The sequence below is a fragment of the Candidatus Deferrimicrobiaceae bacterium genome (assembly GCA_036504035.1).
In the GTDB taxonomy this organism is placed as follows: Bacteria; Desulfobacterota; Deferrimicrobia; order Deferrimicrobiales; family Deferrimicrobiaceae; genus JANXPS01.
The window spans coordinates 115,344-173,014 of the sequence record DASXVV010000011.1 but is presented as its reverse complement, the minus strand read 5'-3'; the positions used below and the strand labels follow the sequence as shown (position 1 = coordinate 173,014).

The 57,671-nt window shown below is 64.9% G+C and carries 47 protein-coding genes and 3 tRNA genes (2 of these 50 cut by a window edge); 41 read left to right on the top strand and 9 right to left on the bottom strand.

What is annotated here, in order from left to right; genetic code table 11:
• Nucleotides 1-366: the 5' portion of a CoA-binding protein gene (locus VGK27_09850; protein ID HEY3490406.1), read on the bottom strand. It extends 33 nt beyond the left edge of the window; 366 of the gene's 399 nt are visible here — the first part of the coding sequence; the start codon lies at nt 364-366; its stop codon lies beyond the left edge, outside the window.
• Between the two features lie 164 nt (nt 367-530).
• Here VGK27_09850 and VGK27_09845 point away from each other — a divergent pair, with 164 nt between their 5' ends.
• The 3 genes from VGK27_09845 to VGK27_09835 all read left to right on the top strand — a co-directional run bounded on the left by VGK27_09845 (nt 531) and on the right by VGK27_09835 (nt 4,112).
• A complete protein-coding gene (locus VGK27_09845) occupies nt 531-1,112 on the top strand; it encodes a D-sedoheptulose 7-phosphate isomerase (protein ID HEY3490405.1) in 582 nt (193 codons plus the stop codon).
• Nucleotides 1,112-2,044: a hypothetical protein gene (locus VGK27_09840; GenBank protein ID HEY3490404.1), complete on the top strand. Its 933-nt coding sequence runs from the start codon at nt 1,112-1,114 to the stop codon at nt 2,042-2,044. The genes VGK27_09845 and VGK27_09840 overlap by 1 nt, the downstream gene beginning before the upstream one ends.
• Nucleotides 2,045-3,068: 1,024 nt before the next feature.
• A complete protein-coding gene (locus VGK27_09835; GenBank protein ID HEY3490403.1) occupies nt 3,069-4,112 on the top strand; it encodes a hypothetical protein in 1,044 nt (347 codons plus the stop codon).
• On the opposite strand, the gene VGK27_09830 is transcribed toward VGK27_09835, so the two are convergent.
• Nucleotides 4,109-4,558 (bottom strand): hypothetical protein, encoded by a 450-nt coding sequence (locus tag VGK27_09830; protein ID HEY3490402.1) that lies wholly within the window; start codon nt 4,556-4,558, stop codon nt 4,109-4,111. The two genes, VGK27_09835 and VGK27_09830, sit on opposite strands and share 4 nt — an antisense overlap.
• Nucleotides 4,559-4,601: 43 nt before the next feature.
• Here VGK27_09830 and VGK27_09825 point away from each other — a divergent pair, with 43 nt between their 5' ends.
• On the top strand, nt 4,602-5,864 hold the full coding sequence (locus VGK27_09825) for a CBS domain-containing protein (protein HEY3490401.1): 1,263 nt from the start codon (nt 4,602-4,604) through the stop codon (nt 5,862-5,864).
• On the opposite strand, the gene VGK27_09820 is transcribed toward VGK27_09825, so the two are convergent.
• Nucleotides 5,861-6,805 (bottom strand): hypothetical protein, encoded by a 945-nt coding sequence (locus VGK27_09820; protein ID HEY3490400.1) that lies wholly within the window; start codon nt 6,803-6,805, stop codon nt 5,861-5,863. The genes VGK27_09825 and VGK27_09820 overlap by 4 nt on opposite strands.
• A gap of 154 nt (nt 6,806-6,959) precedes the next feature.
• Between VGK27_09820 and VGK27_09815 the strand changes: the two genes are divergently transcribed.
• Genes VGK27_09815 through VGK27_09790 form a run of 6 tightly spaced genes read left to right on the top strand, consistent with a single transcriptional unit; the run spans nt 6,960 to nt 12,670 of the window.
• Nucleotides 6,960-7,745, top strand: a complete 786-nt coding sequence (locus tag VGK27_09815; protein ID HEY3490399.1) for a choice-of-anchor X domain-containing protein — start codon at nt 6,960-6,962, stop codon at nt 7,743-7,745.
• A 34-nt stretch (nt 7,746-7,779) separates the two neighbouring features.
• Nucleotides 7,780-9,579, top strand: coding sequence for a long-chain fatty acid--CoA ligase (locus tag VGK27_09810; protein HEY3490398.1), 1,800 nt, complete (start codon nt 7,780-7,782; stop codon nt 9,577-9,579).
• Between the two features lie 6 nt (nt 9,580-9,585).
• Nucleotides 9,586-11,673, top strand: a complete 2,088-nt coding sequence (locus tag VGK27_09805; protein HEY3490397.1) for a hypothetical protein — start codon at nt 9,586-9,588, stop codon at nt 11,671-11,673.
• A 1-nt stretch (nt 11,674) separates the two neighbouring features.
• Nucleotides 11,675-12,208, top strand: a complete 534-nt coding sequence (locus VGK27_09800) for a hypothetical protein (GenBank protein ID HEY3490396.1) — start codon at nt 11,675-11,677, stop codon at nt 12,206-12,208.
• Nucleotides 12,209-12,251: 43 nt separating this feature from the next.
• Nucleotides 12,252-12,470: a NifU family protein gene (locus tag VGK27_09795; protein HEY3490395.1), complete on the top strand. Its 219-nt coding sequence runs from the start codon at nt 12,252-12,254 to the stop codon at nt 12,468-12,470.
• A gap of 29 nt (nt 12,471-12,499) precedes the next feature.
• The gene (locus VGK27_09790) at nt 12,500-12,670 is read left to right on the top strand and encodes a 4Fe-4S binding protein (protein ID HEY3490394.1); all 171 of its coding nucleotides are present in this window, start codon (nt 12,500-12,502) and stop codon (nt 12,668-12,670) included.
• A 103-nt stretch (nt 12,671-12,773) separates the two neighbouring features.
• Here the strand turns inward: VGK27_09790 and VGK27_09785 are convergent, their stop codons facing one another.
• Nucleotides 12,774-13,325: a TlpA disulfide reductase family protein gene (locus tag VGK27_09785; GenBank protein HEY3490393.1), complete on the bottom strand. Its 552-nt coding sequence runs from the start codon at nt 13,323-13,325 to the stop codon at nt 12,774-12,776.
• A gap of 143 nt (nt 13,326-13,468) precedes the next feature.
• On the opposite strand from VGK27_09785, the gene VGK27_09780 reads away from it, so the two are divergent.
• The 14 genes from VGK27_09780 to mcrC all read left to right on the top strand — a co-directional run bounded on the left by VGK27_09780 (nt 13,469) and on the right by mcrC (nt 30,064).
• A complete protein-coding gene (locus VGK27_09780) occupies nt 13,469-13,666 on the top strand; it encodes a ferritin family protein (protein HEY3490392.1) in 198 nt (65 codons plus the stop codon).
• A gap of 22 nt (nt 13,667-13,688) precedes the next feature.
• Nucleotides 13,689-14,903, top strand: coding sequence for a cysteine desulfurase family protein (locus tag VGK27_09775; GenBank protein HEY3490391.1), 1,215 nt, complete (start codon nt 13,689-13,691; stop codon nt 14,901-14,903).
• Nucleotides 14,904-14,905: 2 nt separating this feature from the next.
• Nucleotides 14,906-15,289, top strand: a complete 384-nt coding sequence (gene nifU / locus VGK27_09770; GenBank protein HEY3490390.1) for a Fe-S cluster assembly scaffold protein NifU — start codon at nt 14,906-14,908, stop codon at nt 15,287-15,289.
• 22 nt (nt 15,290-15,311) lie between these two features.
• Nucleotides 15,312-15,509, top strand: a complete 198-nt coding sequence (locus VGK27_09765) for a ferritin family protein (GenBank protein ID HEY3490389.1) — start codon at nt 15,312-15,314, stop codon at nt 15,507-15,509.
• A gap of 111 nt (nt 15,510-15,620) precedes the next feature.
• Entirely contained in the window at nt 15,621-16,598 is a 978-nt protein-coding gene (locus VGK27_09760) for a methyltransferase (GenBank protein HEY3490388.1), read from the top strand.
• A 150-nt stretch (nt 16,599-16,748) separates the two neighbouring features.
• On the top strand, nt 16,749-17,087 hold the full coding sequence (locus VGK27_09755; protein ID HEY3490387.1) for a helix-turn-helix domain-containing protein: 339 nt from the start codon (nt 16,749-16,751) through the stop codon (nt 17,085-17,087).
• Entirely contained in the window at nt 17,084-18,331 is a 1,248-nt protein-coding gene (locus VGK27_09750) for a HipA domain-containing protein (GenBank protein HEY3490386.1), read from the top strand. The genes VGK27_09755 and VGK27_09750 overlap by 4 nt, the downstream gene beginning before the upstream one ends.
• Nucleotides 18,332-18,674: 343 nt before the next feature.
• Nucleotides 18,675-19,607 carry a nuclease-related domain-containing protein gene (locus tag VGK27_09745; GenBank protein HEY3490385.1) on the top strand — a complete coding sequence of 311 codons (933 nt, stop codon included), beginning with the start codon at nt 18,675-18,677 and terminating at the stop codon, nt 19,605-19,607.
• A gap of 62 nt (nt 19,608-19,669) precedes the next feature.
• Nucleotides 19,670-22,369, top strand: coding sequence for a type I restriction-modification enzyme R subunit C-terminal domain-containing protein (locus VGK27_09740; protein ID HEY3490384.1), 2,700 nt, complete (start codon nt 19,670-19,672; stop codon nt 22,367-22,369).
• 10 nt (nt 22,370-22,379) lie between these two features.
• Nucleotides 22,380-23,837, top strand: a complete 1,458-nt coding sequence (locus VGK27_09735) for an N-6 DNA methylase (GenBank protein ID HEY3490383.1) — start codon at nt 22,380-22,382, stop codon at nt 23,835-23,837.
• Nucleotides 23,830-24,891, top strand: coding sequence for a PDDEXK nuclease domain-containing protein (locus VGK27_09730; GenBank protein ID HEY3490382.1), 1,062 nt, complete (start codon nt 23,830-23,832; stop codon nt 24,889-24,891). Before VGK27_09735 ends, VGK27_09730 begins: the two co-directional genes overlap by 8 nt.
• Nucleotides 24,888-26,579 (top strand): restriction endonuclease subunit S, encoded by a 1,692-nt coding sequence (locus VGK27_09725; protein HEY3490381.1) that lies wholly within the window; start codon nt 24,888-24,890, stop codon nt 26,577-26,579. The genes VGK27_09730 and VGK27_09725 overlap by 4 nt, the downstream gene beginning before the upstream one ends.
• Before the next feature lie 168 nt (nt 26,580-26,747).
• Complete coding sequence (locus tag VGK27_09720) at nt 26,748-28,949, top strand: AAA family ATPase (GenBank protein HEY3490380.1); 2,202 nt, start codon at nt 26,748-26,750, stop codon at nt 28,947-28,949.
• Nucleotides 28,949-30,064 (top strand): 5-methylcytosine-specific restriction endonuclease system specificity protein McrC, encoded by a 1,116-nt coding sequence (mcrC, locus tag VGK27_09715; GenBank protein ID HEY3490379.1) that lies wholly within the window; start codon nt 28,949-28,951, stop codon nt 30,062-30,064. The genes VGK27_09720 and mcrC overlap by 1 nt, the downstream gene beginning before the upstream one ends.
• A 112-nt stretch (nt 30,065-30,176) precedes the next feature.
• On the opposite strand, the gene VGK27_09710 is transcribed toward mcrC, so the two are convergent.
• Nucleotides 30,177-30,251: transfer RNA gene (locus tag VGK27_09710), tRNA-Val, on the bottom strand.
• A 95-nt stretch (nt 30,252-30,346) separates the two neighbouring features.
• Entirely contained in the window at nt 30,347-31,126 is a 780-nt protein-coding gene (locus tag VGK27_09705; protein HEY3490378.1) for a hypothetical protein, read from the bottom strand.
• Between the two features lie 44 nt (nt 31,127-31,170).
• On the opposite strand from VGK27_09705, the gene VGK27_09700 reads away from it, so the two are divergent.
• Nucleotides 31,171-31,266, top strand: a tRNA-Sec gene (locus tag VGK27_09700).
• A 5-nt stretch (nt 31,267-31,271) separates the two neighbouring features.
• Here VGK27_09700 and VGK27_09695 read toward each other — a convergent pair.
• Complete coding sequence (locus VGK27_09695; GenBank protein ID HEY3490377.1) at nt 31,272-31,865, bottom strand: epoxyqueuosine reductase QueH; 594 nt, start codon at nt 31,863-31,865, stop codon at nt 31,272-31,274.
• 65 nt (nt 31,866-31,930) lie between these two features.
• On the opposite strand from VGK27_09695, the gene VGK27_09690 reads away from it, so the two are divergent.
• The 13 genes from VGK27_09690 to VGK27_09630 all read left to right on the top strand — a co-directional run bounded on the left by VGK27_09690 (nt 31,931) and on the right by VGK27_09630 (nt 48,751).
• Complete coding sequence (locus tag VGK27_09690; protein HEY3490376.1) at nt 31,931-32,755, top strand: site-2 protease family protein; 825 nt, start codon at nt 31,931-31,933, stop codon at nt 32,753-32,755.
• Nucleotides 32,752-34,533, top strand: a complete 1,782-nt coding sequence (locus VGK27_09685; GenBank protein ID HEY3490375.1) for an ABC transporter ATP-binding protein — start codon at nt 32,752-32,754, stop codon at nt 34,531-34,533. The genes VGK27_09690 and VGK27_09685 overlap by 4 nt, the downstream gene beginning before the upstream one ends.
• Nucleotides 34,530-36,335, top strand: a complete 1,806-nt coding sequence (locus tag VGK27_09680; protein ID HEY3490374.1) for an ABC transporter ATP-binding protein — start codon at nt 34,530-34,532, stop codon at nt 36,333-36,335. Before VGK27_09685 ends, VGK27_09680 begins: the two co-directional genes overlap by 4 nt.
• A 108-nt stretch (nt 36,336-36,443) precedes the next feature.
• Entirely contained in the window at nt 36,444-37,340 is an 897-nt protein-coding gene (locus VGK27_09675) for a phosphoribosylaminoimidazolesuccinocarboxamide synthase (protein HEY3490373.1), read from the top strand.
• Nucleotides 37,337-38,785: an acetyl-CoA carboxylase biotin carboxylase subunit gene (locus tag VGK27_09670; GenBank protein ID HEY3490372.1), complete on the top strand. Its 1,449-nt coding sequence runs from the start codon at nt 37,337-37,339 to the stop codon at nt 38,783-38,785. Before VGK27_09675 ends, VGK27_09670 begins: the two co-directional genes overlap by 4 nt.
• A 34-nt stretch (nt 38,786-38,819) precedes the next feature.
• Complete coding sequence (locus VGK27_09665; protein ID HEY3490371.1) at nt 38,820-40,835, top strand: biotin/lipoyl-containing protein; 2,016 nt, start codon at nt 38,820-38,822, stop codon at nt 40,833-40,835.
• Nucleotides 40,836-40,867: 32 nt separating this feature from the next.
• A complete protein-coding gene (locus VGK27_09660) occupies nt 40,868-42,109 on the top strand; it encodes a TlpA disulfide reductase family protein (protein HEY3490370.1) in 1,242 nt (413 codons plus the stop codon).
• Nucleotides 42,100-42,687, top strand: a complete 588-nt coding sequence (locus tag VGK27_09655) for a CoA pyrophosphatase (protein HEY3490369.1) — start codon at nt 42,100-42,102, stop codon at nt 42,685-42,687. Before VGK27_09660 ends, VGK27_09655 begins: the two co-directional genes overlap by 10 nt.
• A 92-nt stretch (nt 42,688-42,779) precedes the next feature.
• Nucleotides 42,780-43,949: a homoserine O-acetyltransferase gene (locus VGK27_09650; protein HEY3490368.1), complete on the top strand. Its 1,170-nt coding sequence runs from the start codon at nt 42,780-42,782 to the stop codon at nt 43,947-43,949.
• Nucleotides 43,946-44,578 carry a methionine biosynthesis protein MetW gene (gene metW, locus VGK27_09645; GenBank protein HEY3490367.1) on the top strand — a complete coding sequence of 211 codons (633 nt, stop codon included), beginning with the start codon at nt 43,946-43,948 and terminating at the stop codon, nt 44,576-44,578. The genes VGK27_09650 and metW overlap by 4 nt, the downstream gene beginning before the upstream one ends.
• Nucleotides 44,579-44,622: 44 nt before the next feature.
• Nucleotides 44,623-44,698: transfer RNA gene (locus VGK27_09640), tRNA-Ala, on the top strand.
• Between the two features lie 221 nt (nt 44,699-44,919).
• Nucleotides 44,920-45,885 carry a ribosome small subunit-dependent GTPase A gene (gene rsgA, locus VGK27_09635; protein ID HEY3490366.1) on the top strand — a complete coding sequence of 322 codons (966 nt, stop codon included), beginning with the start codon at nt 44,920-44,922 and terminating at the stop codon, nt 45,883-45,885.
• 205 nt (nt 45,886-46,090) lie between these two features.
• Nucleotides 46,091-48,751, top strand: coding sequence for a pitrilysin family protein (locus tag VGK27_09630; protein HEY3490365.1), 2,661 nt, complete (start codon nt 46,091-46,093; stop codon nt 48,749-48,751).
• A gap of 76 nt (nt 48,752-48,827) precedes the next feature.
• Here the strand turns inward: VGK27_09630 and VGK27_09625 are convergent, their stop codons facing one another.
• Nucleotides 48,828-51,137: a DUF5666 domain-containing protein gene (locus VGK27_09625; GenBank protein HEY3490364.1), complete on the bottom strand. Its 2,310-nt coding sequence runs from the start codon at nt 51,135-51,137 to the stop codon at nt 48,828-48,830.
• 310 nt (nt 51,138-51,447) lie between these two features.
• On the opposite strand from VGK27_09625, the gene VGK27_09620 reads away from it, so the two are divergent.
• From VGK27_09620 to VGK27_09610, 3 genes are all read left to right on the top strand, one after another.
• The gene (locus VGK27_09620) at nt 51,448-52,806 is read left to right on the top strand and encodes a glycosyltransferase (GenBank protein HEY3490363.1); all 1,359 of its coding nucleotides are present in this window, start codon (nt 51,448-51,450) and stop codon (nt 52,804-52,806) included.
• Nucleotides 52,807-52,908: 102 nt separating this feature from the next.
• Entirely contained in the window at nt 52,909-54,528 is a 1,620-nt protein-coding gene (locus tag VGK27_09615) for a hypothetical protein (GenBank protein HEY3490362.1), read from the top strand.
• A gap of 27 nt (nt 54,529-54,555) precedes the next feature.
• Nucleotides 54,556-55,620: a type IV pilus twitching motility protein PilT gene (locus tag VGK27_09610; GenBank protein ID HEY3490361.1), complete on the top strand. Its 1,065-nt coding sequence runs from the start codon at nt 54,556-54,558 to the stop codon at nt 55,618-55,620.
• 9 nt (nt 55,621-55,629) lie between these two features.
• Here VGK27_09610 and VGK27_09605 read toward each other — a convergent pair whose 3' ends face one another.
• Nucleotides 55,630-57,671: the 3' portion of an ATP-binding protein gene (locus tag VGK27_09605; protein HEY3490360.1), read on the bottom strand. Its footprint extends 844 nt past the window's final position; 2,042 of the gene's 2,886 nt are visible here — the last part of the coding sequence; its start codon lies beyond the right edge, outside the window; it ends in the stop codon at nt 55,630-55,632.

Below are 57,671 nucleotides of genomic sequence, written 5' to 3'. Positions count from 1 at the left end.
GCAGCGATCCATCACGACGCCCACGCCGTTCGCTTCGAGCAGCCGTTTCGCCTCTTCGTTGATCACGCCTTCCTGCATCCAGAAAAAGCGCACGCCCTTCCGGATGGCCTCCTCGGCGATCGGAAGGACGTCTTCCGACCGGCGAAAGACGTCGACCAGGTCGACCGGCTCGGGGATCGACTCGAGTGACGGCCGGCATTTCTCGCCGAGCACCTCGGTCAGGGCGGGGTTGACCGGATAGATCCGATAGCCCGCCCGCTGGAGATATTCCGCGACGTGGTTACTCGGGCGTTCGGGACGGCTGGAGATGCCGACGACCGCAATCGTCTTGACCGAGTCGAGGATGGCGTCGATCTGCGCTTTCATGGCTCTCCCTCCCGTTGATATCGATAATAGATGCCGTCCATGCTACATCGGTTCCGAAATCATGGGAAGGCGCGGCCGGAACCGCGCGGACGCCGATTCCCGGCGTCCTTGACACCACGGGGGGACGGGCGATATCGTTTCCCACACGAATCCGGGGGGTACCGATGCGGGAAACGATCGTCAAGGCGCTGCGGGACGGGGCCGATCTCAAACAGCGAATGGCCGATACTATGGCGGCCGAGATCGAGGAGGCGGCGCGCACGATCGCCGATGCGATCCGTGCCGGGAACAAGTTGCTGCTGTTCGGAAACGGCGGCAGCGCGGCAGACGCGCAGCACGTCGCGGCCGAGTTCGTGAACCGCTTCCTCGTCGAGCGGCCGCCGCTGGCGGCGATCGCGCTCACTACCGACAGCTCGGTGGTCACGAGCATCGCGAACGACTACAGCTTCGACGAGCTGTTTTCCAAGCAGGTGCGGGCGCTCGGGAAGCCGGGCGACGTCGCGCTCGGCATCAGCACGAGCGGTTCCTCGCGCAACGTGGTCGCGGCGTTCGCGGCGGCGAAGGCGATCGGGATGAAGACGATCGCGCTGACGCGCGAGGGCGGGGCGATGGCGATCGGCGCCGACGTCGCGCTCGCCGTGCCCTCGTCCTTCACGCCGCGCATCCAGGAGGGGCACATCGCGATCCTGCACATCGTCTGCGAGCTGGTCGACCTCATCCTGTTTCCCGACGCACGGAGGGGATGATGACCCTGGATCTGAACCGCCTTCGCCGCACGTCGCTCGCCGCCCGGAAGAGCAAGGTCTCGTTCAAGGGGTTCGCGGCCCCCGTCCGCAAGGGCGCCACGTTCGCGCAGTTCCTCGATGGCCTGCCCGGCTATCTTGCGGCGAGCGACCTGCGCGCGCTGGTCGACGCGGTCGTCCGGGCGAAGAAGAAAAAGCGGCCGGTGTTGCTGGGGATCGGCGCCCACTTCATCAAGGTGGGGCTGTCTCCGTTGTTGATCCAGGCGCTCGAGCACGGATTGTTCGACTGCATCGCCATGAACGGGGCGGGCGTCATCCACGAGACCGAGCTGGCGCTGGCGGGAAAGACGTCCGAGGACGTCGGCGAGCAATTGCGCGACGGTTCGTTCGGGATGGCGAAGGAGACGGCGCAGTTCGTCCACGCGGCGCTGGCCGAAGGCGTGCGCGACGGCTTGGGCTTCGGCGCCTCGGTCGGCCGGGCCATCGCGGAGTCGAAGGCGCCCCACCGGGGGAAAAGCCTCCTGGCAGCCGCGTGGCGGCTCGGCGTGCCGGTCACCTGCCACGTCTCGATCGGCACGGACATCATCCACATGCATCCCGAAGCCGACGGCGCCGTGATGGGCGAAGCGTCGCTGCGCGACTTCCGCACTTTCTGCGAGCTCGTCTGCGGACTCGACCGCGGCGTCTACCTCAACGTCGGTTCCGCCGTGATCCTGCCCGAGGTGTTCCTCAAGGCGGTCTCGGTTGCGCGCAACCTGGGGCACCCGCTCGAGGGGATGACCACCGCCAACTTCGACTTCATCCGCCAATACCGGCCCGACGTCAACGTGGTCTCCCGCCCCGTGGCGCCCACGGGCAAGGGCTACCACATGGTCGGCCCCCACGAGATTCTCTTCCCGCTGTTCCTCTCCGCGATCGCCGAGCGCCTCTGGTAGTTCCACAGCCAGGCCGACCGCCGGCTCGGCCGGTGGCCCCCCGGCCACCCCCACGCGAGGGCTCCCGGCTTCGCTCGCCCCGCGCGGGTGCTCGGCTCCGCGCGGACCCGGCGACTTGGGGGGAACCGCCGATCCCCGGCTTGACGGCGTACCGGGACATCCCCTACGGGAGGACGGCTTGCCGGAGCATCCATCCTCTGGTTGCGCCTCGGGCCCCCGCTCGCGGCGCCATCCCTGGCGCCTCAAACCGCTCGGGGGGACACGCCTCCCTTCGGGGACGCCCCGTTCCGCCTCACGCCGGGCAGCGTGCTCCGCGCAACACGCCGTCCGGATTTCCGATTCGCAACCTTCGATCGCTTGGCATCCATGTCAAGCGATCTGCCATGTCCCTCGCTCTCGCCGTCCAGGCTTCGCGAGGGCCATATGGCCGCCGGATGAACCGGTAATCCGAACGGCTAAATTCCTGGGCGAAGCACGGCAAACGAGGTTCCCGGACGATATCTTGCGCTTCGTCGTCCTCACGGCATTCCGCACTGAGGTTTGAGTATTCGGGAAGCTTTACCGCTCAGGCGGCCATGTTCCCCTCGCGAAGACACGATGTCGGGAGCGAGGGGTACGGCAAAGAGTCGCCCATGGATGGGCGGCGAAGGAAGGTTGCGGGAAAGATCTCCCGGACATGAGTCGCGCGGAATGCTCACCCCGGCGTAACCGCACCGCGATGGGTGCGTTCCGATGGGGCATGTCAACCTTGCGGTCTTGGCTGCCAGGGATGGCAGCGCAAGGTGGACCCGAGGCACAGGGAGGCCATGGATGGCCGAGCAAGACGTACCCGGAGGAAAGTACCCTCGCGGGGCGCGCGAAGCCGGGAACCCGTCCGATCCTGCCGCCACAGATATCAGGGTTGTCAGAACTCCGCGCATTCCCCCGGCTTCAGGACGATCACCCCCGACGGGAACCCGATGACATAGCCGGCCGGCCGTGTTAAGAAGAACGGATACGATGACCGAAATCCGATGGAGTCCCGATGCCGATCCGCCCTGAAATCCTGTCGCCCGATCTTCCACCGTATTCCGTCGTCGTGCCGAATCGCGTCGATCTGGCCGGCGGAACGCTAGATATCTTTCCGCTCTACCTGCTCGTTCCCGAGGCGCTGACCGTCAATGCCGCGATCGACGTGACCAGCCGCGTGACGATCTCACCCGGAAAGGGGGGAGCGCGTCTCCTTTCCGATAACTACCATTGCGAGGCGTCGGCGCCGGATACGCACGGTTTTGCCATAGACGGGCAGCTCGGGTTGTTCGCCCGCGCGCTCCGCTCCTTCCCCCCGTTCCGAGGCCTCACGATCCGCCTGCGAAACGAAGCGCCGATCGGGTCCGGCCTGGGCGCCTCGTCGGCGCTCCTGGTCGCCGCCATGCTGGCGATGGAGCGGCTCGAGGGGCGCGAGCGTCCATGGGCGGAGCTGTCCCGGATCGCGATGGAGATCGAGGCCGCCCACCTGCGCAACCTCGCGGGAAGGCAGGACCACATCGCAGCGCTGCGGGGCGGCATCCAGGGTATCCGCTTCCTCCCCGGGGTCGTCGAGGCGGACCGGCTTGCGCACGACGGGAAGGCGGGGCGGCTGCTTGCGCGCCACGGCTTTCTGGCGAGCACGGGCAAGGCGCACCATTCGGCGGGCGTCAACTGGCGGATGATCAAGGGAGCGATCGGCGGCGACGCAAAGCTTCTCCGGAAGTTCGAGGCGATTTCCGAGGCGGGGCACGATGCCTGGCACGCGGTCCGGAGCGGCGATGCAACCGCGGCGGGCGAGGCGGTGGCACGGGAGTGGGCCGTGCGGCGGACACTTGCGCGCGGCGTCTCCATCCCGCTGGTCGACCGGCTGTTCGCTTTGCCCGCTTTCGTCGAACGCGTGTCGGGGGCCAAGCTTTGCGGCGCGGGGGGAGGAGGAATGATCTTCGGCCTGCTGCGCGATCCCGGCGAGCGGAAGGCGGTCGAGGCGCTGTTGGAAGGGGCGGGCTGCGAGCTGTATCCGTTCAGGTTGTCGGCCGGTCCCCGGATCGAAGGTCTTTAAGCTTTCCCGATCGTGGGATAGGCCCGCTCGACATCGGCCAGCTGCGCGGCCAGCTTGGAAAGCGTGGCAAAGGGCATCGACATCCGGAAGGTGAGCGCGTTGCCGTCTTCGAGCCGGTCGATCGCCGACCCCGAGATGGAAACCAATCCGCCCCCCTCATCGGCCTGCATCCTGAAGCGCAGGTGCGGTTCCATCGGCGCGAACTCGGCATCGAGCAACTTCCCTTCCGCGATCAGCGCGACCTTGGCCCGAAGGCGCGCAAGTTCCTCGGTGCGGAAATAGGCCTTGTCGTTCTTCCCCTTCCACCCGCCCACGTTGACGGAGACGGCGGTGACCAGCCAGTTCTCGTCCCAGTAGTCACGCATCACCTGCTCGGTCCGGGACAGCACGCGGATCCGGAGGTGGTCTCCACCCCGTTCCCCGATGAACACGTCGACTGGCGGCATCCTCGTACCCCTCCCATCCGGTAATCAGTTATATTTAACATCTATGGGAACGGAATGGATAGCGTTACCGGCGTCGCTGCTGCTCGCGGCGGGCGCGACGGCGCTCACCGCGCTGCGGACGGCGTTGCTGATCCTGGGAGAGGACGGCCTCGAGGAGGCGGGTGCGGACGAGCCGCCGGCGGCGAGGCTGCTCGCTGCGATCCGCGATCCGACGTATCGCCATCCCTTCGGATTGTGGGCGACGGCGACGCTTCTCAAGGCCTGCTCGGCGCTCAGCGCGGGCGCCGCGGCGATTGCCTTCCGGCAATCTCTGCCCGGCTGGCCCGGCTTGGGAGTGGCGCTCGGCTGGGCGCTCGCCTGGCTCCTGCTCCTGTTCCTGCTGGAGCACCTCGCTACGCACGGCGTGATGCGGAACCCGTGGCGGGCCATTCGGCGCGGGGGCGCGGGGGTTCTCCGGGCGATCCGGGTCGCCGGCGCCGTCGGGCGCGCGATCGACCGGCTGGGCCGCTGGCTGTTCGGGGACGAGTATTCCCCCGAGGGACTGATGGACATCCGGTTCGGATCCGAGGAGGGAATCCTCGACGTGATCGAGGAAGGCGCCGAGCACGGGACCATCGACCCGGTCGAGGAGCGGATGATCGAGGGCGTGCTCCGGTTCGGTGAAACCACCGTGGCCGAGCTGATGACGGCGCGATCCGACGCTGCCTTCCTGCGCAGCGGCATGTCGCGCAGCGAGGTCGACGGTGTGATCGGCGCCACCGGGTTCTCGCGCTACCCCGTGCTTTCGGCGGACGGCGAGGCGGTCGTGGGTGTCCTGCAGACGCAGAACCTGTTCCGGAAGGAAGCGGCGGGGGGGTGGGAGCGGCTGGTCGACCGGCCGGTCTACGTGCCCGATTCGATGAAGGTGGCCGACCTGTTCCACCAGTTCCAGCGCAGCCGGTCGCACCTGGCGGTGGTGATCGACGAGCACGGCAAACTTTGCGGCGTCATCACGCTCTACGACGTAATCGAGCAGATCCTGGGACGGCTTTCCGAGGGGGATGCGGCGGACGAGCTGCCGGAGTGGGAAAACGACGGGTCGCTGTCGGTCCCGGCGGCGACGCCGGTTCGGATATTGCGCGAAGAATTCGAGATCGACATTCCGATGAGCGCTGCCTATGAGACGGCCGGCGGGTTCGCCCTCGACTGCCTGCAGGACGTGCCCGAAGGCGCCGTGGCTTTCCGGGCGGGCGATTACCGGGTGACGGTGGTCGAGACCGAGCGATTCCGAATCCGCCGCCTTCGCTTCGAAAAGATCCCCCGCTAGGGGACGATCAGCAGCAGCTCTGCGCCGGAATCCTTGTCGCGCCCGCCGGCCAGGACCCGATCGGCCGTCACCTTCGTGCCGTCGACGATCGCCGCGACCAGCGCCTTCATGGCTTTCCCGTCGGGAACCGCGTTGACGACGAGCCGCGCCCCGGGGAATTCGACCAGCGCGGCGGCCGCGTCCGCGGCGACCGCGGCGGCTGCGTCCGACAACCCCTGGCCGTTTCCCTTGAACATCCCTTTTTCGGGGAGGACGACCCGGAGCAGGGGGCCCGAGGCGCTGCCCGTTGCGGAAGGCGCCGCCTCCTTGATGCGGGCGAGCGACGCCTCGAAGCGGACATCCCGCCTTTTTTCCTCGGCCTTGCGATCCTCGGTCAGCCGCTCGACGCGTCCGAGCAGCGTGTCGCGTTCGCGCCTCAGCCCTTCGTCGCCCATGGATTTCTCGAGCTTTGCCTTCAGGTCGCCGATCTCCGTGTCGCGGGCGGCGATGTCGCGTGTGATGCGCTCGATCTCCTTGCGCAGGCGGTCGCCCTCGGCTTCGCAGGATTGCGCCCGGGCCGACAGATCCTGGATCCGCTTCCCGGTGGCCTTTTCCTTTTCCATCAGTTCGGTGATCAGCTCTTCGCGGGTGATGCGCGTTCCTTCGTAGCTTTTCTTGGCGACGGACAACTCGCCCGTGAGGCGGGCGAGTTCGGCTTCCTGCCCCTTGGATTTTACGGCACAGCTGTCGGCCGTCTCCTTCGTGTCGCCCAACTGTTTCTGGAGCGCCTCGTTCTGGCTCGAAAGCGCATTCTTGTCCTTGTTGGCGGAGGCAAGCGCATCGCGGAGCGTATCGGACTCGGCGACCTTCTCCTCGAACCGGGAGGTGGCGACGAAGCAGCCGGATGCGGCGAGCGACAGCGCGATCGGTACGAAGAGTGTCCTGACATGTTTGCGAATCATTACGGCGGTATCCTCCAGGGGGTTGGCGGCGGACCAAAGATAACCATTTTACTTTCGACCGGCTTTTTTATAAAGTTGAAAATAAACAGGAAAAAGGGCGGCACTTACCCCCGTTCGATGGGAGGGGCGTGGCGCATTCACAGGAGGAAGTCCGATGCACGTCATGAAATGCCTGAAGCGGGGGGGGATTCTGCTCATGGGAGGAGCTCTCCTGCTGGCCGCCGCTCCCGGAGCGATGGCAAAGAGCAAGGTCGAGAACCCCCACAACAAGAAAAACGATCCGAAAGCGTGCCTCGTCTGCCATACGACCGCGCCCGGGCAGGTGAGGGCGGGAGTCCGTCGCGACGCCAAGTTGAAGTTCGGCGGCGACATCGTGGCGATGTGCAGCTCCTGCCACGAGGCCTACAGCCATATGCACCCGGTCAAGATCGCCGTCGCCCCCGACATGAAATCGCCCGAGGAGCTCCCGCTCGACAAGGACGGCAAGATCACCTGCATCACCTGCCACGACGTGATGGAAGGGCACGGCATCAACCGCAAGAAGCGCTTCATCGGCAAGGCGCTCTGCCTCAACTGCCACTTCGACTCCGACATCCTGGCCCAGATCGTCTGGTACCCGACTCACCTCAAGAGGGGCGAGCAGGGGCGCCTCGAGATCAAGGCCGCCGAGTTCCGGATCAAGGGCCGGAAGAGCACGCTGGGCGATTCGGTCCTGCTCTACTACACCTTCCGCAACGTCGACACCAAGGCGATCACGTTCGGGACCAACATCCTCTACGACGACGGCAGCCACGGCGACCGCACGGCGCATGACGGCACCTACACGCTGATGGAAGAGGCCACGAACGACAAGAAGGAGCGCCGGGTCTACACGGGCTGGCTCGTCGACGGGACCGGGCGGCGCAGCAATACCGTCACCCTGGCCGTGGAGTACGAATAGACTGCGCCCGTCCGCCACGGATCGGTCGCCGGGCATGAAGGAGCAGGCCCTCAACCGGATCTTCCTCGACCGGATCCGGGAGGGAGGCGAGACCGTCCGCTACCTGGTCCCCGAGGCCGGCGGCGCATGGCGCCCGGTGACCTACGCCGAGGTCGGCCGCGCCGGCCGCGAGGTCGCCTGCGGCCTGATGTCGCTCGGCCTTTCCCGCGGGGACCGCGTCTCCATCCTGTGCTCGACGCGCTACGAGTGGGTCATGGCCGACATCGGCGCGGTGTTCGGCGGCTTCGTCACGGCGCCGATCTACCCGTCCAACCTCCCGGACCAGGTCGAGTTCATCCTCGCGCATTGCCGGGCGCACCTGCTGTTCGTCGAGGACGAGGAGCAGTGGAACAAGGTGCAGGGCGGGCTGCCGCGCCTGCCGTCGCTCACCCGGATCGTGATGCTGACCGGGAGCGCCGAAGGCAAGGCGTCGACGATGGGGATCGCCGCGCTTCGGGAGGCCGGGCATGAATGGGATGCCGCCCATCCGGGCGCGTTCGAGGCCCGCACCGAAGAGATCACCCCCGACGACGACCTGACGATCACCTACACTTCCGGCACCACCGGCCCCCCCAAGGGGGTCGTCTCGCGTCACCGCAACTACGCGTTTCTCTCGGCGTCCTGCCGGGAGGCGGTGCCCGTCCTGCGCAAGGGCCAGACCATGCTCCACTTCCTGCCGCTCGCGCACACGCTCGGCAGGCTCGAGCACGTGCTCTCATTCGACGTCATGATCGTCTCGGCGTTCGCCCGGAGCATCCAGACCGTGGCCGAAGACCTCCCCCTCATCCGGCCCGACATCATGGTCAGCGTCCCGCGGCTCTACGAGAAGTTCTACGCGAAGGTGCTGTCGAGAGTCTCCGAGGCCGGGCCCCTCAAGCGGGCGTTGTTCCGGTGGGCCCTCGCCGCGGGGCGGGACGCCTCCAGGCGAAGGCAGCGCGGGGAAATAGTGGCGGGGACCGCGGCGTTCCGGCTCTTCATCGCCGACCGGCTCGTCTTCCGGAAGCTGAGAGCGCGGCTCGGGGGCCGGCTGTCGTTCTTCGTCTCGGGCGGGGCCCCGCTCTCCCCAGAGATCGCCGAATTCTTCCACGCGATGGGCGTCCTGATCCTCGAAGGCTACGGCATGACAGAGAACTGCTCGGTCGCCTCGGTCAACCGGGTCGAGCATTTCAAGTTCGGCACCGTCGGGAAGGCGATGCCGGGAACCGAGCTGAAGATCGCGCCCGACGGCGAGATCCTCATCCGGGGACCTCACGTCTTCAAGGAGTACCTGGACGATCCCGCGGCGACCCGGGAAGCGATCGACGCCGAGGGGTGGCTGCACTCGGGCGACATCGGGACGATGGACGCCGAGGGGTTCCTGCGCGTGACCGACCGCAAGAAGGACATCATCGTGACGTCGGGCGGGAAGAACATCGCCCCCCAGAACATCGAGAACCTGCTCAAGAACGACCCGTACGTCAGCCAGGCGTTCGTCTACGGCGACCGCAGGAAATACCTCACGGCCATCCTGACCCCGTCTCCGGACGAGCTGCGCGACTGGGCGGCGCAGCAGGGCATCGCAGAACGCGAGCTCGAGTCGCTGGTTGCGCTTCCCGAGGTGCAGGCGCTCTTCCGGCAACGGATCGACGGGGTGAACCGTCAGCTTGCGACGTTCGAACAGGTCAAGAAGTTCATCCTGCTGGGGCGGGACTTCAGCCAGGAGGCCGGGGAACTGACGCCCACGCTCAAGATCAAGCGCAGGATCATGATCGAAAAATTCGGGGCGATGCTCGACGCCCTCTACGAAAAGGACTGACCCGAGTTGAGCAGGACCCGAAACCGGAGACCGGCGGGCAGGGGGGCGTGGCTGGCAGCAGCTTGCTGCCTGCTGGCCGCTGCGGCGTGCCCGGCGCAGGAAGACGACGCGCGCCCGAAGATCTTTCTCGAGAAGAAGGTCTATTCCTCCGCGACCGAGACGGGAAGGCGGGTCTTCTACGAGACTCGCACGGTAGGGGAGGGCGACACGCTCTGGAAGATCCTCACCGGACGGGGAGCGCTGACGCCCGACCAGTACGCCGATCAGCTTCGGGAATTCCGTCGGATCAATCCCGCGATCACCGACCCCGACAAACTGGTTCCGGGACAGCGGCTTCAGGTTCCTCTTTCATCCGGCGCCCCGGACGCGGGCGTCCGCGACGGCAAGGCGGTCGCCCATCGCGTGGCGAAGGGGCAGTCGCTGACCCGGATCCTTCGGGCGCGCGGCGTCGCCCGCCCGGAAATGGCCAAATACCTCGGTGCCGTCAAGGCGCTCAATCCGGCGATCCGCAACGTCGACAAGATCATGGCGGGCAAGACGATCTACCTTCCGACCGAGGGGTACTTCAAGCCGACCGAGGCCCTTCCTCCGAAGGAGGTTGCGGGGACCGCCGGCGACGTCCCGGAGCCGAAGCTGGTCGAGGCTCCGCCCCCGCCGGTCGCTGCCTCCGAGCCCGCGCCTGCCCCCGAGGCCACGCCTGCCCCCGAACCCGCGGCCGCGCCGTCGCCCGCCGCGACCACCGCACCCGGGCAGGCGGCTTCGAATCCCCCGGCGTCGACGGCCGAGGCGCCGCCCGCCCCCGTTTCCCCGGAGCCACCGTCACCGGCCGAGCCCCCTGTCGCGGCATTGACCCGGGAGGCGGCCCAGGCGGCCGAAGAGCCCGAGATCCCCGTCGCGAAGCCGGAGGCGCAGCTGGAGGCCTGGCCGAAGGCTGCCGCAACCGAGGAGCCGCCCGTCTCGTCCGTGACCGCCCCCTCCGAGAAGATTCCGCCGGCGGCGACGCGCCCCGAGCGCCCGCCCTATCGCGGCTTGCTGGCCGATGTGGCGGCGGCGCTCGGCGAGAAGTGGATCGACCGCGGCACGCTCTACCTCCCCATGGAGAAAGGCGGGGAGGTGGTGGTCAATCTGGCCGATTTCCCCGTCGTGCGCTTCGGTACCGGCCGCAGCGCCCTGATCGATTTCCACGGATCGCTGCCTTCCGATGTCCGGACGCTGGTCTCCGGCACCTGGAAAGACTACGGCATCGTGGCGCTGGACTCCGCTTCGGGGCCTGAAGAGAGGATCGACCGGCTGCTCGCCGCGTCCGGCTACGCTTCCGTCAAGGAAGGGACGAGCCGCCCGCTGGTCATCGGCGAGTCGGTCTCGGTCACCTTGCCGTCGCGCTGGCAGCTCTTCCGGACGCGCCAGGCGCTCGAGGCCGGCGATGTCACGCTGCTCAAGGAAGTGCCCGAGAAGATGTCGGCCGGCCTCGATGCCGTGCTGACCTACGCGGGGCGCCTCGGCATCCGGGTCCTGCCCGTCGCGTGGGATACCGCGACCCGCGAGGGCTTCATGGCCGGGTTGACCGAGCGGAAGCTCGAAGCGCCCGAGCCTCGGCGGTTGCCGTCGGGCGCCCTCCCGGCGCTCGATGCGGCGCTGTCGCTGCTGTCGATCCCGTCCGAGGTCGACCCGACGATCCGGGTTTCCGGCAAGAACGACGCGTTCCGCCTGACGGTTCGTCCCGAGCGCGGGTTCACGGTGGATGGCGTCCGCTACATCGCCGACCTGGGGCAGATGTCGCCCGCGATCCGCTCGCTCGTCAAGAGCGCCGGTTATCGGGTGTTTCCGCTGGGCAAGGGAGAATCGGGCAAGATAATCCTTTTGCGACTTTTGAAGCTTGCCGGGCATCCGTACGAGGAACGCCGAAGGTATCTTCTGGCCGGGGGGTCAGGCGCCGGTTTCGAGCTCCACGTCAGCGGTACGTTCATCACGTCGAAGCGTTTGCTCGAGTCTCGTTCCGCGCGGGCGCTGATCGTCGTCAAGGGAAGGCAGCATGCCGCTACACGCGCCATGCTTCGCGAACTGGGAATCGAAGTGATCGAATGGGTGGATTGAGATGATGAAGCCACGGCTCGCTGTCGTCCTGCTGCTCCTGACCGTCATGGTCCTGCTGTTCGGCTGGCGGTTCGCGAAGGATACGAGCGTGCGTCAAGCCGATGTCCTGACGCGTGAGGCCGGCCGGCTGTTCCATGACTGGCGCCTGCAGCCGATGCCCGCAACGGCCGCCGTCGACGCCGAGGCCGCCGTCAACCGGGCTTCGGCCATCATCGGCCGGCGGGTCGTCCTGCCGCGCGATGCCGTGTTCGCTTACGCGGTCGTCTCCTCTGAAAAGACGGGCGCGCGCAAGGCCGCTGCCGTCCGGTTCCTGGCCGACAACGAGGCGTTCCTGCTGCTGGTCGTGTCGCAGGGTGGGACACTCGGGCAGGGGCTCGCGACCCCGCCGTCCCCCTTCCCGGGCGCGTTCTTTCTCTCGGGAGTGCGCGAGGGCGTCTCTTTCGTCCTCTGGAAGCGCGACGCCCTGTTCTACTGCCTCGTGTCCGACCGGGACATGACGCGCGTGTTCGACCTGGTCCGTCGTCATTTCCAGTAGTGCGATGGTATAATAGTAACTAATCCTGCCGGAGGTATCTCTCATGAAGGCCGAAGTCCAGAAAGTGCTCGATAAAATCCGCCCGGCTCTGCAGGCCGACGGTGGCGATGTCGAACTTGTCGACGTCGAAGGGGGCGTCGTGAAAGTGCGCCTGACCGGCGCGTGCGGCGGTTGCCCGATGGCGACCATGACACTCAAGGGCGGCATCGAAGCCACGCTCAAGCGGGAGATCCCCGCGGTCGAGCGGGTTGAACAGGTCTAATCAAACACAAGGAAGAAGGGGGAAAGGAAATGGCTTACAAGATCACCGAAGAATGCATCGCTTGCGGCGCGTGCGCGCCCGAATGCCCTGTCCAGTGCATCTCGGAAGGCGACCCGATCTACAAGATCGACGCGGCGACGTGCACCGATTGCGGCGCCTGCGCGGGTGTCTGCCCGACCGGTGCCTGCGTCCCGGCGTAACGCGGATACCGAAACGGGAAAAGGTCGGCGGCGTTCGCCGACGGGTCATGCCCCCTGGGGCGGGAAAGCATCTTTCCCGCCCCAGGCCGTTTTGGGAGGGAGACTATTGGAGCAGCTTCGAAACTTCCTGGTCGAAGGCGGCCTTGTCCATGAAGCCGACGTGGACGTTGCGGATGGCGCCGTCCCGTCCCACGAAAAACGTGGTGGGGATCGCGCTGACGCCGCCGTATGCCTTGGCCGTGGCCCCATCGCCTCCCAGCAACACCGGGTAGGTGATCTTCTGCTCGGCGACGAAGGACGGCAGCTTGTCGCGCGTGTCGCTGTCGACCGAGATGCCGACCATCGCGAACCCTTGGCCCTTGTATTTCTCGAAGACTTCGACGAAGCCGGGGATCTCGCCGCGGCACGGGGGGCACCAGGTGGCGAAGAAATTGATCACGGTGGGCTTGCCCATCAGCGTGGCCGAATCGAAGGGGTTGCCCTGGACGTCCTTCAGGGTGAACGACGGGGCCATCTGGCCGCCGGCCGGTGTCGCCGCCCCGGGCTGTGGAACGGAAGGGGTCCCGCTCCCGCGCTGCCAGCGGCTATAGAAAAAGACGGCCGCGACGAACACAACGACCAGCGCCACTGCCATCACCAGGTGCTCTTTCTTCATGGACAACCCTCCGTCGTGCGATTTATGATGCCTTTTTCCCGCCGGACTTGTCGCGCAACGGCTATTTTCGGATAATATGCGTGAAACGGAAAGCCCTTTTCCCTTATCCAACGAAGAGGCACTATACCCCACGGAGGTTTTCTATGCCGGACTGGACGATCAAGGAAGTTCTGGAAAGAGCGCTGCAGATCGAGGCGGAAAATTACGGAGAGTACCAGCGGGAGTCCGCCGACGCCTCCAACCCCGCCGTCAAGGCCATGTTCACGTTCCTGGCCGAGGAAGAGAAGCGGCACATCAAGCTGATCAAGGACAAGATGGCCGAGTTCAACATTACCGAATAGCCATCGAAAGGGCAGGCGCGCCATGGCGCACATTTTCTTCGACCACATATCCACCACCCCTGTCGACCCGCGGGTGATTGAGGCGATGCTGCCGTACTTCAGCGAGAAGTACGGGAACCCGTCTTCGCACATCCACGACCAGGGACAGACGGCGGTACGCACGCTCGATGCGTCGCGGGGCACGGTAGCGAAGCTGGTCAACGCGCAGCCCGGCGAGATCGTCTTCACCTCCGGTGCGACCGAGGCGAACAACCTGGCCATCAAGGGGGCTGCCGGCGCCGGTTCGAAGAAGGGGCGCCACATCGTCGTGTCCGAAGTCGAGCACTTCTCGGTCCTCAACGCGCTGCTTCCGCTTCGTGCCGCGGGGTACGAGATCACGACGCTCCACGTCGACCGCGACGGCAAGGTCGACCCCGATGCCGTCCGCAAGGCGATCCGGCCCGATACGGTGCTCGTCTCGGTCATGCACGCCAACGCCGAGATCGGCACGATCCAGCCCGTCGCCGAGATCGGCCGAATCGCACGCGAGCGGGGCGTCCTTTTCCACACCGATGCCACCGCGTCGGCCGGTCATATCCCGGTCGACGTCGAGGCGATCGGCGCCGACCTGCTCACCCTCTCGGCCCACAATTTCTACGGCCCCAAAGGCATCGGGGCGCTTTACGTCCGCAAGGGAACCCGGCTCGAATCGCTGATCGACGGCGGATTCCAGGAGGGTGGCTACCGTGCGGGCACCGAAAACGTCCCCGGCATCGTGGGAATGGCGGCTGCGGCCGAAATCGCCACGGCCGAGAGCGCCGGCTGGGCCGAGAAGCTGGCGCCGATGGGCCGCCGGCTCTGGAAAGGCCTGGGCGATTCCATCCCGCTGCTCCATTTCACGGGACACCCGACCGACCGGCTCCCGGGGCACGTCAGCTTCTGGGTCGAGCACGCCGAGGGCGAATCGCTGCTCCTGCTGCTCAACATGCAGGGCGTGATGGCCGCGTCCGGGTCGGCGTGCAGCTCCAACCTGCGAGGGCACGACGAGGAAGACCTCGTGGCGTCCACGGTGCTCAAGGCGATCGGCGTTCCCAGCGACATCTGCACCGGGTCGGTGACCTTCAGCCTGGGCAAGGACAACAGCGACGCCGAGGTCGACCACGTCCTCTCGGTGCTTCCGACGATCGTCTCGCGCCTGCGCGAGATGTCGCCTACGTGGCTCGATTACCAGAAACAGCAGGCAAGCCAAGGAGGCTGATCATGGCCAGCGGGCCGTATACCGAAAAGGTGATGGATCATTTCATGAATCCGCGCAACGTGGGCGAGATCGAAAACGCCGACGGCGTCGGCGAGGTCGGCAACCCGGCTTGCGGCGACATGATGCGGCTCTACGTCAAGGTCGACAGCGGCAAGGTGGCCGACGCCAAGTTCCGCACCTTCGGCTGCGGGGCGGCGATCGCTTCCAGCTCGATGCTGACCGAGATGATCAAGGGCAAAACGATCGACGAGGCGCGCGCAATCACCAATACGCAGGTTTCCGAGGCGCTGGGCGGGTTGCCCGAGGTCAAGATCCACTGTTCAGTGATGGCCGAGGAAGCGGTGAAGGCGGCGCTCGACGACTACAGCAAGAAACATCCCGCATAAAAAATACGCACGGAGGATCCCGATGACCAAGACCCCGATCGATGTTCTCAAGATGGCGCTCGCGCGCGAGAAGGACGCCGTCCAGTATTACAAGGAATTTGCCATGACCGCCGAAAACGATTCGATCAAGGAGATGTTCGCGTTCCTGGTCGAAGAAGAGAAGAAGCACGTCAAGCTGCTTCAGGAAGAGCTCGAGAAGGAAGTCTACCAAGAAAACTAGCCGCGGTTTCAGACGCCTGTCCCCGGAGGGGCTTCTTCTCCGGGGGCGGCGCTTTTCTTTTTCCCATCCCCTTGCCTTGCGTTCTGCCACATCCCCCAAGGAGTATCGACGATGCCTCCCATGAAATCGGTCGACGAACTGATGGCTGCCGGTACCGGTTACCAGCGTTCGATGATGATCTTCACCGCATTGCGGCTGGGCGTCTTCGCCGCGCTGGCCGATGGCGAGGACGGGGCCGGCGCGCTCGCATCCCGGCTGGGGGCGGAGGGGCGTCGCCTCGAAGTGCTCCTGGAAGGGCTATGCGCGCTGGGGTTGCTCCGGAAGCGGGGCGGGAAATTCCGGAACGGCCCCGTGGCCCGCGAATTTCTGCTGGATGGCCCCCGGTCCAAGGCGTCGATCCTGCTTCACCACTTCGACGGCTGGGACGACTGGGGGCGGCTCGAGTCGAAGATACGCGCCGGCCGGAAGGGGCGCGGGCCGGGTGGCGACCTCCAGGAGAACTTCATCCGGGGGATGGAGGAAAATGCCCGCGAGCGGGCCGAGGCCGTGGCCGGTCGGATGCCGCTGCGGACCGGTGAGCGGTTGCTCGACCTGGGCGGCGGCCCGGGGACCTACGCCTGGGCCTGGGCGCGGCGCCATCCCGACGCCGCGGTGACATTGTTCGATATCCCCGAGACGCTGCGCGTGGCCCGGAAGATCCTGGCCGAAAAGGGGGCGAAGGGGCGCGTGAAGCTCTTGGCCGGCGATTTCCTGAAGGACCCCGTCGGAGGTCCTTACGACTTCGTCTGGATCTCGCAGATCCTGCACGCCTTCTCGCGCGAGGAGTGCCTGTCGATCCTCCGGAAGGCGCACGCCGCGCTGGCGCCCGGAGGCCGGGTGGCCATCCAGGAGTTCCTGCTCGATCCGTCGAGGACGTCGCCGGAAGGCCCGTCGATCTTTTCCGTACACATGGTAGCGGTTACGGAAGCCGGTCAGTCGTGGACCGCGGGCGACATCGGCGCGATGCTGGCCGAGGCGGGGTTTGCGCGAACCCGAAAAGGAAAAGCCGACGCGCGGGGCGTCGGCATCGTGACGGCGTCGATGGGGTAAAGTGGCGGGCGCTACATGATTTGAACCTATGACTTCCAACGAAGTCATGGGGCTTGCGTTCGATGTCCTTAGAATGGATCGGCAAACAATCATAGCAACGCAAAATATGATTTGCCATAAGGCTGCAAATGGTAAATTATATTTGGTGTTATGGCAAAAATAACCCCCGTGCTCTATCCAAAGTCCATGAAGGAGGCCGGCGCCCTCGGCGAGCGCCTGAGGGACGCCCGCCTGCGCAGGCGCTTTTCGATGGATGTCGTCTGCGTCCGGGCCGGCATCTCGAAGCCGACCCTGGCGAAGATTGAATCCGGCGACCCGTCCGTATCGTTCGGGGCCTATGTCAATGTCCTTCGCGTGCTGGCCCTCATCGACGATCTGGCCTTGGTCGCGAAGGAAGACGCGCTCGGGCGACGCCTCCAGGACGAATCGCTTCCCCGCAGAAAGCGCGCCCCGAAAAGGAAGCCGATCACCGAAGGCGAATCCGGATGACGCCATCTAAACCGACGCAGGTCGACGTCTGGCTGGACGATCCCTCTTTCGGTCCGCTTCAGCGGATCGGCGTTCTCTCGCAGGGTGACCGGGGAAGCATCCGTTTCGCTTACGACGCGGCGTGGCTTGCCGCGGCGCATGCCTTTCCACTCGACCCGGAACTCGATCTGTCCCCCGGGATCTTCTACCCCGGCAAGTCGAACTTCGGCGTCTTCATGGATTCCTGCCCGGATCGGTGGGGACAGTTGCTGATGAGGCGCCGGGAGGCGATCGAGGCCGAGGAAGAGGGGCGCAAGGCGAGAACCCTCGGCCCCTGGGATTTTCTTCTCGGCATCCAGGACGAGACGCGGACGGGCGCCCTCCGTTTTGCCACGGCCGGAACGCGCGTGTTTCTTGCGAGCGAACTGCGATCCGCTCCGCCCATCGCCCGCATCGCCGAATTGCAGGCCGTCGCGCATGAGTTGAGCCGAAAGGAGGGCGCCGATACGGACTCGGCGCGTCTCCGGGAGTGGCTCGAAGTGCTCGTAGCGCCAGGTTCCTCGCTCGGTGGAGCCAGGCCGAAGGCGAACGTCGTCGCGGAAAACGGAAGATTGTGGATCGCGAAATTCCCCGCTGCGGACGATGACCACGATGTCGCCGCTTGGGAAAAGGTCGTCCATGACCTGGCCCGGCAATGCGGCCTGGACGTGCCCGAAGCGCGGTTGATGCGGGTCGGGAAAGGGTATCGGACATTCCTTGTCGAACGGTTCGACCGGGTCGGTATCCGGCGACGTTTCTACGCGTCCGCGATGACGCTCCTCGGGCGAAACGATTCGGATGACGCGAGTTATCTCGAAATCGCCGAGTTCCTTTCCTCCTATGCGGATCCGGAACGTCTAGAAGACGATCTTGCCGAACTCTTCACCCGCGTCATCTTCAACGTGTGCGTGGCCAACCGGGACGACCACCTTAGAAACCACGGCATGTTCCGTACCCCGGCGGGATGGCGGTTGGCGCCGGCGTTCGACATGAACCCGTCTTTCGCGAAGCGGGAACACGTCCTTGCGCTCGACCTCGACGAGAGGCGACCGGATCTCGAGACCGTCCTTTCGACGGCGCCGGGTTATCGACTGGCGAAACTGCGCGCGATGCAGATCGTGGACAGGATTCGAACGACCGTCTCGGGATGGGAGGCCGTCGCCAAAGCCAACGGTCTTTCTTCAAGGGAATGCGCCGAGGCAAAGCATCTGTTCATCGGCCTGTGATGGCGTGATCGGGAATAACGCCCGGTTCGGGTCGAGGAGGACTCCTCCCTCAGAAGCTGACGGTATCAAGCAAGGGATTCCTACGAATAGCAGGCGGATTCCTGTCGCTCATTTCGCCCTCCTCGGGATATTTGTGGAGAAAAGGTGCCAGAAGGGCGGACGGATTTCAGGAGGGGCAGGCGCAAAGGGCGAGACGACCATTGATTCGAAACCGGGGATGCAATAGTTTGAGCCGAGCGTCTGCAAACCCTGCTGGTTCCGAGCATGGTGGTTTACTTCATGTCCTCTTCAGATTCATTGAATTATTCGGATAACAAAGTCTTGTCTGTCAGGAGAAGCCCCGATGTTGATCAAACAACGCGATGACCGGAGCGGCGACGTGGCTGTGCTCCGCCGATTGCTGGAGCAACCGTTGACGGCGAAGCAGCGGTTCCTGATCGAGCGGGAATTGAAATGTCTCGATTCGGGTGTACGTGGGGAAGACAGTTCGGCTTACTACATCGAGTTCCGATATCGGAACAGCCAGAACTGGGCGGTCATTCACGACCTTCGACTGGAACACGAGGGGTTTTCGGCTCAAATCGACCATCTCCTGATCAACCGGTTCCTCGAAGTCTACGTCCTCGAATCGAAGAACTACTATTACGGCATCAAGATCAATCCGGAAGGCGAGTTCCTGGCTTGGAACGGGAAGAGTTACGTCGGGATCGAGTCGCCCGTCGAGCAGAACCGGCGCCACATCGAGCTTCTGGAGAAGGTGATAAAGCAGGCGGGAATCGCGCCGACGCGCCTCGGCATTCCGCTTCCCGTCACCTTCCGAAGCTATGTGATGGTGGCGCCGGGTGCTCGGGTCGACCGCCCTATCAAGGGGAAGCTCGACACCAGCATGGTCGTCAAGGCCGACGACCTGATGAAGACGATCGACGAGCGGTTGGACAGCCCTTCTCCGGCATTCGTGTTCGCCGCGCTCACGAAGGTGGTGTCGGCCGAGACTCTGGAATCGTTCGCGAAGGCGCTCGCCTTCAAGCACAAGCGGGGGGGAATCGACTACGCCGCGAAAATCGGCGTTCCGCTAATTGCCGCGACTCCTCCGCCGCTAGCTGCCCCTCCGCCTCCCGCGCCATCCTCGGGCGGATCGTCCGCAAAGGCCGGCGTCTGCGCCGGGTGCGGAACCGAGGTGGACTCGAAAGTCGTCTATTTCTGCCGGATCAAGAAGGAGCGGTTCGGCGGAAAGATCTTGTGCCGGGAGTGCCAGGGCAAGTATCCGCAGGCTTGATGGACCGATAACTCCCGCTCCCGAGATTGATTCGGGCGTCTGATTGCAATAGTTTGTTCGGAATGCCTTCAACGACTTCCAATTCCGAATGGCTCACCCGGCGCAAGCTTGTCGATCCGAAGCTTTTCGCATCCGGATGGAAGGTCGTCCCGTTCGATGCGTCCCGCCCGTTGTCCACCCTCGATCGCTGCGCCGTTGTCGAATATCCGACGGATAAAGGCCCTGCCGATTACGCGCTCTGCGTTGGCGGCCGGATTCTCGGAATCGTCGAAGCGAAGAAACTGTCGCTTGGTCCACAGAACGTCCTGTCCCAGGCGGAGCGATACTCCAAGGGCGCTACTGCCAACCCGCTGTCGTTCGGCGCGTTCCACGTGCCATTCCTTTATTCGACCAACGGCGAACTCATCTGGCATCACGATGTCCGACACCCGAACAATCGTTCCCGAAAGGTTGTGGCGTTCCCGACGCCTTCGGCGCTCGAGGAATTGCTTGGCCGCGATTTCGAGGGCGCGCTTGCCACGCTCGGGGCACTTCCCAACAACCACCCCCGACTTCGCCCCTATCAGATCGAGTGCAATGACGCTGTAGAGGTGGCCATCGCGGAGCGTCGCCGGAAACTGCTTGTGGCGATGGCGACCGGAACCGGCAAGACGTTCACGCTGGTCAACCAGATCTACCGGTTGATGAAGTCCGGCGTCGCGAAGCGGATCCTGTTTCTCGTCGACCGTCGCGCATTGGCCGCACAAGCGGTGCGCGCAATCACCGCTTTCGAGCCGGAAATCGGCCACAAGTTCGACCAGATCTACGAGGTTTACAGTCAGCGCTTCCAGGCCGGCGACTTCGGGGAAGAGGAGAAATTCGATCCGAAGGTATTGCCCAACGGCTACCTGACGAATCCCGGACCGGGACACGCCTTCGTCTACGTCAGCACGATCCAGCGGATGACGATCAACCTGTTCGGGAAGGAAGCCCTTACCGGCCTCGGCGATCCGGAAGGTGAAGACGATGCCGACCGGCTCGACATCCCCGCCCATGCGTTCGACCTGATCGTGGCCGACGAGTGCCATCGGGGATATACGGCCAACGAACTCAACATCTGGCGCGACACGCTCGACTATTTCGATGCGATCAAAGTCGGTCTGACCGCGACCCCTGCGGCGCACACGCTGGCCTACTTCGATAACGTGGCCTACCGGTACGAGTACGAGCGTGCAGTGAGAGAAGGATTTCTCGTCGATTACGACGTGGTCGCGGTCCGCTCCGCCGTCCGGATGGCCGGCGCTTTCCTAAGCGAAGGCGAATTGGTCGGCGTCGTCGACATCAAGAGCGGCGCCGAAAAGATGGATCACCTCGAAGACGAACGCACCTATGAGGCGGGCGCCATCGAACGCGACATCACGGTTCCCGATTCGAACCGGAAGATCCTCGAAGAGGTGAAGAAGTACGCCCTCGAACATGAGGAGCGGACCGGCCGTTTCCCCAAGACGCTGATCTTCGCGGTCAATGACCTGCCGCACACCTCCCACGCCGACCAGTTGGTCCAGACGGCGCGGGATGTCTTCGGTCGCGGCGAATCGTTCGTCACGAAGATCACCGGCAAGGTCGATCGACCGCTTCAGCGGATCCGCGAGTTCCGGAATCGCCCCGAACCGGGCATCGTCCTCACCGTCGATCTGCTTTCGACCGGCGTCGATATACCCGACCTGGAATTCATCGTGTTCCTGCGGCCGGTGAAGTCGCGCATTCTGTTTGAGCAGATGCTGGGGCGTGGCACGCGCAAGGGCGAGAAGTTCCCGGACAAGTCGCATTTCACCGTCTTCGACTGTTTCGACGGCACCCTGATCGAATATTTCCGGCAGGCGACTGCGATTACCGAGCTGGTCCCCGTCGGCCCGACGCGCACAATCATCGAAATCATCGAGGATGTTTGGCAGAACCGCGACCGGGAATACAACACCCGCTGTCTCGTCAAACGCCTCATGCGGATCGACAAAGAGATGGCGGGCGAGGCGCGCACCGACTTTGCTGCATTCATCCCGGACGGCGACATGCGGCATTTCGCGGAAACGCTCCCCGGCCGGATCGAGAACGACTTCACCGCCGTCATGGCCATCCTGCGCAATCTGTTCTTCCAGAAACTGCTGGTCGACTTCAAGCGGCCCGATCGGACCTTCCTGAAGGGGCTCGAAGTGGTCGATCAGGTCGAAAGTGTCTGGATGGTCCGCGACGCCGAAGGGAAGGAATACAAGCCGGAAGACTATCTGGTCGCCTTCTCCCGTTTCGTCGAGGAGAACCGAGACTCGATCGACGCGCTTCAGATCCTGCTCGACCGTCCCGCGGACTGGGGTGTCGAGCCGCTGGGTGAATTGCGCAAGAAGCTGGCCGCGGCCTCGCCGCTTCGTTTCGAAGAGGAGACGCTGCGGAGAGCACATGAGAAGGCGCTGCACAAGGCGATGGCCGACATCATCTCGATGGTCCGCCATGCGGCGAAAAGCGAAGAAGGATTGTTCACCGCGGAGGAGCGGGTTGCCCGCGCGATGATGCGGATCACCGGCGGGATCGATTTCACGCCCGAGCAGATGGAATGGCTCCAGCGGATCCGGGCGCATCTGGTAAAAAATCTTTCGATCGGACGGGACGACTTCGCCTTCATCCCAGTGTTTTCCAGCGCCGGCGGATGGGGCCGCGCCGATCGCGTCTTCGGCGGAACCCTTCCCGAAATGATCCATCGACTCAACGAAGCCGTCGCAACGGCGAACTGAAGGGAATTGAATGAGCGACATCGTCGGAAAACTGTGGGGCTTCTGTCACACGCTTCGTCATGACGGGATCGACTACGGCGACTACATCGAGCAGATCACCTACCTGCTGTTTTTGAAAATGGCTGACGAGCGCAGCATCGACCTTCGCAAGATCGACTGGAAGAACGAGAAGGGGCAGTCGGTCACGACCGATTGCGGCTGGGACGCCTTGCGCGAGGCCAACGGTACCGCACTGCTGGAACATTTCTCGGATGTGCTCCGGGCGCTCGGCAAACAACCGGCGCTTCTCGGCGATATCTTCGGCAAGGCCATGCCCCGCTTCAACAACCCGGTCAACCTCAAGCGGTTCATCGGCCTGATCGACGCGGAAGACTGGATGTCGCTCGACCTCGACGTCAAGGGCGCCGTCTTTGAAGGGTTGCTGGAAAAGGCGGCCAACGAAGGGAAAAAGGGGGCGGGGCAATACTTCACCCCGCGCGTTCTCATCCAGTCGATCGTGCGCGTCATGCACCCGGACCCGCGTGGAAAAGCCGATTTCAAGGTGTGCGACCCCGCTTGTGGCACCGGCGGATTTCTCGTCTGCGCCCACGAATGGCTGATGGAGCAGAGCGGCGGCGTCTTCGACCGCACCGAGGCGAAACGGATCGCCAAGAGCACCTATTTTGGACAGGATCTCGTCGAACGCCCGCGACGCCTGGCGTTGATGAACTTGTATCTGCACGGGGTCGAGCCGCACATCTACTTGGGCGACACGATATACGAGCCCGACCGGGGCGAGCGGTACGACGTGATCCTCACCAATCCGCCGTTCGGCACCAAGGGCGCAAACCAGGCGCCCGAGCGGGAAGACTTCACGATCGAGACGAGCAACAAGCAGCTCAACTTCGTCCAGCATGTCGTGAACATCCTGAAGCCCGGCGGCCGTGCCGCGATGGTCCTTCCCGATAACTGCTTGTTCGAGGGGAAAGCGGGCGAGGTGTTCGAGATCTTGATGAAGGATTGCAACCTGCACACGGTTCTGCGGTTGCCGCGCGGCACCTTCACGCCGTACAGCCAGGGCGTCAAGGCGAACGTCATTTTCTTCCAGAAGGGGTTGCCGACCGAGACGACCTGGATCTTCGACGCCCGATCAAACGTGCCCGGCATCACGAAGAAGGATCGTCCGCTGTCAGCCGCCCACTTCACCGAATTCGACGCGGCCTACGGAAAGGACCCAAACGGCCGAGCGCCCCGCAAGGACCAGGGCGAAACGGGCCGCTTCCGCCCCTTCTCTCTGGCGGACATCAAGGCGCGCGACTACAAGCTCGACATCACCTGGATGAAGGACGACTCGATCGAGGACGGCGACGCGCTTCCCGAGCCGCAGGATCTCGCAAGTGAAGCAATCACCGAACTGGAAGCGGTCGTCGACGACCTCAAGGAAATCGTCCGCCTGATCGAGCAGGAAGAGGGGGTTGCCGATGCCTGACTTGCCGCAACAGGCCGGAGAAGCGTATTCGGAACTGCTGGGCACGGTCAAGGGCGCCATCCGTCAGGCGCGCATTCGTGCGGCCCGGACCGTCAACCGGGAACTGATCGGGCTCTACTGGAACATCGGCCGCGAAATCGCGGAGCGATCGGAACGGGCCGGATGGGGGAAAGGGATCGTCGAGAAGCTGTCGCGCGATTTGAGCGAGGCGTTCCCTGATTCAAGAGGATTCTCACCGAACAGTCTCTGGTCGATGCAGCAGCTATATCTGGAATATCGGGAATCGCCAATTCTCCCACAGCTTGTGGGAGAAATTCCGTGGGGGCATAACCGGCTGATTATAAACAAGGTAAAGTCGCCGGGAGCCCGCGAATATTACCTGCGGATGTCCGCCGAACAAGGGTGGAGCCGCAACGTCCTGCTCCACCAGATCCAGAGTCAGGCATTCGAACGCCACCGGGAGATCCCGAAGCAGCACAACTTCGCCGACACGCTGCCGCAGGCGCTGGCCGAGCAGGCGGACGAAGCGATGAAGGACATCTATGTGCTCGACTTCCTGGGCATCGCCAGGCCGGTGCTGGAACGGGAACTGGAGCGACGGATGATCGGCCGGATCCGCGACGTGATCCTCGAACTCGGCTACGGGTTTTCCTTCATCGGGAACCAGTACCGTTTGGCTCTCGGCGAAAAGGAATATTTCATCGACCTGCTTTTCTACCATCGGAAGCTGAAAAGTCTGGTGGCGGTCGAACTCAAGGCGGGCGCGTTCCAGCCGGAATACGCCGGCAAGATGAACCTCTACCTGAATCTGCTTGACGACTTCGTCCGCGAACCGGGCGAGAATCCGTCCATCGGGATCATCCTTTGCGCCGACCGCGACCGGGTCGAGGTGGAATACTCGCTGCGCGGCATCGACAAGCCGATGGGCGTATCGGGTTACACCCTGACGCGCGACCTTCCGGCAGAACTGGCGGGCAAGCTTCCGGATGCGGGGATGATGGAGGCCGAGATCCTCAAGGAGCTCGCCGCCGAAGAAGAGGCAGGCAAGGCGTGAGCGAGTTGCCCAAGGGGTGGGCAACATCGACCATCGGCGAGCTGTTTGAATCGCACGGTGGCGGCACGCCTGATCGTTCAAACCCCGATTATTGGAATGGGGAAATCCCTTGGCTTTCCTCGGGCGACATAAAGTCTGCGATCATCTCTTCCGCCACAGAAACCATCACGCTTTTGGCGATCGAGAAATCATCCGCCCGGATGTGTCGCCCCGGATCTATCTTGATCGTCGTTCGAAGCGGAATTCTGAAACACACCCTCCCAGTTTCAATTCTTGCAACTGATGCCGCGGTCAATCAGGACATCAAGTGTTTCGATAGTGGCAACGACGACCTGAACCGTTGGCTCGCGATTTCATTGCGGGCATCCTCGCAGGAATTGCTTTCAGAGAACCGGGAGGGAACGACCGTCCAGAGCGTAAAATCCGAAACGCTCAATAATTTCTCGTTGCCGGTTCCCCCACTCGCCGAGCAGCGTCGGATCGTCGCCAAGCTGGAGGCGCTCGTCGGGAAGGTCGACGACTGCCGGAAGCGGCTCGACAAGATTCCCATCCTCCTCAAGCGCTTCCGCCAGTCCGTCCTCGCCGCCGCCTGCTCCGGCCGCCTGACCGCCGACTGGCGGGAGAGGAATAGAGAATCATCGTCCCCCGTATTTATCGGCACTCCGGATGAGAACCTTCCCGAGCTATGGCGTTCATGCTGCATCAACGATATCGGCAAGGTCGGCAACGGAAGCACTCCATCCAGGAAGCGCTCTGAATATTGGAATGGGAACATTCATTGGGTCAGTTCCGGCGAGGTAAAGAACAACATCATTTGCGAAACACGAGAATCGATCAGCAAGGAGGGTTATGACAACTCCTCCGTAAAACTATTGCCACCCGGTACGGTCCTGTTAGCTATGATTGGGGAAGGGAAGACCAGAGGGCAATCGGCTATTCTCCGGATCGAAGCGACCATCAACCAGAACATTGCGGGCATTGTGCTCTATTCGGAACTCATTTCGTCGGAATACCTATGGTACTGGTACCGCGGCCAGTATGAAACTACACGGCAAAGCGGAAGCGGATCGGGTCCCCAAGCGTTGAATTGCAAGCGAGTTCGGGAACTTCCCCTGAATCTTCCTCCTCTTCCAGAACAGCATGAAATCGTTCGTCGAGTCGAGGCGTTATTTGCTGTCGCGGCCCAACTCGAGACACGATACGCGAAGGCTAAGGGATACTTCGACCGGTTGACGCAATCGATCCTAGGGAAAGCGTTCCGGGGCGAACTCGTCCCGCAGGACCCAAGCGACGAACCGGCGAGCGTCCTGCTCGAACGGATCCGGGCACAACGGGCCTCGGCTGGGGCACCGCGGACTACGCGTAAACCCCGCAGTGCAGTTACCGCTCCCACGACACTCGAACCGGCGCCGTCGCCCGCCCGTCGTGGACGCCCGCCGAAAGCGGTTCCTCCACCGCATGATTTATCCGCTTTGAACGGTGAGCAGGTGGACATCCTGCTTTCGAAACCCGCCCGGAAAATCCTGAAACGCATGAAGCCAAGCCGCGACTACGCCCGGGCCGATCTCGCCGATGCCCTCGGGTTGTCAGTTGGCGAATGGAATGCCGGCATCAACGAACTCAAGGACGCGGGTCTGGTCGTCCAGACCGGCGAACGCCGCGGAGCAAGATACATGATCGCGATGTGAAATCCGTATGGGGTCGGGATCGTTGGGCCGCAAGATCATCGGATGCAATGACGGCGACGGAGGCGGGCGCATTCTCGAAGCAATGCTTGCCCACGACGAGGCCCGGCTCCAGGAATGCCTGAAGGAAATCCGAGACCCTTTAAAATGGCAAATGGAGGCAGTACGAGGATGAGCGAATCAGGCAATCCGATCGGGACACGACCTTGCTGGCTTGTCGGTGCCGCTTATGGCGGCAATGATGACCAAATGTCCCGTTTCCTGTCGGAGGGGATATGGGAAACCGGGTACGAGAATAAATATGCCGATGCGGTTCGGTCGATGCAGCCCGGGGATCGAATCGCCATCAAGGCGACCTATACGCGCAAGCAGGGCCTCCCATTCGACAACAAGGGCCAGAGCGTATCGGTCATGGCGATCAAGGCCGTCGGCACCGTAACCGGAAACCTTGATGACGGGAAACGGGTCAAGGTGGACTGGAAGAAACTGGATCCGGTCCGTGAATGGTATTTTTTCACTTATCAGAAAACCTTGTGGCGGGTCCTGCCTGACACCTGGATGCGCGAAGCATTGATCGCATTCGCATTTGACGGGAAACCGCAGGATATCCAGCGGTTCTGCAATTCGCCCGGATGGGTGGCGAGGTTCGGTACGGTCACAACCGACCGAAAGCCGTTCGCGTGGACCCGATTCTATGAGGCCGTCGCCGACAAACTTCTCGCTTTCCGTGAAGACAGGGGTCGCTTGGTAGAAGGAATCCGCGAGATATCATCCCGAATCGACGTCCTTGGTTACCTGAAGGAAGACCATTTCGCGGACAGCACCTCCGGATTTGTCAGGGACATCTGTCCGTTCACGGCCATGGGGCTTTTCAACCGGGGAATTACGGTTGCCAACCGAAAGGCGGTTGCAGCGGAACTCGCCAGGTTTCTTGGGGTGGAAGAGCCGGTACCAGAATCGTTCGACGGGGTGCCCCTCCTCAACAATCTGAAATCCTGGTATTTTCCGTTTGAAGCGGACCGCACATCGGACCACATCGATTCCTTGTGGAACGTATTTGCGACGGCGATTCGGTTTGCCGAGTCCGACGACGACGCGATCCAGCAGGAATTTCTCGATGCATTCGACGATGCCAACGGCCGTCCGGGCGTGGGGTGGAACCTGACATTCGGTCTGTTCTGGACCAGGCCATGGTATTTCCCGAGTCTCGACGCCAATTCGAGAAATTATCTGTCGAATTCTCTCCGTGTTCCGATCGACCTGAGCGGTGCCAAGGGGCGTTGTGGCGCAAAGGATTACCTTGCATTGAAAGAGGCGATGGAAGCGCACTTCCAGGAGCCTTCTTACCCCGTTCATTCGTTTCCCGAATTGTCCCGGGAGTCATGGCTTTACAAGTCCCCGGCAGGAAAGGAAGACGAAATCGAAGTCGATGATCCTGATGATGTGATCGGCGACGCGTCCCGGGAAAAACCGCCTATTGTTCCGTACGCAGTCGATGACATTCTGAAAGAAGGCTGCTTTCTTGGTAGAGAGGAAATCGAGGGGCTTCTGGGGCGGTTGCGGTCCAGAAAAAACCTGATTCTCCAAGGGCCGCCCGGCACCGGGAAGAGCTGGCTTGCCAAGCGTCTCGCCTATGCGTTGATGGGGGAAAAGGACGACAGCAAGGTGCGTGCGGTCCAGTTTCATCCCAACCTGTCCTACGAGGACTTCGTGCGAGGGTGGCGGCCGACAGGGGACGGCAGACTGGCGCTGGCGGATGGCGTTTTCATGGAAGCCATCAATGCGGCGTTAAGATCTCCGACATCGATCTTTGTTGTTGTGATCGAGGAGTTCAACCGGGGGAATCCCGCGCAGATATTCGGTGAGTTGTTGACGGTCCTGGAGGCCGGCAAACGGACGCCGAACGAGGCATTGGAGCTGTGTTATCCGGATGCGGACGGGAAGCGCCGCCCGATTCACGTGCCGGAAAACCTCTACCTGATCGGCACGATGAACATTGCCGACCGTTCGCTTGCGCTGGTCGATCTGGCGTTGCGGCGGCGGTTTGCCTTCGTCGGACTTGAGCCGAAACTCGGCGAGACCTGGCGAGAATGGGTCGTGAAGGAGCGCAACGTCGATCAGGAACTTGCGAAAGGAATAGAAGGTCGCATCAAGACCCTCAATGACCAGATCGGGGGCGATCCCCGCCTTGGGAAACAGTTCCGGATCGGCCACAGCTATGTGACTCCGGCCTATCGTCTGGAGGAAGGGGATACGCTGGAATGGTTCCGGCAGGTCGTCCGGACCGAAATCGGTCCCTTGCTCGAAGAATACTGGTTTGACTCACCCGAAGATGCGGCGAAGGCATCAGAGAAACTGCTCCACGAGTGGTGATGAATTTGTTGGTCTCAGATCGAGTGATGCCTGCGGACGGGAACGCGACGGGATTTGTCGGCCGTATCCCGGTTCGCAATCTGTGGCTCCTCATGTTTTACGCTTCCGACCTGTTCAAAACCTGCGGGTTTGGAAAGGGCGGGGTGGAAGATGTACCGGACGATCTGCCCGATCTCGTCGCCGAGATCCTTGCTCACCTGGTCGAGAATCGCCTGCGTCGACATCTTGGTTTGGGATACCGTTCCCGCCAAGCGACGCTGAGTCGGGTTCGGGGGCGGATCGACGTGTTGGATACCGAACGCCGCCAGTTGCTCTCCCGGGGACTGATCGCATGCCGGTTCGATGAACTGACGAACGATACTCCCCGCAACCGGTTCGTCCGCCTGGCACTGGAGCGGATATCAAGGATTGTGAAGGCTTCAACGATTCGCCACCGGTGCCGATCCCTTGCGGGAACCATGAAGGCAATGGGGGTATCCGGCAATCCGCCCACTCGTGCCGAGATCAGCCGGGACCGCATTGGACGAAACGATGCGGACGACCGGTTCATCGTTGCCGCCGCGAGACTCGCCTACGATCTCCTGCTGCCTGTCGAGGATGGGGATACGAACAGTCTATCCCTCCCGAACCGGGATGAAGCGTGGGTCCGGCTTCTCTTCGAAAAGGCGGTTGGGGGACTTTATGCGGCCGCCCTGGGGGCTGAGGGTTGGAATGTCCGTTGTGGGAAGACGCTAGACTGGGACGTCGAGAAGAAGACCCCCGGGATCGATCGAATCCTTCCATCGATGCGGACCGATATCATCCTGGATCACGTCGAGTCCGGACGCAGGATCGTAATCGATACCAAATTCACTTCGATCGTGACCAAGGGCTGGTATCGGGAGGAATCGCTGCGAAGCGGTTACTTGTATCAAATATACGCATATCTGCGATCCCAGGTCGGACGTGGAGATTCCATGGCCGATCACGCCGGCGGATTGCTGCTCCATCCCTCGGTAGGGGAAATGGTCGATGAAACCGCGGTCATTCAGGGGCACGACATCCGGTTCGCGACGGTGGATCTTACAGCCTCGGCTGCAGATATTCGTTCCCGGCTGCTCGTGTATGCGGTATGACCTTCCAGCGTCTTACCGGGTGGCCCCCGATTCCATGTGATAAAGGGTGTGATAAAAGACTGCGGCCCTTCCCGGGATCGACTCGGAAAGGGCCGCAAGTGGTTGAAAAGAGTGGTGGGCGCTACAGGATTTGAACCTGTGACTTCCACCGTGTGAAGGTGGCACTCTACCGCTGAGTTAAGCGCCCGAAAAACGAAGGACCATTTTACCCCGGCGGCGCGCCGGTACAAGCGAAAAGTACGGGGAACCCGCCGCATCCGCTAACGGAAGCGAGGGCATCCGCTAAAAAGCGGCCTGCAGGCCGACGTACGGGCCCTTGATCTTGAGCGCGGCCTTGAAGTCGTTGTCGTCATACTTCAGGTCGATCGCCCGGTAGCCGCCCTGCACCTTGATGAAGGGGAACGGCGAGAACGAGGCGTAGATCTCGCCTTCGTAGAGGTGCTTGCCCGAATAGGCGATGCCCGCCGCCTTCCCGTCGACTCGGATCCAGTCGCCGAGGAACCCGATGCCGGCCTGGGCGCCCACCATCGGTATCGGCGCACTGAAATCCTTCTTTGCCGATGCGGGATTCGTCAGGTCCGTGATCTCGACCGAGCCGTCGACGTATTTCACCTTGGCCAGCAGCCCGACATAGACGTTGGCGAGCACCGGGATCTCGGGACGGAGGAGGTCGACGCCGATCTCGCCGTCGATCGACTTCAGGTCGAGCTTCGAGTGGACCCGTTCATTGGCGGTAAAAGGCTGCCCGTTGAACCGGAAACTGCGCGAAAGGGTCGAATCGCCGGTGAGATTCAAGGGCGTGTAGCCGGCGCGGACCTTGAATCGGCCGAGCCGGGCGAACGCCTCGCCCACCGCGAAGTTCTTGTTCTCGACGCCGAGGTCGTCCTTGACGTTGAACACGTTGTCGCTGAGGCCGCCGGTCAGCGTTTCGACCGTCCCGGTCATCTTGGGAAACCAGTAGTAGGCGCGGGCGCCGACGTCGAAGCCGGGACCTGCGAAGGCGGGGGCTGCGAACAGCAGCATGGCGAGCGCCAGGGCGGGAAGCAGTGCGGTGCGTTTCATCGGGTTTGTTCTCCTTCTGCTATAATTTCTTTCCGCATCGAGACGGAAGCGGATGGGGCGCTGGTGGCCTCCCCGGACTTCAAATCCGGTCGGTCGGCGGAAACGCTGATGGTGGGTTCGATTCCCGCACGCTTCCGCCATTTACCTACTCTTCGGCATTTTCGCCCGCCGACTTTACCCCCCGGATCGAGAAGCGGCATCCGCAATAATCCTGCCGATAAATGCCGAGGCGGGTGGTCGTGCGGACACTGTCGTTGTAGCCGTCGTTCTTGCCCATGTCGGCGTCGATGAAGGCGACGCCGGCGCGCTCGCCCTCCTCGCGCCCGATCGGGTTGACCATCCGGGCGCTCTTCAAGCGGCTGACGGTCAACACGCTGGCGAAGGCGTCGAATCCTCCTTCGAGCGCGACCTCGGCGGTACGGCGCAGCCGGAGCCGCACGCACGCCTCGCACCGCTTCCCGCGCTCCTTCTCGTGCTCCATGCCGCGCACCGCGGCCTCCCAGTCGGCCTCTCGACCTCCCTCGACGCGCAGGGGAAAGGGGATGCCCTCCTGCAGCTTCCGCGTGGCCTCCAGACGCTTCGCATATTCCGCGTCGGGATGGATGTTCGGATTGAAGAAGTAGCCGGTGACATCGAACCGCTCGGCCTGAAGCGCAGGGACCCCGTGGGCGGCGTCGGGCGCGCAGCAGATGTGGAGCAGGACGGACATCCCGGCGGGATAGGGGCGGAGCAGCTTCATCGTCGTGCGAATCCTTCCTTCGGTGCGGCTGTCATATAATCAACAGATTAACAAACAGGTGGCCCATGGTGCTCAATATCCTTCTGTTCGCTGCGACCTTCATCACGACGCTCCTTTCCGGGGCGTTGATGTCGAACGTCGACATCCTGCGTCATCCCGAGCAGATCGCGCTCGGACTCCAGTTCTCCCTGCCGTTGCTCGCCATCCTCGGCGTCCACGAGATGGGCCATTATGTCGCGGGGAGGCTGCACCGCGTCGACGTGACGCTGCCCTATTTCATCCCGTTCCTCCCGATCCCGCCCAATCCCGGAACGATGGGGGCGGTCATCAAGATCCGCTCGCCGTTCCCGACGCGCAACGCCCTGATGGACATCGGGGCGGCCGGTCCGCTCGCGGGCGCGGCGGTCGCCATTCCCGTGCTCCTGTTCGGCCTGACGCTGTCGCACGTCCGGCAACTGTCCGGGCTGGGAGGCGAGCATTTCCAGCTGGGGGAGCCGCTGATCCTGAAGGCGGCGATCCGCGCCGTGTTCGGGGTGCTGCCGGTGGGCCAGGACGTCGTGCTTCACCCGGTGGCGTACGCCGGATGGATCGGTCTGCTCGTCACCATGCTCAACCTGATCCCGTCGGGGCAGCTTGACGGCGGCCACATCGCCTACGCGATGTTCGGCGGCCGATACTCGGAGACGGCCCGCCTGATCCCCTACGCCCTGCTGCTCATGGGGCTCGTCAACCCGTCCTGGTTCGTCTGGGCGATGATCCTCTTCATCATCGGCACACGGCACCCCGCGCCGATGTTCGACGACGTGCCGTTGTCGCGGGGGCGCAAGGCGATCGGGGCGCTCTCGCTCCTCCTCTTCATCCTTACCTTCTCGCCCAACCCGATCTCTTGACGCTCCTCGCGCGCCTCCGACCTTACGTCGCGCGACACGCCGCCGCGATCATACTCAGCGCGGCGGGACTAGTGGCCGCGGCCGTCTGCGGGGTTTTCATCCCGTGGCTGATCCGGGACGCGATCGACGGGCTGGCGATGCCGGACGGGGCGTCCCGCCTACGCCGGACCGTCTCGCTCATCCTGCTGCTGGCGCTGGGACACGCCCTTCTGCGCTGGCTCTCCCGGCGCGGCCTGCTCGTGTCCGCCAAGCGGATCGAGCAGGCGCTCCGGGGCGACGTCTTCGCGCACGTGGCGCGCCTGCCGCTTTCCTTCTTCTCACGGGTGCCGACGGGCGACGTCATGTCGCGGCTGACGAACGATCTCTCGTCGATCTGGCTCTTCATGGGCCCCGGCGTCTTGATGCTGACGGGGACGGTCGTCTCCTGGTTGCTCTCGATCGTCTTCATGTTCCGCATCAGCGTGTCGCTGACGCTCGCCGCGCTGGCCGCGGCGCCTTTCGTGGTGCTGGCCTCGCGGGAATACGGCCGGCGCTTCCACCGACTGCATCGCGAGAGCCAGCAGTCGCTTTCGGCGATGAACGAGGCGCTGCACGAGGACATCTCCGGCATCCGGCTCGTCAAGGCGTACGGCCTCGAACGGGAGATGGCGGCGCGGATCGACGTCGCCACTCGCGACTACTACGGGCGGAACATCTCGCTCTCCCGGACGTCGGCGACGTTCCACGCCCTGATCGGCCTGATCTCGGGGCTGGCGGTCGCCTTCGTGCTCCTGCTGGCGGGCCGCCAGGTGATCCTCGGGGGGCTGACGACGGGCGGCTTTGTGGCGTTCAACGCCTATCTGGCCATGCTTTCCTTCCCGACGATGGCGCTCGGCTGGGTCATCAACCTGTTCCAGCGCGGGGCGGCGGCGATGGGGCGGCTCGGGGAATACCTGGACCAGCCGACCGAGCCCGCCGAGCCCGCCGATGACGCCGATGACGCCGGCGCCGGCGAGGCGCCCGCGCGGGGCGACGGGGGCGAGGCGCCGTTGGTCGAGGTCCGCGGGCTCTCTTTCTCCTACGGGGCGGGCGAGCGCGGCGAGGTGCTGCGCGACGTGACGTTTTCCATCCGGAAGGGGGAGGTCACGGGGCTCGTCGGCCGCACCGGCAGCGGGAAGAGCACGCTGCTGTCGCTGCTGCTCCGCCTCCAGCCGGCCCCGGCGGGCACCATCTTCTTCAAGGGCCGCGACGTAGACGCGGCGCCGCTCGGGGAGCTTCGCCGCACGATATCCCTGGTGGGGCAGGACCCGTTCCTCTTCTCCGACTCGATCCTCGAGAACGTCTGCTACGGGGTGCCGGAGGCCGACCGGGCCGTGGCGGAGGCGGCCATCGGGCATGCCCGCATCGCGGACGAGATCGCAGCGATGCCCCACGGCCTCGACACGGTCATCGGCGAGCGCGGCATCTCGCTGTCCGGGGGGCAGAAGCAGCGCGTGACCATCGCCCGCGCCCTCTGCACCGGCGCCGAGCTCCTGCTGCTCGACGACGCCCTGTCCGCGGTCGACGCCGAGACCGAGCGCGCCATCTTCCGCGAGCTGATGGAGGCGCGCGGCGGCCGGACGATCCTGTTCAGCACGCACCGAATGGCGTCGCTCGCCCGGTGCGACAAGATCCTGGTGCTCGAAGCCGGACGGATCGTCGAGCAGGGCACCCACGATGAGCTGCTCGCGCGGGGGGGCGTCTATTGCCGGCTCCACGCCCGGCAGTCGCTGGCCACCGAGCTCGAGGCGGCGACATGAGCGGCAGCCGCGATTTCTTTCTCGACGACCGGGGCGACGACGCGAAGCCGGATCTCGCGCTGCTGCGCCGCCTCCTTCCGTTCCTCGCGCCGCACAAGGGGCTGGTGGCCTTCGCGCTCCTCGCGCTCGCGCTGGGGACCGCCTGCCAGCTCGCGGGACCCTGGCTCATCCGGCTGATGGTCGACCGCCACCTGACCCCCCGGGTCTTCTCCGGCGCCTGGCCGCTGGTCGCCGCCTACCTCGCCGCGCTCGCCGGCGCAAACCTGTTCGTCGCCCTCCAGATGCTCGCGGTCTCGGTGCTCGGCCAGCGCGTGATCCTCGCGATCCGCCGGCAGATGGTCGAGCGGCTCCAGACGCTTCCCGTCGCCTTCTTCGACCACACGCCGACAGGACGGCTGATGACGCGGGTCACCTCCGACGTCGAGGCACTGCAGGAGCTGATCTCGTCCGGCCTCGTCTCGACGTTCGGCGACGCGGCGCTCCTCCTGGGCACGGCCGGGATGCTGCTCTGGCTCAATCTTCGGCTCGCCCTGGTCACCTTCGCGATGCTTCCCGTCCTGCTCCTCTTCGTCTCGCTGCTGAAAAAATCGATCCGGGATGCGAATCGCGAGGTGCGCCGCCGGCTGGCCCATCTCAACGCTTTCCTCCAGGAGCACGTCTCCGGCATCGCGGTCGTCAAATCGTTCGGCGCCGAGGGGAAGGCGATCCGGGCGTTCGGCGTGCGAAACGACGCGTACGCCGCCGAGTCGGTCCGGCTGACCCAGTACTATTCGGTCTACTTCCCCGGCGTCGAGCTGCTGGCCTCCGTGACGGTCGCGCTGCTTTTGTGGCAGGGGGGCGGGCGGATCCTGGCCGGGGCGATCACGCTGGGGACACTGGTGGCCTTCCTCGAATACGCGCGCCGCTTCTTTGACCCCCTGAAGGACATGAGCGACAAATACAACATCCTCCAGACCGCGCTGTCGGCGTGCGAGCGGATCTTCCGGGTTCTCGACGGCGCGCCGTCGCCCGAATACCTCGCGGACGCCGAGGCCGCCGCGCCCCCGCCTGCCCCGGAAGGCGCCGTCCCCGCCGTCCCCGCCGTTCGGGCACCCGCGGTCGAGTTCCGCGGCGTCTGGTTCTCATACGGCGGGGAGCCGGTGCTGCGCGACGTCTCCTTCGCCATCGGCGAAGGGGAGACGGGGGCGATCGTCGGGGCGACCGGGGCGGGCAAGACGACGATCCTCGCGCTGCTGATCCGCCTCTACGAGCTCGACCGGGGCACGATCCTCCTCTACGGACGCGACATCCGGCAGATCCCGCGGGAGACGCTGCGCCGCACCTTCGCACTCGTGCAACAAGACCCGTTCCTGTTCTCCGGCACCGTGATCGACAACATCCGGGCGGGCGGGGAGGCGGTCGACAACGCCCTGGCCGCGACCGGCGTGGCCGAGTTCGCGGCCGCCTGGCCGAAGGGACTGGACACGCCCGTCGGCGAACGGGGCGGTTCCCTGTCGGTGGGGCAGCGGCAACTGGTCGCCTTCGCCCGGGCACTGGCGCGCGACCCGCGGGTTCTCCTCCTCGACGAAGCCACCTCGAGCGTCGACCCGGTCACCGAAGGCGCGCTGCAGCGGGCGCTCGACCGGCTGCGCAGCGGCCGCACCGCGCTGGTCGTCGCCCATCGGCTCGCGACCGTTCTATCCGCCGACCGGATCGTCGTCCTCCACAAGGGGAAGGTGCGCGAGACCGGGACCCACGCCGAACTGATCGCCGCTGGCGGCATCTACGCAAGGCTCCACGCCCTCCAGTTCGGCGAATCCTGACCGCCCCATGCGATTCCCCGCCCGCTTCGAAATCGGTTTGGCGGTTGTTTCGCGTCTGATATAGTTGAGGTTTCCACTTCAATATCGATTCTGGATACGGGGGGCATCATGGGTCAGCAGACGGTGGTCGAGACGAATCTGTCGGGGATGAAGCTGCTCGGGCGCGGCAAGGTGCGCGACATCTACGAGGTCGACGGGAAAATGCTCCTGGTCGCCTCCGACCGGTTGTCGGCGTTCGACGTCATCCTGCCGGACGGCATCCCGTACAAAGGCGAGGTACTCACGCGCATCTCGGCATTCTGGTTCGGCAAGCTGGCCTCGATCGTCCCCAACCACATGCTTTCGATCGACCCCTCCGAATATCCCGAGGCCGCCCGTGCCCACGCTGCCGTCCTTACCGGGCGCTCGATGCTGTGCCGGAGGGCGAATGCGCTGCCGGTCGAGTGCGTCGTCCGCGGCTACCTGTCGGGCTCCGGCTGGAACGAATACAAGGCGAAGGGCGAGGTCTGCGGCGTGAAGCTTCCCGCGGGGCTGGTCGAGTCCTCGAAGCTGCCCGAGCCGATCTTCACCCCCTCCACCAAGGAAGAAGCGGGTTCGCACGACGAGAACATCACGTTCGAGCGGATGAAGCAGATCATCGATCCGGCGCTTGCCGAAAAGGTCCGCAGCACCGCGATCGCGCTTTACCAGGCCGCGGCCGACTTTGCGCTGACCAAGGGAATCATCATCGCCGATACCAAGTTCGAGTTCGGCATCTTCGAGGGGCAACTCATTCTCATTGACGAAGCGCTCACGCCCGACTCCTCCCGCTTCTGGCCCGCGGCCGGCTATGCGGCGGGCGGCCCGCAGCCCAGCTTCGACAAGCAGTTCGTCCGCGACTACCTGCTCACGCTTCCATGGGACAAGACCGCGCCGGGGCCTTCGCTGCCCGCCGACGTGATCGAAAAGACGTCGCTCAAGTACCGCGAGGCGCTGACGATCCTCTCCGGCACCGACGTGTCATGAGCGGTCCGCGCCCCTTCCGCAAGATCTTCATCGCGAACCGGGGCGAGATCGCCTGCCGGTCGATCCGGCCGTGCCGCGAGCTCGGCATCCAGGCGGTCGTCGGATACTCCGATTGCGATGCGCTTTCCCTTCACGTGCGGCTGGCCGACGAGGCTGTTCGCCTTGGCCCCTCCCCGGCGGCGCTGAGCTACCTCGACATCGACACGGTGCTGCGCGCCGCGAAAGACACCGATTGCGACGCGGTGTTCCCCGGCTACGGCTTCCTGGCCGAGAACCCCGACTTCGCCGAGGCGGTCGAGAAGGAAGGGCTCGTCTTCATCGGGCCGTCGGCCCGCGTCATGCGCATCCTGGGCGACAAGATCGCCGCGCGGCGTGCGCTGGCCTCCTCCGGCGTTCCGGTGACGCCCGGCATCGAGGACGTGTCCGGCCCCGAAGAGGTGATCGCCTTCGCCGAGAAGGTAGGGTGGCCCGTCATCATCAAGGCGTCGGCGGGCGGCGGCGGGAAGGGGATGCAGAAGGTCTATTTCGCCGAAGAGGTCGCCGAGAAGCTCGAAACGGCGAAATCCGTCGCCCTCAAGGCGTTCGGCAAGGACACCGTCTTCGTCGAGAAATACATCGAGGGCGGGCGCCACATCGAGTTCCAGTTCCTCGCCGACCGGTACGGCAACGTCGTCCACCTGGGCGAGCGCGAGTGCTCCATCCAGCGCCGCCACCAAAAGCTGATCGAGGAAGCGCCGAGCTCGCTGCTTACGCCTGAGGAGCGGGCTCGCGTCGGCGCGATCGTCGTCAAGGCGATGAAGGACATCGGCTACGAGACGGCGGGCACGATGGAGTTCCTCGTCGACCACACGGGCCAGTTCTACGTGCTCGAGGTCAACACGCGCATCCAGGTCGAGCACACGGTCACCGAGATGATCAGCGGTTTCGACATCATCCGCACCATGTTCCGCATGGCCGCGGGCGAGCGGCTGTCCATGACGCAGGACAGCGTCATCCTCCGGGGACACGCGATCCAGTGCCGCGTCAATGCCGAGGACCCCAAGAAAGACTTCGCCCCCTCCTTCGGCAAGGTCAGCTTCCTCAGGCAGGTTTCCGGCCCCTTCGTCCGGTCCGAGATGGGCATCTACCAGGGATGGGAGATCCCCCCCTACTATGACTCGCTGATCGCCAAGATCTGCTCGGTGGGCAAGGACCGGATCACGGCCATCCAGCGGATGCGGCGCGCGCTGCGCGAATTCGAGATCTGGGGCGTTCGCACCACGATCCCGCTGCTCAAGAAGATCATGGACAACCCGAAGTTCGTCGCGGGCGACATCCACACCGGCTTCGTCGAGGAAAATATCGCCGGCCTCACCGAATACGAGGACGTCGAGGAGCAGATCTTCAAGGTCGCCAAGTTTGTTGCGCAGGTTTCCGGACTCGGCCGCAACATCTACGCGGGTTGATCACATGGGCCGGGGGGAAGGGATGAGGGGGAGCGTGCGCAGGAAAGACCCGAAGAAGATCCTCAAGGGGCTTCGGGACGGCAAGGAGATCTGCTTCACGCAGACCGGCCCGCGAGATACGGGCCAAAGCGATTTCAAGAATCGCTTCACCCTGTTCGACCTCCGCAAGCTGATCCCGCTCTACGACGCCGCGGGCTATTTCTCGCTCGAGGTCCACGGCGGCGCCCGCCTCCATCAAGACCTGATGAACAACCTGATCGACCCGTTCGAGGAGGCGCGCCTCTGGTCCGAGGAAGCGCCCCGGTCGCTCACGCAGACCCTCATCCGCTCCACCAACTTGTGGGGCTACCGGATGTACCCGCGCAACGTCATCCAGCTTGCCGTCCGCGCCTTCCTGCCCACGATCGACGTGTGGCGCTGCTTCGACTTCCTCAACTACATCCCCAACATGGCCCTGATCGCCGAAGAGGTGATGGGGGGCGGCAGGATCTTCGAGCCGGCCATCTCGTTCACCGAATCGCCCGAGTGCTCCGACGCCTACTACCTTCGCGTGACCGACGAGATCGTCGACCTGTGCGGCGGGACCGACCAGATCATCCTGTGCATCAAGGACATGGCGGGCGTCGCGACGCCGTCCCGAATCGCGCGGCTGGTCGACGCGATCCTCCAGCGCTATCCGGGGCTCGTCCTCCAGTACCACCGGCACGCGACCGACGGGCTCGCGATCCCGGCCATGGCGGCCGCGGCGCAGGCGGGCGTCAAGCTGTTCGACGTGACCGACGACGGCTTCTCCCGCTTCTACGGCCACCCGCCGGTCCTTCCTCTGGCCCGCTATTTGCGCGACCTCGGCTTCACCGTGCGGCTCGACACCCCGCTGGCCGAGAAGGCGTCCGAGGTGATCCACGGCTTCATCCGCCACTACGAGCGGTTCGAATCGCAGTTCAAGGGGTTCTCGAGCGACGTCGTCCGGCACCGGATGCCCGGCGGCGCCTTCCCGTCGTCGTTCGAGCAGGCCGAGAAGGGGGGCTTCCTCGACCTGATGCCGCACATCCTCAAGGGGATGGCGTACGGCAACCGGATCATCAAGTACTTCGACGTGACGCCCGGTTCCCAGATCACCTGGACCACGTGGGCCTCGATCGTTCAGCGGCTCAACAAGGACGGCGGCGAGCCGGCGATCCGCAAGCTGTTTGGCATCCTCGAGCGCTACTTCGAGGGCGGCGAACGGCTCGAGGCGTTGTCGCAGGCCGACGAGAACGTGCTGCTGCGGCTTTACTCCGGCGCCACCGACGACCTCAAGAACCTGCTGCTGGGCAAGTACGGCCCGCTTCCTTTCGGGTGGCCGAAGGACTGGGTCTACCGGAGCGCGTTCGGCGACGAATGGGAAGACCGCGTGGCAGCCGAGCGGCTCAACGCGTCGCCGTTGTCCATGCTCCCGGACGACGATCTCGCCCGGTCGCGCGAGACGATGGAGCTCGAGCTCGGTCGCCCGGCCACCGACGAAGAGTTCGTCCTCCACACCCAGCATCCCAAGGCGACCGTCGACTTCCTGCGGTTCCGCGCTACCTATGGCGACACGACCGTCCTCCCGACGCCGGTCTGGCTCAACGGGCTGCGCGAGCCGGGCGACGCGATCGAGCTCGATCTCGAGGGGCGGCCGCACGTCATCAAGCTGGTCTCGATCGGCGAGGGGATCGGCGGCGTTAAACACGTCGTCCTGTCGGTCGACAACATCATGCACGTCTTCCCGGTCGACCTGCCCGAATCGCTCTCGTCGAAGAAGGTGGTCCGGAAAGCGGCCCCGTCGAACCGGGGCGAGATCGGCGCCACGGTCACGGGCAACGTCTGGCGCATCGGCACGAAGGATCGCGCCCTCAAGCCGGGCGACCACGTCCGCAAGGGCGAAGAGATCATGAACATCGAAGTGATGAAGACCGAAAACGCCGTCAAGGCACCCATCGCAGGCATCCTCCAGGAGATCGCGGTCGGCTTGAACGACCGGGTCGAAGAAGGGCAATTGCTCGCAGCGATCGGGCCGGAAGGCGAATGACCATTCTGATGACGCGGACGGGAGGGTTCGACATGCGACGCATGACAACGGTGCTGCTGACGCTCGTTCTGACGGCCGGGATCGCGCAGGCGGCTCCACGAGACCTGATTGGCAAGAAGGCGCCGGCGGTGGCCGGGAAGCAGCCCTCGGGCGCTCCGATCTCGCTCGACGCCTACACGGGGAAGGTGCCGGTCATCCTCACTTTCTGGTCGATCTACTGCAAGTCGTGCACCGAGGAAATGGCCGCCCTCCAGAAGCTTTCCGACAAGTACGGCACCGGAAAGATGGCGGTCGTGGCCGTCAACGAGGACGGCGATGTGGGGCTCGTCCGGGTGCGCGCCTTCATCGAGCGGTTCTCGGCGGCCGAGGGGGGGAAGCTGACGCTGCCCATCCTGTTCGACGAAAAGGGCGAGGTGTTCCAAAGGCTCGGCATCCTCCACATGCCCACGCTCATCTATATCGACAAGGACGGCGTCGTGCGCGAGGTGATCGAGGGATTCGACAACGGGCGTGAGTTGTCGGTCCTGAGCGCCATCGAGAAGTTGGTCGTCTCGGCTTCCCCGGTGCCGCTGAAGGAAGTCGAGTCCGAAGCGGTCTTCGACTTCGACGCCGTCTCCTCGATCTGCGGCAAGTACCGCAACGGCAAGTGGTATCAGCCGCTCGACCTCGACGAGTCGCGTCCCGAGGCGCTGGCGCGGGCACGCACCCAGGGCGAGGACTACCTTCGGCGCGAGGCGATCCGCCGCGCGCTGATCCGCCTCGGCGTGACGCTCAACGGCGAGGAGCGGGCGCCCACCTGCTACGTCCGGTACGGGCTCGAGTTGCGCACGCCGCAATATCGCCGAGACGCGCTCGACCAGTTCATCGACCGGCTCAACCTGCCGAGGGTGCTCGAAGTGGTCAACCAGGAAACGATCGAGCGCGACCGGGACATGCAGCTTTATCGCCGCATCAAGATCGCGCTTCCCGCGATCCGGGAACAACTCGACGCCGACGGCTTCACGATCGCGAAATCGACGTTGCGCATCCGCTTCGCCGCCGCCACCCAGATCGAGGAGAAGACGTTCATCGAATCGCTCACCAACGACTTCCCCTACCTGTCGTCCATCCGCGCCGACCGTTCGACCACGCGCGACCGCGCCGAATATGTGCTCGTCTCCCACGCGGCGCCGGCGAAGGTGGTCGAGTCGCTGAAAACCCTCAACGTCGGCCCCCGGAAGCTGTCCGTCGACCTGCTCCCGGGCGACATCGTCGAGGTGTCCATGTGGCGCTAACGCCCGAGGCGCTGCTCCGGCATCTCAGGCAAACACTCCTCCCCGCGCACCGCGACGATGCGGTTCCCGGGGGACTCCGGTCGGCGGCCGTCCTTGTTCCGCTGCGCGTCGTCTCGGGCGAGCTGCGCATCGTGCTGGCCCGCCGGACCGAGGCGGTCCCGCACCACAAGGGGCAGATCTGTTTCCCCGGCGGGAGCCGCGAGCCCTCCGATCCCGACCTGTGCGCCGCGGCGCTGCGCGAGGCCCACGAGGAGATGGGCATCCGCCCCGAGCAGGCCGACCTGCTGGGAGCGATGTTTCCGGTCCCGACCGTTACAGGCTTCTTCATCCAGCCCATCGTCGCCCTCATCCCGCCCGAGACGCGCTTCCGGCTCGCGCCGTTCGAGATGGCCGAGGCGTTCGACGCCCCGCTGTCGCACTTCGGGCGGTTCGACCTCTATCGGTCCGCGCCCGGCGATTTTATGGACGAGCCCGGCCGGGTCTGGTTCCTCGACTACGGGCCTCACACCATCTGGGGGGCGACCGCCAGGATCCTGCGCGATCTGGCCGAGATCGTCGCCGCGTTCCCCGCCGGCTGAGCGGCGCCGTCGCCTTCCCGATTTGACACCCCGTTCGAATCCCGGCTAGAATGAAAAGTTACGATTGATATCGCGAGGTTAACGGGATCAAGATGCCCCAGTCGAAGAAGCCCGGCGCGGTCGGGCTGGTGAAAAGGCAGTTCTTCACGTTCTGCGAACCTCCCCACGAGATGGCGCTCGAGGGTGGGGGACGGCTGGGCCCCATCACGCTTGCCTACGAGACCTACGGCCGCCTCAATCGAGAAAAGAGCAACGCCATCCTGATCCAGCACGCCCTGACCGGCGATTCGCACGCGGCGGGGCTCTACCATGCCGACGACCCGAAGCCGGGCTGGTGGGACCACCTCATCGGCCCCGGCCGGCCGGTCGACACCGACCGCTATTTCGTCATCTGCTCCAACGTCATCGGCGGCTGCCAGGGCAGCACGGGGCCGGCGTCGATCAATCCGGCCATCGGCAAGCCGTACGGGCTCACGTTCCCGGTCATCACCGTCAACGACATGGTCCGGGCGCAGGCGCAGCTGATCGACCACCTGGGAATCGACCGGCTGCTCGCCGTCCTGGGCGGCTCCATGGGTGGGATGCAGGCGCTCGTCTGGTCGGTGCTGTTCCCCGACCGTGTCGCGGCCGCGATTCCGATCGCCACGACCTCCAAGCATTCCCCGCAGCAGATCGCCTTCAACCAGGTCGGACGCGCGGCCATCATGGCCGACCCCCACTTCAACGGAGGCGACTACTACGGAGGCGAGCTTCCCCGCAGCGGGCTGTCGCTCGCGCGCATGGTGGGGCACATCACCTACCGGTCCGATGAGGCGATGCACGAGCGGTTCGGTCGCAAGCTGCGGGGCAAGAAGGCGCTGGGATACAACTTCGGCATCGACTTCGAGGTCGAGAGCTTCCTCCACTATCAGGGCGATGCGTTCGTCGAGCGGTTCGACGCCAACGCCTACCTCTACACGACCAAGGCGATCGACTATTTCGACCTGTCGATGCCGAGCGGCTCCCTGACCGCCGAGCTGGCGCGGGCGAAGTGCAAGTTCCTGGTGATCTCCTTCACCTCCGACTGGCTCTATCCGCCCTACCAGTCCAAGGAGATCGTCAAGTCGCTGCTGATCAACGGGATCGACGCCACTTATTGCGAGATCGAGTCCAGCTTCGGCCACGACTCGTTCCTGCTCCCGGGCGAGATGGATTCGATCATCGGCAACTACCTGGCCAACCTCGCCGTCGCCGGCGGGGTCAAGGCGCCGGCCGCCTCGTGAACCCGCTGACCCGCATCGACCACAGCGTCATCCTGGGGCTGATCCCGCAAGCCACCCACGTGCTCGACCTGGGGTGCGGCGACGGATCGCTGCTAGACAAGCTCGTCAAGGAGCGGGGCGTCCGCGGGCTCGGCATCGAAATCGACGACGCCGGCGTGCGCGACTGCATCGCAAAGGGGCTCCCCGTGCTGCAGGGCGACATCGACGAAGGGCTGCGCGATTTCCCCGATGCCTCTTTCGATTATGTCCTGCTCAACCAGACCATCCAGGCGGCCAAGAAGCCGGCGGTCGTCCTCCAGGAGATGCTTCGGGTCGGCAGGAAGGTGATCGTCGGTTTTCCGAACTTCGCCTACTGGCGCATGCGCTGGTACCTGCTCACGAAGGGTCGCATGCCCCGGACCGATTTCCTCAACTACGAGTGGTACGACACGCCCAACATCCACTTCTGCTCGATCCGCGACTTCGACCGCTATTGCGAGAAGACCGACATCGTCGTCGAGAAGCGGATCTTCCTCTCGACCGGCATCCGGGGGGGCAAGGTCTACGGCGGCTCGCACCCCAACCTGTTCGCCGAGAATGCGGTCTACCTGCTATCTGCGCCCACGGCCGGGACCAAGAAAGTAGGTTGATTTTCCCCCGGGCGTTGGGGTAATATCCAAAGTTCCCATGGTGTGGGGCTGTAGCTCAGCTGGGAGAGCGCCTGAATGGCATTCAGGAGGCCGACGGTTCGATCCCGTTCAGCTCCACCAGAAATTCCGACCCCTTGCAGAGCGATCTGCGAGGGGTTTTTTTCTTTGTGCTGTTCGTTGGGCTCTTTATTATTGATGAAGTCATGATGCACCAAGATCGGGGTGGACCGATCAAGTGGAGCAGGTCGATGGAACTGTCGGATCTCGGGTTCGATGGAAGGTTTGATGCAAACATCCCCCCTTCAATAGGAGAGGAGCGGAGTCTCGCGCGCGTAACGGCCGTGGACCGCGGTTCGTACCTCGTCAGGAACGAGCGGAGCGAGGTTCCTGCCGAGCTCTCCGGCAAGCTCTCCTACCTGACCGGAAACCCCGCCGAGCTTCCGTGCGTCGGGGACTGGGTGGAGGTCCGGTACTACGACGACGGGCGGGCGGCAATCGTCCACCAGGTGTTCCCGCGCAGGTCGTTCCTTCGCCGCAAGAGCGCGGGGGATGGCGTCGACTTCCAGATGATCGCGGCCAACGTCGATACCGCGTTCATCATCCAGTCGTGCCATTTCGACTTCAATCCCCGCCGGCTGGAGCGTTACCTGGTGATGGCCGCGGACGGCCGCGTGGAACCGGTCGTCGTCCTGACCAAGACCGATCTGATTTCCGGCGAGGAACTTCAAGAGAAGCTCGGGATCGTGGGCTCCCTCACCGATGCCGACGTCCTCGGAATCAGCAACGTCACGGGCGCCGGGATCGAAGAGTTCCGGAGGCGGCTGTCCCCGGGGAGAACCTGTTGCCTGCTCGGCTCGTCGGGGGTCGGGAAGACGACGCTCGTCAACTTGCTCCTGGGGCGGGAGGCGTTCGACACAAAGTGCGTCAGCGGCACGGGGGAGGGCATTCACACGACCACCCGCCGGCAGCTCGTCCTTCTCGCCGAAGGGGCGATGCTGATCGACACACCCGGTATGCGGGAGCTTGGCTTGATGGGGGCGGGCGAAGGCGTCGCCCTCGGGTTCGAGGAGATCGCCTGCCGGTCTGCCGAATGCCGCTACGCCGATTGCCGTCACGAGAACGAGCCCGGTTGTGCGGTCCGGTCGGCAGTCGAGAGCGGCGAGTTGGATGGAGACCGGTACGCCAGCTACCTCAAGCTCCGGAAGGAGCTCGAGTACAACGAGCTGTCGTATCTTGAAAAACGGCAGAAGGACAAGGCCTTCGGCCGCTTCGTCAAGGCGGCGAAGAAGCGGATGAACGACCGCTGAAGGCGATCCGCCATTTCGTCTTCAGGAGGTCGACGTTTCGATCCCGTTCAGTTCTCCTTGTACCGGGAGATCGTCGGGAAATTCCCCGACGACCGCGACGCCCGGGAACGGCCGGAGGCCTTGTCCGCGCCGCCCGGCAAGGCGTCGACCCCGTGAAACCAGCAAGAAGTTCCATGAATCGCAAACGGCGGAGGAATCAATCGCGATGAAGAACCGCAAATCGTTCCTGGCGGCGCACATCGTCTGTGTGTTGCTGCTGTTATCAGTTCAGGCGCAGGCGGCCGGCGACGCCGTCCGGGCGACGCTTCCCAACGGGCTGCGCGTGGTGATCGTGCCCAACGTCCTGGCTCCGGTGGTGACGACCCAGGTCAACTACCTGGTCGGCGCCGTCGATGCCCCGGACGGCTTCCCGGGGATGGCCCATGCCCAGGAGCACATGATGTTTCGCGGCCACCCGGGGCTCACGTCGTCCCAGTTCTCCGCGATCAGCGCGGCGCTCGGCGGCGACGCGAATGCCGGCACGTCGCAGGTGACCACCGGCTATCACCTGACGATCCCGTCCGACGCCCTCGGCGTCGCCCTCCGCATCGAGTCGATCCGGATGCGCGGCGTGCTCGACCGGCAGGAGGATTGGGTGAAGGAGCGGGGGGCCATGGAGCAGGAGATCGCCCGCGACCTCTCCGACCCGGGCTACTCGTTCTACATCCGGCTGCTCCAGGCGGTGTACCCGGGCACCCCTTACGACCACACCGCCCTCGGCACGCGCGATTCTTTCCGGCAGACGACGGGGGCGACGCTCCGGAAGTTCTATCGCGACTGGTACGCGCCGAACAACGCGATCCTGGTCGTCACGGGCGACGTCGACCCGGGAAAGACGCTCGCCGAGGTCAAGCGGCTGTTCGGCCCGATTCCGCGCCGCCCCCTGCCTCCACGCCGCCGGTTCGAGGTCGGGCCGCTTAAGCCCGCGCGGATCGCGATGGAGACCGACCTGCCGTACGGGCGGGCGGTCGTCGCCTACCGCCTGCCCGGCTACGACAGCCCCGACTTCGCCGCGGGGACGATCCTTTCCGACGTGCTCGACAGCCGGCGCGGTGACCTGTATGCGCTGGTCCCTCAGGGAAAAGCGCTATCGGCCGGCTTCGGGGACGACCCCCTGCCGAAGGCGGCGATCGGCAGCGCGGAGGCCTCGTTCCCGAAAGGGGGCGACGGCGAGGCGCTGGTCGGCCGGCTCAAGGAGATCGTCGGCGGATATGCGAAGACCGGCGTGCCGGCCGAACTGGTCGAGGCGGCGAAGCGCCACGAGATCGCCCAGGCCGGTTTCATGAAGAACTCGGTGGCCGGGCTCGCGTTCGAGTGGTCCCAGGCGCTGGCCGTCGAGGGGCGCCGCTCGCCCGAGGACGACATCGAGGCGATCCGGAAAGTGACCGTCGAGGACGTGAACCGGGTCGCAGCGAAGTACCTCGTGAACGAGACCGCGGTCGTGGCGCTGCTCACGCCGCGCGAATCCGGAAAGCCGGTCCCCTCGCAAGGGGTCGGCGGGACCGAATCGTTCGGCGGGGAGCGCACGAAGAACGTCAAGATGCCCGCGTGGGCCCGTCGGGTGGTCGAATCGCCCCGGGTGCCCGCATCCAGGCTCGCGCCGGTCGACACGACGCTCCCCAACGGGCTCCGGCTCATCGTCCAGCCCGAGACGGTCAGCCCGACCGTCACGCTCGTCGGCACCATCCGGAATAATCCCGACATTCAGGTGCCGGCGGGGAAGGAGGGGGTCGACCGGGTGCTCGGCGGCCTCTTCCCGTACGGGACCCGATCGCTCGACCGGCTGGCCTTCCAGAAGGCGCTCGACGATATCGGCGCCGACGCGAGTGCCGGGACCGGTTTCTCGCTGCATGTCTTGTCGGACCGGTTCGAGCGGGGCGTCGAGCTGCTATCGGAAAACCTGCTCCACCCGGCGCTGCCGGAGGACGCGTTTGCCGTGGTCCGGACCGAGACGGCCGACGCGGTCGATGGCGAGATCCGGTCCCCGGCGACTCTCTCGCGCCGGGCATTGCAATCCGGCCTCTTCCCGCCGACGGATCCCTCGCTGCGCCAGGCGACGAAGGCGAGCGTTTCTTCGCTTTCGTTGGGGGATATCCGGTCGTATCACGCCTCGGCCTTCCGTCCCGACCTTGCCACGATCGTCGTGATCGGGCAGGTCACGGCTGCCCAGGCGCGCGCCGTCGTCGAGAAATATTTCGGAGGCTGGAAGGCCGAGGGGCCGAAGCCCGCGACCGACCTGCCGGCGGTCCCCCGGAACCCACCGTCCGCTGCGACGGTTCCCAACGATGTTCGGGTGCAGGTCGATGCGACGCTCGCCGAGACCGTCGGGATCACGCGCTTCGACCCCGATTATTACCCGCTGCAGGTGGGGACGCACGTCCTGGCGGGGGGATTCTACGCCACCCGGCTCTACCGCCATCTTCGGGAAGAGGCGGGCCTCGTTTATTACGTCGGCGCGCGGCTGAATGCCGGCAGGACCCGATCGGTCTTTTCCGTCGAGTTCGCCTGCGAGCCGGAGAACGTATCCAAAGCCCGGGCGCTGGTGGCGCGCGACCTCGAGTCGATGCGGAGCCGGCCGGTCACGCCGGACGAGTTGCGCCAGGCGAAGAGTATCCTCCTCCGCCGGATCCCGCTTTCGGAGTCGAGCACCGACGCGATCGCCGGGATGCTTGCCCATCTTTCCGAAACGGGGCTTTCGCTCGACGAGCCGGTCCGGGCCGCGAGGCGTTACCTGGAGATCACGGCGCAGGAGGTCCGCGAGGCGTTCTTCAAGTGGGTTCGTCCGGGCGATTTCGTCCAGGTGACGGAGGGGCCGCCGCCGCGTTGACGTAGCCTGGATCGGATGAAATAGGAAAGGGGAGCTTCCCGGCGGGGAGCTCCCCTTTTTGGGTTTCGCAGGACGGTTAGAAAGTCAGGACGTCGGCGATCGCCTGGATCTGGGCGGCCGTCAGCGTGGAGAGGAATCCCATGCCGCCGACGTTTCCGTTGATGGCCGACTGGATCTGGGCCGCGGTCCGGGGCGGCGATCTCAGCCCCGAGGTCGCGAACGCGCCATGACAGCTGGTGGCGGCGCAGTTGCCGTACAGCGCCAGGCCGTCGAGCGCAGAGGTGGTCGCCGAAGCCTGGGCGGAAGGAAGGCTCTCGCCGACGCCGTTGACCGCGGTGACAACATAGAAGTAGCTCGTGGCGGCTGCCAGGTTGATGTGCCGGTAGGGGCTGGTAACTCCCAGGATCGCGGTTCCCGTCGTCGGGGTGACGCCGGTCGTCGTCGCCCAGTAAAGGTTGTACGAGGTGGCGCCGGTCACAGCCGTCCAGGAGACGTTCGTCATGTTGGTGCCGCCGACCGCGTTAAGGCCGCCCGGAGCGGGGGGCGCGGTGGGAGCCGCAGGCGCGGTTGTCGCAGAGACCTGGCCGGACGCCGGGCTCTCGCCGACGGCGTTGACCGCCGTGACGATATAGAAATAGGTCGTGCCGTCGAGGAGCCCCGTCTGGGTATAGGGGGAGGTGACGTTGTCGATCAGGGTACCCGTCGTCGTCAGGACGCCGGTTGTCGTGCTCCAGTAGATGCGGTATGTCGTCGCGTTGGCCACCGGGGCCCACGAAACGGTCACCTGGCGGGTGCCGCCGGCGGCGACAACCCCGACGGGCGCGGCCGGAGCGGTGGCGGGGGCGGGCGAAGTCGTCGCCGAAACCTGGGCCGACGGGATGCTCTGCCCGGCGGCGTTGACCGCGGTGACGACGTAGAAGTAGGTGGTGTTGTCGGCCAGCCCCAATTGGACATAGGTCGAGGCGGTGATATTGGGGATCTGGGTCCCCGTGGCCGGGGTGACTCCGGGGATCGTCGCCCAGAAGATGCGGTACGAGACGGCGCCGGTGACGGGTGCCCAGGAGATCGTCACCTGCCGCGCGCCGCCGACGGCCGACACGCCGATGGGGGCCGGGGGGATCATCAAGGCGCTGGTGGTCATGGCCGAGGTCTGCGCCGACGCCAGGCTTTCGCCCACGGCGTTGACAGCGGTGACGACGTAAAAGTAGGTCGTGCTGTCCGCGAGCCCCATCTGGGTGTAGGGCGAGGTCACGTTCGTGATCTTCGTGCCGGTGGTCGGCGTGACGCCTGTCGTCGTGGACCAGTAAAGATTATAGGAAGTTGCCCCGGCGACGGCATTCCAGGCAACCGTCACCTGCCGGAAGCCTCCCGTGGCCATGGCGCCGGTCGGTGCGGCGGGGGCGGTGGTCGGCGGGGGCGCCGCGCCTTCCAGGGAAATCTGCGTTGCCACCAGGATGCCGGCGACCAGCGTTCCCTCGACCTCGACCCGGGCGCCGTTGGCGACGCCTGCCAGCGAAAGGGTTCCGGCGTTGACCGGCGTGGTTCCGACCAGGAACCGGTTCCCGGCCAGACCGCTGACGATTCCTTCGATTTCGACGTGCTTGCCTTCCGCTTCCGGCGGTTCCTCGGCGAACATCTCGACGCGGGTCGCCCGGATCATCGTGCTTGCCAGCGACGGAATCCGTCCCTCGATCTTCACGAAGCTGCCGGCGATGATGCCTGCCGGAAGCGTGATCCCGGTGAAGTCGACGGTCAGGTTGCCGATGGTAAACGTATTGTCCACTACGGAACCGACGGTTCCCTTGAGTTCGACGATCGATGCCGGTGTCCAGTCGGGAAGGTGCCGTTCGATGCGCGTGGCCGTGATGACGCCCGCGTTGTCCGCGAAGCCGCTGACCTGGACCATCTGCCCAAGCGCGATTCCGCTGGTGCCGGGACCGGGGAAGTCGTCGAAAACCGTCCTGGCCGGATCGAACCGCACCGCCTGACCCAGGATCGTCAGGGTGTTTGCGGCGCGATCGATATTCGAGACGGGCCCCTTGAGGGTATCGGCGAACTCGACGCTGTTCGCCCGCGCGTGGGTGTTGTCGTCGAAGGTTCCCTTGACGGTGACCACCATGCCGGGTTTCAGCACCGGGGCATCGGTGTTGTCGGCCATGGTGACGGTGGCCTGGGTCGTATCGATGGTGACGCCCGCGACTATGATGTTTCCGGCCCCCACGCTGGCGATGGCGCCGCGACTGACTGCGGTGGTGGCGGGGGATGTGGCGGCGGTGCTGCCGCCTCCGCCGCAACCGGCCAGCAGGGCCGTGATTGCCGCGGCCAGGATCGCGCAAAGGATGCGCGACCCGGAAGTCGTTCTACGGGTTGCCGGATAAATTGTCATGCCGAACCTCCTTCTTGGGTTGGGGGTGGGAGAAGGGAAGGCTTGTCCATGGCACGTATGTAAGGAACGGTCTGATCATTGCAAGTCGCAGGCCATGGAAGAGAGATGAAAACCGTTAAAGTATCCGAAGGGTTAAGCCGGGCAGGCCTCCGGGATATCCAGCTACGGGGAAACAAGTGCCGCTTTTATGTAAATAATTACCGGATGTCGCGCACGCAGGTTCCCGCCCGCAGCATTCGCCCGAGGTTTGCCGAAAGTCATGCTACTATTCCATCCTTCGAACATATCCACGAATTCGGAGAATCGCCCGTTGACTGAGCGGATCGCCATTTCTGAGCAGCTCCTTGCGGCATCGCGCCCGCAACCGTGGTCCGGCCCTTTGGACCTGGCCTTATGCAGCGCCATCCTCCTGGGGCTCGGGGGGCTCCTGTGGCTGGGGATCTACGGGCACGCCTACGACCCTTGGGTCCGCGTCGTCGAGACGCGGCACTGGGTGAGGGTCATCGAGCGTCCGAGCCTGCTCTGGTTCCTGATGGGCCTCCTCATGCTGACGTTTCGCACCCTGCTCTGGTTCCGTTATCGCCCGTTCCCCGCCGCCGTGCCGGACGAGGCCCCGTCGCTGACCGTGATCATCCCGGCCTATAACGAAGGCGCGATGGTCGAGCAGACGATCGATTCCGTGGTGGCGGCGAACTACCCGAAGGATCGACTCGAGATCTTCGTCGTCGATGACGGCAGCACCGACGACACGTGGGCGTGCATCCAGCGCGCCGCGCAGCGCCACCCGGACCTGGTGACCCCCGTCCGCTTCCCGCGGAACCAGGGAAAAAGGGCGGCGCTGGCCGAGGGCTTTCGCCGGGGACGCGGGGATGTCTTCCTCACCATCGATTCCGACAGCGTGATCGACGCCGGGACGCTTCTCGCGATGGCGGGCCCGTTCCGCGATCCGAAGGTGGGCGCGGTGGCCGGAAAGGTGCTGGTCTACAACCTCGGGGGGGGGATCATCCCGCGGATGCTGCGGGTGCGCTACGTCCTCTCCTTCGATTTCCTGCGCTCGGTGCAGTCCACCTACCGGACGGTCTACTGCTGCCCGGGTGCGCTTGCAGCCTATCGCGCCGACGCGGTCCGCAACGCGCTCGCACGCTGGCTCGAGCAGACCTTCCTGGGCGCGCCCTGCACCTACGGGGAAGACCGGGCGCTGACGAACTACATCCTCGAGGACGGCTACGACACGGTCTACCAGCGCACCGGCATCGTGCGCACGATCGTCCCCGAGACCTACGGGAAGCTCTGCTGCATGTACATCCGGTGGGAACGCAGCAACATCAAGGAGGAGATCCGGTTCGCCCGGGTCGTCTGGCGCCGCCCGGCGGGTCCCCGGATCATCGCGATCGTCGACAAGATCATCACGAACCTGCGGTACCCGGTCGCCTACGCGACGCTCGCCCTCCTGGTCGTCTGGTCGATCGACGACCCGCAGACCATCCTTCGCCTGTTTCTCGCCATCGGGGGGATATCGCTGCTGAACATGCTCTATTACCTGCGCAGCGAGCGGTCGTGGGATTTCCTGTACGGGGTCATCTACTCTTATTATTTCTTCCTGACGATGTTCTGGATCTTCCCCTACGCTGCTGCGACGCTGCGCTCCCGTTCCTGGCTGACCCGCTAGGCGATTTTCCCGCCTTCCGCCGCATTTGCCCCCTTCTGCCGTCGCAAAATTGGGAGATAATCTCGGGGTGCGGAAAAGACGGATCCAGTGGAGAAACGCAGGATGGGTGAACTGATCAGGGAAGGGTCTCTGACCGAAATTCTTTACCGTTCACGGATCGTCACCGATGACGACGTCCGCAAGGCGCTCGAGGCCCAGGAGCGCCAGGGCGGCCGGATGGGGGAGTTGCTGGTCAGCCAGGGGAGCGTGACCCAGGAGGATATCGACTGGGCCCTTTCCAACCAGCTCAACATCCCGCTGGTCCGGCTCGATCCCAAGGCGATCGACCCCGAAGCCGTCAAGGCCGTTCCCGCCGAGCTGGCGCGCCGCCACGGGCTGATCCCGCTGCTCCGGATCGGCGAAGAGATCTCCATCGCCATGATCGACCCGCTCGACAAGGAGGCCGTCCGCGCGGTCGAGGAGGCGACCGGGCTGGGTGTGGCCGTATCCATCGCCATGGCGCGCGAGGTCCAGGAGATGCAGGCGCTGTTCTACGGCCGGCCGGCCGTCGAGGCGTCGCTCTGTCTAGAGACGGAGATCATTCCCCCCCAGGCGCTCGCCCGGGTAAACGGCGACATGACCGGCACCAGCTGCGCGGATCTGTTCCTGAAGCAGATGGTCCTCGAGCGGTGGGAGGCGTTGGTCGGGCAGCCCGGCGACGGCAGGGCCATCCTGTCCGCCCGCGAATCGGGAACCCTCCGCGAAGTCGGCCGCTTACCGTACGAGGGATACAAGATCCTGGTCGGCCGGCTCCGGCGCCTCGGCGCTCTTGAGGGGGAGTCGGCCGCGCAGTGGGGAACCTTCTCCACCCGCATCGAGGGCCGCGAGCACGGCTTCCAGCTCGCGCTCCTGCAGGGGGCCGACGCCGACTGCATGACCGTCCGGAAGCGGGTCCTCGCACCCTTCCCCGACGCGATCGAGTCGTTCCTGGCCTCTCCGGAGCAGAAGACGGCGTTTGCGGCACTGGCCGAGGCCGGGCGCGGGATCATCCTGTTCTGCGGCCGGGACGAGGACGCGCGGCGCCGGCTGATGGACCTCTACCTCGGGATTCTGGACACCCGAGGCCGCAACGTGCTGCTGTTCGGGGAGGCTGTCGGCGGCGGGTCGGGCAGGTTCCCGCGCATTTCCCTTCGCGGGCGAGCCGAAGCCGAGGCGCAGGGGCTGGTCCTGGCGTCGATCGACCACGACGCCGACATCGTCGCCATCGAGGACGCGACCGACGAGCGCCTCTTCGCTGCAGCCGGGAAAGTGGCCATGCGCGGCAAGCTGGTGCTGGTCGGGCTGCCCTTCGACGCGCGGTCCGCGCTGTTCACGCATCTCGACCGTCTCCAGGAGCGGCGCGCCTTCATCCCGGGCCACCTTCGGGGCGTCGTCGCCTGCCGTGGGGTGCTGACGCTTTGCCCCGCGTGCCGGGAGGAGTACGTTCCTTCGCCCGAGGATCTCGCGACGCTCGCGCTTCCGGCCCTGCCCGAGCGGTTTTTCCGCAGCCCCGGATGCCCCGTCTGCGATCATACCGGGCACGGCGGGCGCAGCTTCCTGCTCGACGCGGTCCCGTTCACGGGCGATTTGCGCGGGCGGTTCGAATTCCCCCCCCGCGACGAGGGGATCGAGGCGACGGGCCGGGCGCTGCTGGCGTCCGGCGAGATTTCCCCCGATGAATACATCGCCGCGTTCGTCCTATAACACGCACCGGCTGCAGGAGACCGTTTCATGGCGCGAATTGATTCGTTATTCAAGATGATGAAGGAGCAGGGTGCCTCCGACCTCCACCTGTCGGCGGACACCACTCCGATCTTCCGGCTCCACGGGGAGATGACCAAGCTCAACTTCAAGCCGATCGGACACGAAGATCTCAAGGGGCTCCTGTTCGAGATCCTGAGCCCCGACCAGAAGGCGCACTTCGAGTCGAAGAACGACCTCGACTTCGCCTACTCGGTCCCCGAGCTGGCGCGCTTCCGGGGAAACATCCTGATGACCCATCGGGGCATCGCGGCCGTCTTCCGGATCATCCCGAGCAAGGTGCTGTCGGCCGACGACCTCGGGCTCCCCGACGGCGTCCGGAGGATGACCAATTTCAAAAAGGGGATGGTGCTGGTGACGGGGCCCACCGGCTCGGGCAAGTCCACGACGCTGGCGGCGATGATCGATCTCATCAACGCCACCCGCAAGGAGCACATCCTCACGCTCGAGGATCCGCTCGAGTTCATCCACCAGGACAAGGAATCGCACCTGAACCAGCGGCAGGTCGGGGCGCACACCGAGAGCTTCACCACGGCGCTGCGGGCGGCGCTGCGCGAGGACCCAGACATCATCCTGGTCGGCGAGATGCGCGACCTCGAGACCATCCAGCTCGCCATGAGCGCCGCCGAGACCGGCCACCTGGTGTTCGGGACGCTGCACACTAACACGGCGGCCAAGACCATCGACCGCATCATCGATGTGTTCCCGACCGACCAGCAGGCGCAGATCCGCGTGATGCTCTCCGAATCGCTCAAGGGGGTGGTCTGCCAGCAGCTCCTGAAAACGGCCGACGGCAAGGGGCGCGCCGCGGCATTCGAGATCATGATCGGAACCCCGGCCGTGGGCAACCTGATCCGGGAAGGGAAGACGTTCCAGATCCCGTCGATCATCCAGACTTCCAAGAAAGACGGGATGCAGTTGATGGACCAGCACATCCTCGACCTTCTGAAAACGCGTCGCGTCACCCCCGACGAGGCGTACCGCTGCGCGGTCGACAAGAAGCAGTTCGAGCAGTATCTCCAGGCGCCGGCCTGAAAACCGGGGCTATCCCCGGCCCGAAAGCGCCTCTTCGAGCACCCGGCTCAGGTCGCCGATCCGGAACGGCTTGCGCGCCACCCCCACGAACCCGTAGTCGCGGAAGTTGGCCATCACCGGGTCGTTCGAGTAACCGCTCGACACGATGAGCCGCACGGCGGGATCGATCTCCCTCAGCCGCTGTGCCGCCTCGACCCCGCCCATCCCGCCCGGTACCGTCAGGTCCATGATGATCGCGTTGTACCGGGATTCCTCCGCCATCGACTCCCGGTACAACGCGATGGCCTCTTCCCCGTGCTCCGCGAAATCCGGCCGGTATCCCAGCCGCTCCAGCATCGCGCCGATGACATCGCGGACGAACGGCTCGTCGTCCATCACGAGGATCCGGCCGGTGCCGGAGGTCAGATCTTCGTGGTGCTCGCGGGCGGGCGGCTCCGCGTGGCGGACGGCCGGGAGCCAGATATGGAACGTGGCGCCCTTCCCCGGCCGGGAGACGACATCGATGTGGCCGTCGTGCCGCTTGACGATCGAGTAGACGGTGGCGAGTCCCAGGCCGCTCCCTTTCTGCTTCGTGGTGAAGTACGGATCGAATATCCGTTCCAGATGATCCTCGGGGATGCCGATGCCCTGGTCCGACACCGAGATCGTCACGTAGTCGCCGGGGAGAAGCGGCAGCGGGTCGTCGGGTTGCACGACGGCGTTACCGGTCCGGATCGTCACCAGGCCCCCGGCGGGCATCGCCTGGTTGGCGTTGATGATCAGGTTGTTGATCACCTGGCTGATCTGGCCGGGGTCGACCTCGGCGGGCCACAGGCCGGGCTCGGGGGCATAGTCGAGACGGACGTTCGAGCCGCGCAGCGCGAAGCCGGCCGTCTCGGAGATCAGGTCGCCGATGGAGGCCGCCTTCCGGACGGGGGCCCCGCCCCGGGAGAAGGTGAGCAATTGCTGGGTCAGGTCCTGGGCGCGCAGGGAGGCCTTCTCTGCTTCGACGAGCCGCCGGTTGACCTCCCCGTCCGGCTCCGAGACGGTCAAGGCGAGCGTGATGTTTCCAAGGATCGCCGTCAGGAGGTTGTTGAAATCGTGGGCGATGCCGCCCGCCAGCACGCCGAGCGACTCGAGCTTCCGGGAGCGGAGCAGGTCCTCCTCGAGTTGCTGCCGCGCACGCTCCCCTTTTTTTCGCTCCTCGATCCCGGCCACCAGATCGGCATTCGCCCGGTGCAGGGCGGCCGTCCGTTCGCCGACCCGCTTCTCGAGCGTCTCGTTGAGCGCGGCGAGCTCCCGGAACCGTGCGGCGAGCGCCTCGGCCATGGACCGGAAATTCCGGATCAGCGACGCGGTTTCGGCGATGCGGCTCTCTGGCCAGACGATCGGCTCCTGCCGGGCGAGCCGGTCCTGCAACCCCAAGCTGATCCGGTCGAGCCGCTCGATGTTCCGGACGGTCCGGCTGCTGACGACGTGCGCGCCCGCCAGGGCGAGTGCGAAGATGCCGAGCAGAAGCGTCAGGGTGAAGTAATAGCGGGAATAAAGGTTCTTCTGGTAGTTCGCCAGGGGCGTCTCGAGCACGAGCCTCCAGCCGGTGGCCGGTCGGAGGTCGATCTCGGTGACGTAGACGCTCTGCCGCATCTGTTCGGTCCCGGGGACGTTCGCGGCGCGCCGCGGTTGCCGGTGCCAAAGGGCGTTCCGGATCAGCCGCACCTCGCCGCCCAGTCGCCAGTCGTAGTGCTGCATCAGCGCGAGGTCCGGGCGGTTGGAGGCGACGACGTTCATGTTCCGGTCGATCAGCGTGACGCGGACGTTCCACTTCCCGGCCGCCTTATCGATGAGGTTGTCCCAGGCGGCGAGGTCGATGACGCCCCCGACGTACCCCAGGTATTCGCCGCCGCGCAGGATGGGGTGGGCCAGGATGACGATCGGCCGGGGCCGGCCGAGCCGGGAACGGACCACGTCGGAGATGACCAGGGCGTGCGTCCTCGCGACCTCGGCGGCGAACGGCTGGCTCGAGACGTCGACCCCGATGGTCGAGTGCCCCAGCTCGTCGAATTCCGGGTCGT

Bases quoted from the DNA above. Each gene is read 5' to 3' on its own strand.
- VGK27_09845 (HEY3490405.1), top strand. From the start codon at position 531: ATGCGGGAAACGATCGTCAAGGCGCTGCGGGACGGGGCCGATCTCAAA.
- VGK27_09840 (HEY3490404.1), top strand. From the start codon at position 1,112: ATGACCCTGGATCTGAACCGCCTTCGCCGCACGTCGCTCGCCGCCCGG.
- VGK27_09835 (HEY3490403.1), top strand. From the start codon at position 3,069: ATGCCGATCCGCCCTGAAATCCTGTCGCCCGATCTTCCACCGTATTCC.
- VGK27_09830 (HEY3490402.1), bottom strand. From the start codon at position 4,558: ATGCCGCCAGTCGACGTGTTCATCGGGGAACGGGGTGGAGACCACCTC.
- VGK27_09825 (HEY3490401.1), top strand. From the start codon at position 4,602: ATGGGAACGGAATGGATAGCGTTACCGGCGTCGCTGCTGCTCGCGGCG.
- VGK27_09820 (HEY3490400.1), bottom strand. From the start codon at position 6,805: ATGATTCGCAAACATGTCAGGACACTCTTCGTACCGATCGCGCTGTCG.
- VGK27_09815 (HEY3490399.1), top strand. From the start codon at position 6,960: ATGCACGTCATGAAATGCCTGAAGCGGGGGGGGATTCTGCTCATGGGA.
- VGK27_09810 (HEY3490398.1), top strand. From the start codon at position 7,780: ATGAAGGAGCAGGCCCTCAACCGGATCTTCCTCGACCGGATCCGGGAG.
- VGK27_09800 (HEY3490396.1), top strand. From the start codon at position 11,675: ATGATGAAGCCACGGCTCGCTGTCGTCCTGCTGCTCCTGACCGTCATG.
- VGK27_09795 (HEY3490395.1), top strand. From the start codon at position 12,252: ATGAAGGCCGAAGTCCAGAAAGTGCTCGATAAAATCCGCCCGGCTCTG.
- VGK27_09790 (HEY3490394.1), top strand. From the start codon at position 12,500: ATGGCTTACAAGATCACCGAAGAATGCATCGCTTGCGGCGCGTGCGCG.
- VGK27_09785 (HEY3490393.1), bottom strand. From the start codon at position 13,325: ATGAAGAAAGAGCACCTGGTGATGGCAGTGGCGCTGGTCGTTGTGTTC.
- VGK27_09780 (HEY3490392.1), top strand. From the start codon at position 13,469: ATGCCGGACTGGACGATCAAGGAAGTTCTGGAAAGAGCGCTGCAGATC.
- VGK27_09775 (HEY3490391.1), top strand. From the start codon at position 13,689: ATGGCGCACATTTTCTTCGACCACATATCCACCACCCCTGTCGACCCG.
- nifU (HEY3490390.1), top strand. From the start codon at position 14,906: ATGGCCAGCGGGCCGTATACCGAAAAGGTGATGGATCATTTCATGAAT.
- VGK27_09765 (HEY3490389.1), top strand. From the start codon at position 15,312: ATGACCAAGACCCCGATCGATGTTCTCAAGATGGCGCTCGCGCGCGAG.
- VGK27_09760 (HEY3490388.1), top strand. From the start codon at position 15,621: ATGCCTCCCATGAAATCGGTCGACGAACTGATGGCTGCCGGTACCGGT.
- VGK27_09755 (HEY3490387.1), top strand. From the start codon at position 16,749: ATGGCAAAAATAACCCCCGTGCTCTATCCAAAGTCCATGAAGGAGGCC.
- VGK27_09750 (HEY3490386.1), top strand. From the start codon at position 17,084: ATGACGCCATCTAAACCGACGCAGGTCGACGTCTGGCTGGACGATCCC.
- VGK27_09745 (HEY3490385.1), top strand. From the start codon at position 18,675: ATGTTGATCAAACAACGCGATGACCGGAGCGGCGACGTGGCTGTGCTC.
- VGK27_09740 (HEY3490384.1), top strand. From the start codon at position 19,670: ATGCCTTCAACGACTTCCAATTCCGAATGGCTCACCCGGCGCAAGCTT.
- VGK27_09735 (HEY3490383.1), top strand. From the start codon at position 22,380: ATGAGCGACATCGTCGGAAAACTGTGGGGCTTCTGTCACACGCTTCGT.
- VGK27_09730 (HEY3490382.1), top strand. From the start codon at position 23,830: ATGCCTGACTTGCCGCAACAGGCCGGAGAAGCGTATTCGGAACTGCTG.
- VGK27_09720 (HEY3490380.1), top strand. From the start codon at position 26,748: ATGAGCGAATCAGGCAATCCGATCGGGACACGACCTTGCTGGCTTGTC.
- mcrC (HEY3490379.1), top strand. From the start codon at position 28,949: ATGAATTTGTTGGTCTCAGATCGAGTGATGCCTGCGGACGGGAACGCG.
- VGK27_09705 (HEY3490378.1), bottom strand. From the start codon at position 31,126: ATGAAACGCACCGCACTGCTTCCCGCCCTGGCGCTCGCCATGCTGCTG.
- VGK27_09695 (HEY3490377.1), bottom strand. From the start codon at position 31,865: ATGAAGCTGCTCCGCCCCTATCCCGCCGGGATGTCCGTCCTGCTCCAC.
- VGK27_09690 (HEY3490376.1), top strand. From the start codon at position 31,931: ATGGTGCTCAATATCCTTCTGTTCGCTGCGACCTTCATCACGACGCTC.
- VGK27_09680 (HEY3490374.1), top strand. From the start codon at position 34,530: ATGAGCGGCAGCCGCGATTTCTTTCTCGACGACCGGGGCGACGACGCG.
- VGK27_09675 (HEY3490373.1), top strand. From the start codon at position 36,444: ATGGGTCAGCAGACGGTGGTCGAGACGAATCTGTCGGGGATGAAGCTG.
- VGK27_09670 (HEY3490372.1), top strand. From the start codon at position 37,337: ATGAGCGGTCCGCGCCCCTTCCGCAAGATCTTCATCGCGAACCGGGGC.
- VGK27_09660 (HEY3490370.1), top strand. From the start codon at position 40,868: ATGCGACGCATGACAACGGTGCTGCTGACGCTCGTTCTGACGGCCGGG.
- VGK27_09650 (HEY3490368.1), top strand. From the start codon at position 42,780: ATGCCCCAGTCGAAGAAGCCCGGCGCGGTCGGGCTGGTGAAAAGGCAG.
- VGK27_09630 (HEY3490365.1), top strand. From the start codon at position 46,091: ATGAAGAACCGCAAATCGTTCCTGGCGGCGCACATCGTCTGTGTGTTG.
- VGK27_09625 (HEY3490364.1), bottom strand. From the start codon at position 51,137: ATGACAATTTATCCGGCAACCCGTAGAACGACTTCCGGGTCGCGCATC.
- VGK27_09615 (HEY3490362.1), top strand. From the start codon at position 52,909: ATGGGTGAACTGATCAGGGAAGGGTCTCTGACCGAAATTCTTTACCGT.
- VGK27_09610 (HEY3490361.1), top strand. From the start codon at position 54,556: ATGGCGCGAATTGATTCGTTATTCAAGATGATGAAGGAGCAGGGTGCC.